Below are 56,617 nucleotides of genomic sequence, written 5' to 3'. Positions count from 1 at the left end.
GATGTTGAGCGCGTAGAGCCCGTGGTCCTGGGGGTTGCCGTAGTCGCCCCAGTACGGCTCACCGGGGCGATCGAAGGCGATCAGGCGCAGCCGTCCGCTGTCGGCGCCGGCCGGTCCGAGGACGGCGACCTCGGCGGTCATCCCGGCGGGCAGTCGCCAGAGCTGCTCGAAGGCCGCGCCGGTGACGGTCGCCCGGGCGTGCGGCAGGTAGTCGAAGGTCTCCTCGTAGAAGCGGCAGGCGCGGTCCAGGTCGCGGACGGCGACGGTGACGTACCGGACTGCGCTGATCATTGTCTTCTCCTGTGCTCGGCCGGGGAAGCGGCGGCAGAGTGTTCACTGAGCCGCTTCTGAGCAGCGAGAATACCGTCTTGTTCCAATCAAGGGAACAGCGTTCCAACGTCTTTGCGGACCGGTCGGCGCCCCGGGCGCGGGCCCGCCCCACCGGCATGCGGAACGGCCGGCCTCCCCCGCGGGGGAGGCCGGCCGTTCCGTCGTGGAGATCGTCAGACGCTGGGGCGGCGCACGTACTGGCCGGCGCCGGGGGTCCCGGTGACCTTGCCGTCGGTGAGGATCTGCGTGCCGCGCAGGAAGGTGTCGGTCACCTTCGCGGTCAGCTCGAAGCCCTCGAACGGCGTGTACTCCTGGGTGGACTCGGAGTCCTCGGCGCGCACCGTCCAGGTGTGGTCGGTGTCGACCAGGGCGATGTCGGCGTCGAGCCCGACCTTGATGGCGCCCTTGCTGTTGAGACCGAAGCGCTGCGCCGGGTTGGCGGCGGTCAGCTCGGCGATACGGCCGAACGACAGCCCCCGCTTGCGGCCCTCGCTGACCATGCCGGCCAGCAGGTACTCGGCGCCGCCGAAGCCCGACTTGGCCAGGAAGACGTCGTCGGCCGGGTCGCCGAACTTCAGCTCCTCGCGGCAGCAGGCGTGGTCGCTGACCACCCAGTCGATCTCACCGTCGATCAGGTGCTGCCAGAGCGCCTCGACGTCATCGCGCGGGCGCAGCGGCGGGTTGACCTTGCCGCCGATGCCGTGGGCGGTGTGGATGTCGGCCAGCAGGTGCCCGACGGTGACCTCGCGGCGGAAGTTGATGTGCGGGAAGGTCTTCGCCATCAGCAGCGCCGCCTCGACCGCCTTGGCGGAGGTCAGGTGCAGCAGGTTGATGTTGGGCAGCCCGGTCTCGTGGGCCAGGTACGAGGCGATCGTGACCGCCAGCCCCTCCGAGTGCGGCGGGCGCGAGGCGCTGTACGCCTCCAGACCGGTGAGGGTGCCCTCCTCCTCGACCATCTTGGTGTACGCGCTCATGATCTCGGCGGTCTCGCAGTGCAGCGACAGCGAGATCTGGTCGGCCAGCTCCGGGTGCGCCTCGCGGGCCTTCTGCACGCCGCGCATGACGAACTCGAAGTGGGCGTAGTCGTACCGCTCATCCTCGGGGATCATCAGGAAGGAGCTCTGGTTCGACGAGCGCCCGTGCAGGCCGTGGCTGCCGTAGAACATGAAGATCTTGAACGAGGAGACGCCGAAGTCGCTGACGATGTCGGGCAGCTCCCCGATGTGCTCCTTGCTCATCGGCGCCAGGTGGAAGGCGTAGTCCACCAGCGACTTGCCCTCGGCGGCGGCGAGCACCTGCGGGAAGAACTCCGCGTAGGGGCCGCCCTTGTTCAGGTAGTACTGACCGGTGCGCATGTAGTTCAGCGCGGTGGTGACACCGCCCTGGGCGCAGGCCCGGCTCTCGGTGGCGGTGTCGGTCTCCAGCGGGTTGTAGATGCCCCAGTGCTGGTGGGCGTCGACCACGCCGGGGAAGGCGACGCGGCCGCGGCCGTCGACGACCCGGGCGGCCTCGGCGGCCGGGATGTCGGCCTCCAGGCGGGCGATCCTGCCGTCGGCGATGCCGATGTCGACGCGCACCGGGTCGGCCTGGCCGTCGCAGACCACGGAGACGTTCTTGATAAGCAGATCGAGCGTGCTGGTCACACGGTCCTCCTAGTCACGCAAGTGAGAGGTCATCAGGGAGTGGAGAGGTGGGACAGCGCCTGGAGCACCGGCGCGACGGAGGGGAGCTCGCCCAGGGCGAGGACCTTCTCCTTGACCTCGGTCGCGGTGTCGTCGGAGAGCCGGCCCCGGACGTTGTCGCCGAACTTGAGCGCCAGTTCCTCGTCGCGCAGCGGACGCTGAGGGCCGCCCCGGTTGGTGAGGACCTCCTCGACGATCTCCCGGCCGTCGGTGGTGCGTACGGTCACCACGGCGGGGAACTGGTAGGGGAAGATCTCGTCGCAGCGCGCATCGGCGACCACGTCGACCTTGGCCATCAGGGCCCGCCGCTGCGGGTCCTGGGCCAGGACGTCGGAGAAGTCGTCCAGCCCGAGGCCGAGGCCACCGCCGCCGAAGAGGCCGGCGACGACCGCGTACGGGCCGCTGAACTGCGCCTGGTAACCGGTGACCGGGGTGCGCTTGGTCTCGATCGGCTGGCCGATGGTGCGGATGACCGCGGCCGGCACGGCGACGGTGATGCGCTCCACCGACTCCGGGGTGACGCCCCGGGCCCGCAGCGCCAGGCCGGCGTCGATCGAGGTGTGGGTGAAGTGGTTGGCCGGGTAGGGCTTGAAGAAGATGCCCGGCACCGACCACTCCTGCCCGAGGCCGCGGGTGATCTCCTCGGCGGAGAAGTTGCCGTGCAGCCACGCCTCGAAGAAGCCGAAGCGTCCCTCCAGGACCGTCGGCGGGCCGGTGAAGCCCTTGCGGACCAGCTGCGCGGCGGTCACCCCCGACTGGGCGGCCCAGCCGCAGTGCAGCCGCTTGACGGTGCCGCCGGTGCGGTTGGCTTCGATGATGCCGGCGGCCATCGAGGCGGTGATGCCGAGGGCGTCAAGGATGCCCTTGGCGTCGGCGCCGTAGAGCATCGACGCGGCGACCGCGCTGCCCATCGCGCCGGTGATGCTGGTGGCGTGCTGGCCGTGCTCGAAGAAGACCGAGTTGCCCAGCTTGTGGTCGTAGCCGGCCATGCCGAGCCGGACGGCGACCTCCAGGCCGACCGCGATGGCGCGTACGGTCTGCTCTCCGTCGGCGCCGGCGTGCTCGGCGGCGGCCAGGGCGGCCGGGACCACGCTGGCGCTGGGGTGCAGCACCGACGGCAGGTGGGTGTCGTCGTAGTCCAGCGAGTGGGCCAGCACCCCGTTGCCGAAGGCGGCCTGCGCGGCGGTGACCGGGCCGGGCACACCGACGATGTGGGCCTGCGGGTTCCCGCCCTGGTCGAGCAGGTGCTCGATGATGGCGGCGCTGGTCTCCAGCCGGTGCGCGGCCACGCAGAGCCCGAGGATGTCCAGCACGCGTTGGCGCACGCTGGCGGCGACCTCGGCCGGAACGCCGTCGGTGGCGCTGCGGGCGGCGAACTCGGCGAGCCGGGCGCCGAGGGTGGTCTCGTCAGCCATTGCTGACCACCGCCAGCGGGCGCACCGGGGAGCCGGTGGCGCCGAAGAGGGGCAGCGGCGACAGCACGAAGAGGAACTCGTACACGGCCTCGGCGGCGAGCTGCTCCAGCGCCATCGTCTCGATGATGTAGATGCCGTGCTCGACCAGAAGCACCCGGTGGGCCGGCAGGGTCGCGTGCCCGGCGCCGGGGTGCAGGCACTCGTACGCGATGGTGTCGGCGCCGGTGGCGTGGATGCCCTTGGCCGCCAGCCAGGTGGCCCCGTCGGTGCTGACCCCGGGTACGCCGGAGGACTGCCCCATGAACAGGTCCTTGTCGCCCGAGTCGAAGTGCTGGCCCCAGCCGCTGCGCACCAGGACCACGTCACCGGCGCCGATCTCGGTGCCCTGCCGGGCGACGGCGGCCTCCAGGTCGGCCACGGTGATCTCGTAGCCGGGGTCGAGGCGGGTGACGCCCTTGGCCGCGGGGATGTCCAGCAGGACGCCGCGGCGGACCATCGGCTCGATGGTGTGCGCGCCGAGCTGCTCGTAGCGACCGCCCTTGAGCGCCTCGTCGACGCCGATGCCGCCGTAGAGCTTGCCGTCCTGGGACACATGAGACAGCGCGTCGATGTGGGTGCCGACGTGGGTGCCCATCGTGATCATGTCGTTGGCCGCGGAGCCGCCGTCGGAGCGGACCATGTCCCCGTGCCGGCGGGGCAGGGAGTGCCAGTACGCCGGGTGGTTGGGGGACTGGGGCATCCCCACCGTCAGGCGCCGGCCCAGGTCGATGACCCGGACTCCCGCCCGGACGGCGGACAGCAGGGGGTCGGTGACCGCTGCGGAGTCGGCGGCCGGGGTGGTCTCGATGGTCATGGGCTCCTCGTCAGTGTTCAGTGGGATCGGGTGAGCCGGGGTGCTCAGAAGACAACCTTGCGCGCGCGCAGCTCGGCGATGGTCGCGGGGTCGCAGCCGAGTTCGTCGATGAAGACCGATTCGCTGTCGGCGCCCTTGTCGCGGCCGGTGAAGCGGATGCGTCCCGGGGTCTCGGACATCCGCCACATCACGTTGTGCATCTTGACCCGGCCCAGGTCCGGGTCGGGCACCTCGACGATCATCTCGGTCGCCTGCACGTGCGGGTCCTTGACGATGTCGCGCGCGGTGTAGATGGGGGCGATCGCGGCGCCGGCGTCGGTGAAGGCCGCGACGACCTCGTCGCGGGTGCGCTCGGCGATCCAGCCGCCGACGTAGGAGTCGAGCAGGTCGGCGTGCTGGGCGCGGCTGTGCCCGGCGGCGAACCACGGTTCGGTGATGACCTCGGGGTGGCCGACCAGGGTCAGTACCCGTTCGGCGATCGACTGGGCGCTGGTGGAGATGGCGACCCAGTGCCCGTCGCTGGTCTGGTAAGTGTTGCGGGGGGCGTTGTTGGTCGAGCGGTTGCCGTGCCGCATGCCGATCTTGCCCAGCTGGTCGTAGGCGGTGGGGCCGGGACCGACCGCGGTCATGATCGGTTCGAGCAGGCTCATGTCGACGATCTGGCCGCGTCCGCCGTTGCGCTCGCGGGCCAGCAGCGCCATGGTCGCCGCCGAGGAGGCGGCGATGCCGCAGATGCTGTCGGCCAGGCCGAACGCGGGCAGGGTCGGCGGCCCGTCGGGCTGGCCGGTGAGGTGGGCGAAGCCGCTCATCGCCTCCGCCAGGGTGCCGAAGCCGGCACGGGAGGCGTACGGGCCGCTCTGGCCGAAGCCGGTGACGCGCACGATCACCAGGCCGGGGTTGACCTCGTGCAGTTTCTCCGGGCCGACACCCCAGCGTTCGAGGGTGCCGGGGCGGAAGTTCTCGACGATGACGTCGGCGGTGGCCGCGAGCTTCAGGAACAGTTCGGCGCCCTCGGGTGCGGACAGGCTCAGGCCGACGGTGCGCTTGTTGCGGGAGATCTCCTTCCACCACAGCGGCACGCCGTCCTTGCTCTCGCCGTGGCCCCGCATGCTGTCGCCGGCGACCGGGTGCTCGATCTTGATCACTTCGGCGCCGAAGTCACCGAGGATCTGGCAGCAGAGCGGGCCGGCCAGGATCGTCGAGACGTCGAGTACACGTAGGCCACTCAGCGGACCGTCCTGCATGAGGGTTCCTCTCTGGGATCCGTGCGCGCACGCTGTTCCGTCAGGCGAAACGATATTCCGGGACAGTAACGGAGTGTGGATCAGGGCGTCAATCATTCGTGGCGGCGATCGCGTACACCCGTTCGAGGAGTGGGAGGACCGCTCGGGGCGAGGGTGCGGCCGAGGCGGGCCGACCCCGGTGAGCAGCACCATTGACGCCATCTCGGGCCAACCGTAATGTACGTGGAACAGCGTTCCATACAACGGAATAGCCGGGGTCGCCGCCCGTTCGTCCGAGGCGGCGGGCGGCCGAAATATGCCGGCGCCATCTACAAGGAGGCCACGTGCTCCCGCGCTCCTACCTGTACGTGCCCGGCGATGCCCAGGAGAAGCTGGACAAGGCGCTGGGGCGTGGCGCCGACGCGCTGATCGTCGACCTTGAGGACGCCGTACCGCCGTCCGGCAAGGACGCCGCCCGCGCCGCGGTGGCTGCCTGGCTGGCGCAGCAGCCCGCCGCCGGCGAGCAGCCCGTCGAGCTCTGGGTGCGGGTCAACCCCGGCGCACTCGGCCACACCGACGTACGCGCCGTGGTCGGACCCGCGCTCACCGGAGTGATGGTCGCCAAGACCGAGTCGCAGGCCGAACTGACCGCGCTCGACGCGGTGCTCACCGAGGCCGAGGCAGCGGCCGGGATCGCCGCCGGGTCGACCGGCGTGGTGCCGCTGCTGGAGTCCGCCGCCGCGGTGCTGCGCGCCGAGGAGATCGCCGCCGGCCCCCGGGTGGTGCGGCTGCAGGTCGGCGAGGCGGACCTCGCCGCCGACACCGGCATCACCCCCGGTGAGGACGAGCGGGAACTGGCCTCCATCCGCACCCGCACGGTGCTGGTCAGCGCCGCCGCCCGCATCAACCCGCCGGTGGCCCCGGTTTCCACCAACTTCCGGGACCTGGCGAAGCTGCGCCACTCCACCGAGGCGCTGGCCCGGCAGGGCTACATCGGCCGCGCCTGCATCCACCCCGCGCAGATCGCCGTCGCCAACGAGGTCTTCACCCCCGACGCCGCCGCGGTCACCGCCGCCCGCGAGCTGGTGGCGATCTTCGACGCCGCCATGGCCGCCGGCCGGGGAGTGGCCGTCGGCGCCGACGGCCGCATGATCGACGAGGCCGTGGTCCGCAAGGCCCGCCGGGTGCTCGCGCTCGCCCGCTAGCGCCCCACCACGCCGTCACCCGCCGCAGAGGTACGACCCGGCGGGTGACGGCGCCGTACAGAGATAAAGGAGTCACCAGGTGAGCCTTCGCGATGTGCGTGAGGTCGTCGTAGCCAGTGCGGACGTGGCCGCCTCCGCGCGGTTCCACAGCGCCGCCTTCGACCTGGAGGTGCTCGGCCAGGACGCCGGGAGCACGCTGCTGGGCGTACCCGGATCCACGGGGGGCCGGCTGCGCCTGGTCCCCGCCGCGGACCGGCCCGCCGACCCGACGCCGCCGGCGCTCTGGGATCCCGGCGCGCGGCTGCTGGGCATCTACTCCCGCGACCTGCCCGCCACCGCGGCGGCCATCGCCGCCGCCGGCGGCCGGCCCCGCAACCCCGTCACCTACCCCTACGGCACGGCGTCGCTGTCGGAGCTGGTGGCCCAGGGCGCCGACGGCATCTGGTGGACCGTGCCGCTGGCGGTCGACGGGGCCCACCGCCCCAGTCCGGCGCTCGCCGCCGACGCGGCGCGGCTCCACTCCGAACTGCACACGGTGGTGCTGGTCGTCGACGACCACGACGCCGCGGTGCGCTTCTTCGTCGCCGGCGGGCTGCGGGTCGTCTTCGACGGCACCATGACCGGCCCGGACTTCGAAGAGCTCGTCGGCATGCCCGCCGGCGCCGCGCTGCGCCTTGCCTTCCTGGTCGGCCCCGACGAGGCCCCCGCCCGGGTGGAGATCATGTCCTTCACCGGCGTCACCGCCACCGACCGCGGCGACGACCCGGTCGGCATCCGCCGCATCGTCTTCGCCGCCGACGACCCGGCGGCCGACCGCGCGAGGCTGCTCGCCGCCGGCGCCACGGAGCTCGACGGCGGGCTGCTGCGCGGACCGGCCGGAGTCGAGATCGCCCTCGTCGCCCGGGAGCAGCGATGACCGCCGCGGGCGCGCCCACGCTGATCGTCGTCGGCGGTGGCGGTGGCGGACTCTGCACCGCCATCACCGCGGCGCAGCACGGCGCTACCGTGCACCTGCTCGACAAGCAGGAGCAGCTCGGCGGGATGCTGCACATCGCCAACGGCGAGTTCTCCGGCGCGGGCAGCCGGCGCCAGCGCGAGCACGGCATCGACGACGACCCGCGGCGCCACTTCGACGACGTACTGCGCATCTCGCACGGCAAGGTCGACCGGGAGCTGGCCTGGATGTCGGTCAGCGCCCAGGGCGAGACCGTCGACTGGCTCGACGACCTCGGCTTCCAGTTCGACCCGGCGACCCCCGGGCTCATCCACGGCCACGAGGTCTACTCGGTGCCGCGCACCTACTGGGGCGTCGAGCACGGCCGCTCGGTGCTGCGGGTGCTGCTGGAGCAGCTCGCGCCCCTGCTGGAATCCGGCCGGATCGTGCTGCACTTGCGCACCGCCGTGACCGGTCTGCTCACCGATTCCGCCGGCCGGGTCACCGGGGTCCGCGTCCAGGGGCCCGCCGACACCGCCGAGCGGCAGCTGACCGCCGACGCGGTGGTGCTGGCCACCGGCGGCTACGACGCCGACGCCGCGCTGCGCAACCAGTTCCTGCCCGCGCACTGCTCCTCGGTGCTCATCGGCTGCCTCGACCACGCCACCGGCGACGGGCTGGTGATGGCCCGGGAACTCGGCGCCGCGGTCTCCGCCGACGGCATCTTCCTGCCGGTGATGGGTCTGATCCCCGACCCGGGGCGCCCCGGCCACGCCGTCGACTACCGCGAGGCGTTCGTGGAGCTGGCGCCGGCGTACCGCACGCCGTACGAGATCTGGGTCAACAAGCGCGGCGAGCGGTTCGTGCCGGAGGACACCACCAGTCCGGAGCTGCGCGAGCGCACGCTGCTGGAACAGCCCGACGTCACCATGCACGTGGTCTTCGACCAGGCGGCGGTCGACGCCGCGCCGGTGCCCCTGATCCGCAACCCCGGCGGCGACTGGGACAGCGACCGGTTCGCCCGGGCCTGCCGCGACAGCCCGTGGGTGACCCGGGCCGACACTCTGCCGGGACTGGCCCGCAAACTCGGGGTGGACCCGGCGGCGCTCGAGTCGACCGTGAACGACTACAACGCCGCCGTCGCGGCCGGGGCTGACCCGCACCTGGGCCGCACGGTCCTGCCCGCGCCGATCGGTGCCGGCCCCTTCTACGCCGTCACCAGCGTCGCCGCCTCGATCCTGTCCCGGGACGGGCTGCGGGTGAACACCGACCTGTCGGTGCTCACCGAGTCCGGCGAGCCGATCCCCGGGCTGTACGCCGTCGGCGAGGTGTTGGGCAACAACGTCTTCGCCGGCGACAACTACGTCGGCGGCATGAGCATCACCCCGGCGATGACGCTGGGCCGGCACCTCGGTGCCCGCCTGGCGGCCGCCGGCCACGACAGGAGCGCAGCATGACCGAACAGCCGTTGATCCCGGGCGTGAACGCCGCCTTCCTCGGTGTCACCGATCCCGAACCGCATCTGGCCTACTACCGCGACCAGCTCGGTTTCGCCGTCGCCGAGTCCGGTGTGCTCGCCGCGTCCGACGCGGCGGCGATCTGGGGCGAGGGGGTCGGCGAGGTCGGTGTCACCGTGCTGACCGCCGCGGGCGCGCCGCACGGGCGCATCGTGCTGCTGACCGTCCCCGCCGGCGAGGCGGTGCACCCGCACTCGGCCGACTACGGACTGGCCGGCATCGACCTCTACACCCGGGACATCACCGAGTCGCACCGGGTGCTCACCGCGGCCGGCTACTCCTGGGTGACGCCGCCGGCGACCTGGCAGGTGCCGCTGGGGGAGAAGCTGGTCACCGTCACCGAGGGGTTCTGCAACGCCCCGGAGGGCACCGGCGTGGTCTTCGTCGAGCCCGCCGCGCCGCGGGGCACCGCCGCCTGGGACGCCGAACCGGACCGGTTCTACACCGAGCTGACCTCCCTCGTCTGCCACGTGCCGGACTTCGACGCCGAGGTGGCGTTCTGGGGCCCGGACGGGCTGGGCCTGTCCCAGTGGTACGACGTCAGCTTCAGCGACCCGGGCCTGGACGAGATGGCCTCGCTGCCCCCGGGCACGGTGATGCGCCTGGCGTTCCTCGCCGGTGAGCTCACCGCCCGCATCGAGGTCACCCGGATCCAGGACCGCACCGTGGGCACCGACCGCCGGCCGCAGCAGCGCACCGGCCGGCACCTCGGGCACACCGGCTGGCTGGTGCCCACGCGTGATCTCGACGCCGCCCTGCAGCGCGTACGCGAGCGTGGCGGCAGCGTGCGGACCGGCCCGGTGCAGGCGCCCGCGCTGCTCTTCGGCGGCGCCCGGGTGGCCTTCGTCGACACCCCCAACGGCATCCCGGTGACCTTCGCCGAGCAGGCCGCCTGAGGGGACGTTTCCAGCGGCTGGGAAACCTTGACCGGCTTCTGGGGCACCCCTAAAGTTACTCCGAAACAGTGTTCCGGTTAATGGAACACCTTTAGGGAATGAGGCAGAATTGCGCCCCCACGTTGAACTCATTCAAGAAGACGACTACGTCTGGCACGGCGCCGAACTCCCCGGCGGTGAAGGTCGCGCCAGCGAGCGCCGCCTCTCTGTCGACGAGGAGGACGGCTCGTCGTCGCTGCGCGTCGATTTCCACACCTCCTGGGGCCGTGGCCCGGGTATTCATCACGCCAACACCGAGTACTACGTGCTCGACGGCGCTATGACCTACGGCGGAAAGCAAATCGGCAAGGGCGGATACGTCTACGCGCCAAAGGGCGTGCCTACCGACGCGATCACTTTCGCCGAAGGCACCCGGATCCTGCACTACCGCGAATACGGTGACGCCGGCTTCGACGCCGTCGACTCGATCAAGGCCCCCCGTTGGGAGAGCGCCCGCGAGGACATCATCGTTATCGACAGCGACGCGATGAAGTGGGACGCGGTGCCCAACCCGGGCCCGATGCCCGGCCTGTTCATCAAATACCTGCACGTCGATCCGGTGACCGGCTTCTACACCCGCCTGGTGCACGCCCAGCAGGGCTGGTCGGACCACCGCCTCGCGCACCACCCGTGCTACGAGGAGGCCTACACCACCCAGGGCCACATGGAGTACAACTTCGGCACCCTGGACCTGGGCACCTACTTCTTCCGCCCGGCGCGCGTCAAGCACGGCCACTTCACCACCATGGAGGGTGGCGCCACCTGGCTGCTGCGCTCCGACGGCGAGCTGAAGAACTGGTACACCCAGAACGAGTGGGTCCGCTGGGGCGGCGACGGCGTCAACTACACCCCCGAAGGCCTCAACGAGGAGCCGCACCCGCCGACCCGCTGGTCGTCCTCCACCCACGACCTGGCGACCCCGTGGCGCTCCGAAGAGGACATGCGCCAGATGACCGCGTCGTGGCAGTTCCAGATCGACCAGGGTCAGCAGAACACGCCGATCAAGCACCAGGGCACCGGCGCCGACCCGTCGATCCTGGCCATCATGAAGGCGATGGACGCGGCCAACCTCCAGGGCGGTCACGGCGGTCACGAGCACAGCCACGACCACGACCACGACCACAGCCACGGCGACCACGACCACAGCCACGAGCCGGCCGAGGCCGCCCGTGAGGTCATCAACCTCGACTGGGGCTGGTCGGGCAAGGCCGTCGAGCACCGTGACGAGCGGACCGGCCCGCACGCCCACAACTGGGGCACCCGCGTCGACTGGAAGGACGGCGACCCGATCCCGGCGCCGATCATCTCCTCCCTGCCGGTGCGCAGCCGCTCCCGCGGCCGCTGGGACGGCGACGGTATGTGACCTGCACCAACGCTTCGCGACCCACGCCTGCGGGCGTGGGTCGCGGGGTTTGCGGGCCGCGGCCGCAGGCAGCCGGACGGCCCAGTGACAACAAAGGAGAAAGCTTGTGAACGGTCCGGCAGACAGCGCCTACGACGTGGTCGTCATCGGCGCGGGCACGGCGGGGATCCCCTGCGCGATCAGCGCCGCCCAGGGCGGCGCGCGGGTGCTGCTGGTGGAGAAGGACAGCCTGATCGGCGGCACCCTGCACATCTCCGGTGGGCACCTCGCCGCCGCCGGCACCCGCCGCCAGGCCGAACGGGGCATCGAGGACTCGCCCGAGGCACACCTGGACGACATTCGGCGCATCAGCCAGGGCACCGCCCGCGAGGACCTCATCCAGACCCTGGCGCACCACGCCGCGCAGACCGTCGACTGGCTCGACGAACGCGGCTTCGCCTTCGCGGCCGAAACGCCCCGCATTGTCTACGGCCACGAGCCGTACCACACGGCCCGCACCTACTACGGCCGCGACGAGGGAATGTCCATCCTGGAGGTGCTCCGCGCCGAACTGGAGAAGACCCAGGCCGCGCACGAGCTGATGCTCTGGACCAACGCGCCGGTCACCGAGATCCGCCAGGACGACCAGGGCCAGGTGCTGGGGGTGACCGTCTACCGCGAGGGCCGCGACGTCGAGATCGACGCGCCCTCGGTGGTGATCGCCACCGGCGGCTTCGGCTCCGAGCACGAGCTCTTCGAGGAGCTGGAGAAGTCGCCGCTGGTGTCGGCGGCGTACAAGGCCTCCACCGGCGACGGCATCCACCTCGGCATGGCCGCCGGCGCCGCGCTGCAGGGGGAGGGGACCTACCTGCCGACCTTCGGTGGCCTGCCCGACCCCCGTACGCCGGGACGGGCCAACTGGTCGGACCGGCAGCGGCTGACCAGCGAGCGCCCCCCGTTCGAGATCTACGTCAACGTCGAGGGGCGGCGCTGGGTCGCCGAGGACGAGCCCTCGATCGACGAGAAGGAACGGGCGCTGACGAAGATCACCGACCAGACCTTCTGGACGATCTTCGACGACGCGGCGCTGAGCCAGTCGACCGGCGCGATGGAGATGGTGGTCGGCGCCGAGCCGGACCAGGTGCGCGCCATGATGAACAACCGCCCCGGCCTGCACAGCGCCGACAGCATCGCCGAACTGGCCGCCCTGGCCGGTATCGACGCGGCGAACCTGGAAGCCACCGTGGCCCGCTACAACGAGGCCGTCGCCACCGGCGTCGACGAGGAGTTCGGCCGCAAGCACCTGCCCGCGCCGATCGCCCAGGGGCCGTTCTACGCCATCCGCAACCACGCCATCACCCTGGTCACCTTCATGGGGCTCGACATCGACGGCACCTTCGCCGTACGCGACGAGGCGGGCGCGCGGATCCCCGGCCTCTACGCCGTCGGCGAGGTGATCGGCGCGGGCGCGACCTGCGGCAACAGCTTCTGCTCCGGCATGCTGGTGACGCCCGCGCTCACCTTCGGCCGGCTCCTCGGCGAGCGCCTGGCCCAGCAGGGCGCCTGACGATCCGCCCGACGCGGTGCCCTGCTTCCCACATGCAGGGCACCGCGTTCTCGGTTGCCGCCTTGGCAGGCGATCACGCCGAGACCCGCACGGATCTGCCCCTGCGTGACAATCCAAGCCGTCCCAGCGTCAGCTCTTCGGGATCGTGCAGCGTGGAGGGCGCAACCGCAGGTGATGTGGGGACACCAGCGGGCTGTCAGGCAGCGGTGTACAGGTAGGCCGTGATGTCAGTCGCGCCGTTTACCTTCCAGTCGAAGTTCGTCCTGGAACCCTTCGGGCAGGCTTTGGCGAGCGGGACTCTCGCGTCACCGGTGTTGGCAAAGGCCTTGACGTAAGCGCACTTGCCGTCTGCCTTGGTGTCTTCCACGAACCCTTCGATCCTGGCGTTGGTCCCGTTGGTGCAGCTGATGTTCCATGAAGCCGCTCCGCCGTCAACCGTGACATTGTTGAAGACCGCTCCGCATCCGGCCTGGATGCTGAACGAGGCGGGTAGGGTCTCCTCCGCTGCCGCAGCCGGGTTAGCGACTCCCAGTGTCGCCGATGCAGCGAGCGCCGCTGCGGCTGCCAGCCTGATGGCTTTTTGCTTGTTCACTTCGTAGTCCTTTTCTTCCGTCATTCAAATTGCTGTCCATAAAGCGGCGGGACCCGTGCGTTCGCCAAGCCTTGGCTATGAGACGGCACTAAATGGTAGGGGTATCGCAGTGTTGCGGCCCCGGCAACTGACGGCAGGAAATATATCGAGAGTGGACAACGTCTACAGCCCCGTGGCGCATGACCAAGATCACATTGACATCGCCGTTCGTCGTGATGCAGCGCAAGGAGTTCGCCCTGACGGGATGAGCGCGTGGAGCCGATGGACTTGATGACGCACGTGAGCGCGCAGGTTTTTCAGCAGCTCAGAAGCCTCGTGAAGGTGCGTAATCCAACGTGCCGCCTCCTTGACGTGTTGCCGCCGGGCTGCGCGACCTGGCCCACCCGCCGCAAGCCGGCGCTCGGCACCTCGAGCGGGTGCTTACCGGATAAGTAGTTACCTGGTAAGTTCTCGCGATGTGCTGAGAAACGCGGTGCGTTGGGGACTGTTGGCCCTCTTCGCTGATGGCCCCAAGTATGGATACCAGCTCCGAACGGAGTTCGACACGCGTACCGGCGGCAGCTGGGCGGTGAACGTCGGCCAGATCTACACCACACTGGATCGTCTTGTACGGGACGGGTACGTCTCATCTGCGGGCGACAGCAGGGATGGACTGGCGATGTACGAAATCACAGATCAGGGGCGGACAGCCCTGGAGTGCTGGTACGTCACCCCAATCACCAAGACGGATCGCCCACGCAGTGAACTGGCGATCAAGTTGGCGATGGCAACAGCCGACCCCCGTGTGGACATCGCCGTTGTAGTGCAGAAGCAGCGGACAGAGTCAATGCGACAGATGCGCGACTACACCGACCTGCGCAGACATGCCAACGACAGTGGCGATCTCATCTGGCCGCTGTTCCTGGACCATTTGATCTTCGCGCTCGAGAGTGAGATCCGGTGGCTTGATCACGCGGAGGCGATGGTACTGCGGCGCGAACAGATCCAACCGGCGTCCGACCTGACGCCCGCTGTCTCCGAGGCCCCCCTGTCAGGGCAGGTGCAGCGATGAGTGGCCTGGTGCTGCGGCTCACCGACGTCGAGCGGGTGTATCGCGCGGGCGAAGTGTCGGTGCGTGCGCTGGCCGGTATCAGCCTGAATGTTCGAGCGGGCGAACTTGTCGCGGTGATGGGGCCTTCAGGGTCGGGAAAGTCCACACTTCTGTCCATCGCCGGCGGTCTCGACACGCCTACGGCCGGCTCGGTTGAGGTTGAAGGGGTAGAGCTCGGCGGTCTGGGTCCAACGGAGGTGGCTCACCTGCGCAGGGACCGAATCGGTTATGTGTTTCAGGACTACAACCTGGTGACCGACCTGACCGCCGCGGAGAATGTCGCCCTGCCGCTGGAACTCGGCGGCACCGGAACACGAGCGGCCCGCAAGGCAGCTGTCAGTGCGCTGGACGAAGTCGGCCTTTCCACTGTCGCAGACAGGTTTCCCGACCAGCTGTCCGGCGGGCAACAGCAGCGCGTCGCAATTGCCCGGGCACTGGTGGGACAGCGACGACTGGTACTGGCCGACGAGCCGACCGGCGCTCTCGACTCGCAGACCAGCATCGCCGTGTTGAGGGTTCTGCGGGCGCGGATAGACGCCGGGGCGGCCGGCGTACTGGTCACCCATGAGGCGAGGTACGCCGGCTGGGCGGACCGCACCATCTTCCTTCGGGACGGTCGCCTGGTTGACGCAACGTCGGAGCGCGACGATCCGCAGCACCTGCTGAGTGAGTCATCGTGAACGGCCTGGTCAGCTCGTGGCGTGTCGCGCTTCGCATCGCACGTCGCTCCGCGCTCCGCCATCGGGGACGAAGTGTGCTCATCATGCTGATGCTGTTCATTCCCACGTACGCGGCTACAGTCCTGCTGACCGGTTGGAGCAACCTCAGCGGTACTTCCGCGCAGGAAACCACGTTCACCATGGGCCGCGCCGATCTGATCGTCGAGTCCGACGACCGCGCCGAGATTGCGGCCACGCTCCCCCCGGGCAGCCACACCACGCTGTTGGTTCAGGCCCGCACCGTGGTCCAAGGCCCCGACGGGCCGCGAGTGTCCGAGTACGAAGCGACCGACTTGACTGATCCGATCAACAACGGTCGGTACGTACTCCGGGCCGGGCGCGCCCCCGGCGGGCCGGCCGAAGCGGCAGTGACCCGGGCGATGGCGAACGAACTGGGGCTGGGACTGGGTAGCCGTGTCACCGCCGGGATGCCACAGCGGGACCTCACCGTGGTCGGGTTGATCGACTGGAGCCGGTCGCTGCGCGCATCCGGGCTGATCGTTCCATACGATGCCCCGCTGTCCTCGGCACGCGCCAAGCTGATGGTGGAGTTGCCCGGCGGCGTTGAATGGTCGCCGGCACGCCTGAGCCCCGGTGTCGGCAGCGTCTCGGTCCTGTCCCGCGAGCAGATGGCCCCGACTGCCGCTGAGCGCCGGATAGCGGCGGCCGGCGCGCTGCTCGTGGCCAGCTTCGCCGGTGCGCAGATCGTCCTTCTCGTAGGGGCGGCCTTCACGGTCGGCGCTGCGCGGCAGCGCCGGGAATTGGCCCTTGTGGCCGCCGCCGGCGCGACGATCCGGCAGGTCAGCCGGATCGTCGGTGCCGGCGGTCTGCTGCTCGGGATCATCTCCGCAGGCGCAGGCGTGATCCTTGGTCTATTGACCTTTGCCGCTGCCGGCTCGTCCATGGAACGCATCGCGGACCACCCGCTGCTCGACGTGTCGATCCCCGCCTGGCAGTTGGCGGGAGCCGCCGGGCTCACGCTGTGCCTCGCGACCCTGGCGGCCCTGCTGCCCGCCCGTGCCGTCCGAAAGCGTCCCGTACGCGGCGCTCTGGGTGGTCAGCGGGATCAGTCGCGCCTGGATGTTGTCGGCGTGGTGTCGGGCGCGATCCTGATCGCTGTCGGAACGGCAGCGTTACTGATCTCCGGTAACCCGGAGGGCCGGTCGGAAGCGCTCGCGGCCGGCGGCATCGCCCTACTGCTCGGCATCGTCGCCTGCACGCCAGCGTTCGTGCAGGCGATCGGACGCCTCGCCGCCGGGCTGCCGATGCCGGCCCGGCTGGCACTGCGCCACGCCGTACGGCACCGGCTTCGCACCGCCGCAGCGATGGCGGCGGTGATCGCCGCTGTCGCAGGCAGCGTCGCGCTCGCGTTGGCCGGCTCGGCGCGCGGTGAGGCGGTTCCCACGCGGCTGGATGCCCGGCCCGGACAGGTGCTGGTGCCAGTCGACGCCGCCGAATTGCTGAGTCCATCGGAGCGGGAGCGTTTGGCGGCTACCCTGCCGGCACGCGCTGTCGTCACGATTCAGGCTGCCACCAACGTCCACGCCAACGTGGCGTATCACAGCTTGCCAGGTGGGCCCACCGATTCCACGGCGCTGACCGCCGCCGAGCAGCGGGACATCGCCGTCGGTGGGGCTGAGCTCATCCGACTCGTGACCGGCCGCGCCGCCACCACCCCGGAATTGGCTGCCCTCGACCGGGGAGACGCTGTTGTCTTCAACGACACGCTGGCAGCGAACGGCCGTGTCATCCTGTCGTCCAAAGACCAACCACCGACATCATTGCCGGCCGTCGTGGCCGCCCGTCGGGACTACTTCACCAAACTCCCCGGTCTGGTCATCTCGCCCGCTACCGCGCAGCGACTCGGGCTGGAGATTCGGCCCCGGCTAATGGTCGTGGACACCACTCGTGTGCCGAACAGGACGGAACTCGCCAGCGCGGACGCGGTGCTGCTGCAAGCGCAACTCCGTGCCGCCAACCCGCCCGGGTCGCCGGTCACCGTCAAAGCAGTGGCGGCGGACAAGCCGACCCGCGAGGTGACGACGATGTTCTACCTTCTGGTCGCAGTGAGCGTCCTGGTCACCCTCGTGGCCAGCACTGTGGCGGTCGGACTGGCAGCAACGGAGCTTCGTCAAGATCTGACGACCATGGCTGCGGTCGGCGCCACACCTCAAATCCGCAGGCGCATCGCGGCGGTGCAAGCCCTGGTCATCGTCGGCGCCGGTGCCGTTCTCGGCCTCATATCCGGAATCGGCCCCGCAGCGGCCTACGTCGGTTACAGCGTCGAACTCCGCTGGCATGTTCCGTGGCTCGCACTGATGGCCATCGTGCTCGGTCCGCCTGTCCTTGCGACCGTCGTCGCGCGCGGCTTGATGCGCGGCGAGTATTCCCTCGTCAGACGTCCCACCTGAGCTGGGGCCTCCGGCCCTCGGCAAGGCGGCCAAAGCAGCTCGCGGGAACACCCTCGGAACCTCCGACGGTGTTCTCGCGAGCCCGGCGAGGCGACGCCGACGACCGTAGCGCCGCGCGGCATATGCCGCTGGGCCCGTCCGCGGCTTCCAGCGGGCAGTATGGGTCGATGCTCACCGCCCGGCGGCTGCCAGCAGGCGTACCGAGCGAGGTGGATCCACGCGACGCCCATGACTCGACGAGGTGCAGACGGCCGTAAACCTCACCGGTCGCGCAGTGCCGCGTCCAGTCTGACCATGAGGAACGCGGCTACTGCCGACGGGAACGGGCGGATACCGCCGCAGCACGTCGACCAGGACCGGCGTGGCCCGAACCCGGGCTCCGGCGACCACTGGCTCGCCGGCGGCGGGATCGTCAGTGGCGCGCAGTTCGGCGATCCGGGCGGCGTTCGCGGCGGCGCGGAGGATGTGGCCGACCTGGTGGGCTTTAGTTTCGCCGTACGCGACGAGGCGGGCGCGCAGATCCCCGGCCTCTACGCCGTCGGCGAGGTGATCGGCGCGGGCGCGACCTGCGGCAACAGCTTCTGCTCCGGCATGCTGGTGACGCCCGCGCTCACCTTCGGCCGGCTCCTCGGCGAGCGCCTGGCCCAGCAGGGCGCCTGACGACGCGGAACGTGACGCCCTGCCTCCGGGACAGGGCGTCACGTTCCCGGTTCGGCCCGGCAACGTCGCGGCGTCCCGGGACGTCGGGCAGGACGTGCACGCGATCGGGCCCCGGAAGTGCAGCCGGTCTCACTTCTCGCGCAGCGCCGCGTCGAGCCCGGCCATGAGCGCCGCGACGCGGCTGCGGCCGGCGGGCGCGGGCGGGTACCGCCGCAGCACGTCGATCAGCTCCGGCGTGGCCCGGGCCCGTGCCTCGGCGATCACCCGCGTTCCGGCGGCGGGATCGTCACCGGCACGCAGTTCGGCGATCCGGGCGGCGTTCGCGGCGGCGCGGAGAATGTGCCCGACCTGGTGGGCCTTCGCGATCGGGTGCAGGTAGGCGGCGGAGGCGGCGTCCCCGGCGGCCTGGGCGGCGAGCCGGGCCGCTTCGCCGCCGGCCTCCCGGGCCGCGCGGTGCGCGTCCATCGAGGTGACCCGCTGCAGCCGCGTCCGGGGCGCGCCCTCGACGAACTCCCACGCCGCCGCCAGCGCGGCCCGGGGCCGCGGGTCACCCGGGTGGGCCTCCTCGTAGACCGGCAGCACCTGCTGGGCGGTCCCGGCGACGTAGCGGGCCACGGTCCGCAGCTCCTCCGCGGTCAGGGTGAAGTCACCGGTCACGCGAGAGCACCTCGTCGACGAAGGCGATCTGGTCGGCGGCGACCCGCTGCCGCAGCCCCGCGTCGGTGTAGAAGGAGAAGTGCGTGCCCGGATAGTGCCGCAGCCGCCCCTGCGGCGCCCGTCGCGCCAGCCGGCTGCTCAGCTCCTCCGGCGACTCGGCGTCGTCGGCGGCGAGGCAGACCAGCAGCGGCACCCGCAGCCGGGCGGCCGACTCCTCCGGCCGGTAGCGCATCATCGGCCACGTCGCCCGGGGCGCGACCTGGTTGCGCCAGAGCGAGCCGCCGGCCGAGAGCGTGCCGATGTGCTCCTTCGCCTCGGCCGCGTTGGTGATCGCCACCTCGCCCGGCTCGCCGACCAGCGGAATGTAGTGCGGGCTCAGCCCCAGCCGGCCCCGCAGCGCGTCCCACCCGATCGCGCTCAGCAGCCGCAGGGTGTACCCGGTGGACCGCCCCTGCACCTTGCGCGGGAAGCCGTTGAACGGGATCTGCGCCACCACGGCGGCGATCCGCGGGTCGTCGGCGGCGACGGTGATCGCGTGGGCGCCGCCGAGGGAGTTGCCCCAGAGCACGATCCGGTCAGAATCGACGGCGTCGTCGGCCCGGGCGAAGGCCACCGCCGCCCGTACGTCGGCGAGCTGGCCGTCGATGTCGACGACCTGACGCGGCTCGCCCTCGCTGCGGCCGAAGCTGCCGTAGTCGAAGACCAGGGCGGCGAGTCCCGCGGCGGCGAAGGTCCCGGCCCAGCCGAAGAGGCGGTCCATGGTGCTGCCGAAGCCGGAGCACATCACCACGCACGGCACCGGCCGCGCCGCCTCCGGCCGGAACAGGCGGCCGGCCCGCCGGCCGCCGTCACTGGAGAACTGGACATCGACTTCGGTGAACGCGTCCATGCCCCGACGGTAGCGCGGAGGCGCCGGGTCCCGGTGTCCCCGCGCAGCGGCCGGCCCCGCTCACCACGAGCGGGGCCGGTTGCGGTCAGCGGGAGTAGTCGTAGAAGCCGCGGCCGGACTTGCGGCCGAGCAGGCCGGCCTGCACCATCCGCAGCAGCACCGGCGGGGCGTAGTGCAGTGGCTCCTTGAACTCCTCGTACATCGCCTCGGAGATCGCCTGGATGGTGTCCAGGCCGATCAGGTCGGCGAGCTTGAGCGGGCCCATCGGGTGGGCGCAGCCAAGCTCCATGCCCCGGTCGATGTCCTCGACGCTGGCGAAGCCGGAGTCGTACATCCGGATCGCGGAGAGGATGTAGGGCACCAGCAGCGAGTTGACGATGAAACCGGCCCGGTCCTGGGAGCGGATCACCGTCTTGCCGAGCACCTGCGCGGCGAAGCCGTCGGCGGCGGCCGCGGTCTCGTCGGAGGTGAGCAGCGACGGCACCAGCTCCACCAGCGGCTGCACCGGCGCGGGGTTGAAGAAGTGCACGCCGATGACCCGGTCGGGGCGGCTGGTCGCCATCGCCAGCTTCATGATCGGAATGGAAGAGGTGTTGCTGGAGAGGACCGCCTCCGGATCGGTGACGATTTTGTCGAGGCGGCTGAAGAGGTCGAGCTTGATGTCCTCGCGCTCGATTACCGCCTCGAAGGTCAGCTGCCGGTCGGCCAGGTCGTCCAGGTCCGAGGTGTAGCGGATCCGGCCCAGCGTCTCGGCGTGCTCCGCCTCGGTGATCTTGCCCTTGGCCAGGGCCTTGCCCAGCGACGCCTCGACCCGCTTGCGTCCGGCCGCCGATGCCTCGGGGGAGACCTCGTACGAAATCACATCGCAACCGCTGCGGGCGCAGACCTCGACGATGCCGGAGCCCATCAGGCCGGCGCCGAGCACACCTACGCGTTTGTTGTCGTTCATCATTGCTGTCCCTTTTTCGGTTCGTGCGCGGACTCTGGCGGAGATCAGCCGACGACTGTCTCGCCGCGGATCAGCGACTTCGCGACAACAGTACGCAGGATGTCGTTGGTGCCCTCACCGATGCTCATCAGGATGGCGTCGCGGTAGAGGCGCTCCACCTCGAATTCGGTGGAGTAGCCGTAGCCGCCGTGCACCTTCATCGCGTCGATGGCCGCCTCCAGCGCCACCTCCGAGCAGAAGATCTTGGCCATGCCGGTCTCGCCGTCGGCGCGGCCGGACTTGACCGCGTCCGCGGCCCAGTACGCCATCAGCCGCGCCGCCTGCAGCTGCGTGGCCACCTGGGCGAGCTTGAGCTGGATGGCCTGGAAGTCGGAGATCGGCTTGCCGAACGCCTTGCGCTGCTGGGCGTAGGACAGCGCCTCGTCGTGGGCGCGCTGGGCGATGCCGACCGAGCGGGCGGCGATGTTGACCCGGCCCCACTCCAGCGCCGACAGCACCTGCTTCATGCCGATGCCCTCGACGCCGCCGAGCAGCCGGTCCGCCGGCACCCGCACGTTGTCCAGCAGGATCTCGCAGCTCTCGGTGCCCTTGTAGCCGAGCTTCGGGATGTCCTTGGTGACGATGAAGCCATCAAGGTCGGAGTCGATCAGCAGCACACTCATGCCCTTGTGGGCCGGCGTCGCGCTCGGGTCGGTCTTGACCAGCACCGGCAGCGGGTTCGCGTACCGGGCGTTGGTGATCCACATCTTCGAGCCGTTGACCACGTAGTGGTCACCCTCGAGCCGGGCGGTGGTGCGGATGCCCTGCAGATCGGTGCCGGCGTCGGGCTCGGTCAGGCCGATGCCGGTACGCCGCACACCGGTCGCCAGCTCCGGCAGGTACGCCTGCTTCTGCTCCTCGGTGCCGTGCATGGCGATCATGCGGCAGGCCAGCGAGTGGCTGCCCAGGATGCCGGCGATCCCCATCCAGCCGCGGGCGATCTCCTCGAAGACCAGCGCGAACGAGACCGGGTCCAGGTCCAGGCCGCCGTACTCCTCGGGGATGGTGATGCCGAACAGGCCCATGTCGGCCATGCCCTTGACGATCTCGGTCGGGTAGCGGCCGGACTGCTCCCACTCCCGCGCCACCGGGATGATCTCCCGGTCGACAAAGTTGCGCAGCAGCGCCCGGAACTCGCGCTGGTCCTCATCGAACTTGAAGTCCACGTCGTACCTCTCGTCGGTGGGCGCGCGTGCGCCCGGGGAAAGTCAGTCGGCAGTGGTGAAGACCGGCAGGGCACGCCCGTCGGCGAGGTCGACCCAGGCCACCCGGACCCGGTCGTCGATGCGCCACGCCTGCGCGTCGGCGCCTTCGAGGCGGGTCAGCAGCAGCACCCCGCAGTCAAGGCGGACCCGGGCGATCACGTACGGCACCGCCAGGTCCTTGCGCGGCGCGCGGTGCACGACGGTGAAGGAGTCGACGACGCCGGCCCCGGTGTCGTCGCGCCAGACCAGTGCACCGGTCTCGCCGCAGCCGGTGCAGACCCCGCGCGGCGGGTGCTGCACGGCGCCGCAGGACTCACAGCCCTGCACCACGAGCCGGTGTTCCCGGGTGGCGTCCCACCAGCCCGCGGTGATCTCGTCGGCCGGCGGAACATCCGGCGCGCTCATCGAGTCGATCACGGCTCTACCCCCAGAACGACGGTGGCGTGGGTGGAGAGGATCCCCCCGGTGCCGTGGGCCAGCGCGTGCCGGGCGCCGGGCACCTGCCGGTCCCCGGCCTCGCCGCGCAGCTGACGCACCGCCTCCACCAGCAGCAGCACCCCGTACTGGCCGGGGTGGCAGTAGGAGAGGCCGCCGCCACTGGTGTTGAGGGCCAGTCCGCCGCCGGGGCGGATGTTGCCGTCGGCGATCAGGTCCAGCGCCTCGCCGGGGCCGCAGAGGCCCAGCGCCTCCAGGGTCAGCGCGACGGTGATGGTGAACGAGTCGTAGACCTCGAAGACGTCGATGTCGCCGATGCCGAGCCCGGCCCGGGCCAGGGCGTCCTGCGCGGCGCCGGCCGCCCCGCTGACCGTCAGGTCCCGTACGGCGGTCATCGAGGTGTTGGTGGTGCGCTCGCCGTAGCCGAGCACGTGCACCGGCTTCTTCGCCAGGTCCCGGGCCCGTTCGGCGCTGGTGAGCACCACCGCGCCGCCGCCGTCGGTGACCAGGCAGCAGTCACCGGCCGTCAACGGGCTGGAGATCATGGTCGAGCCGAGGACGTCGTCGACGCTGAGCGGCCCGGCGCCGTACCGGAACGCCTTGGGGTTGAGCAGCGCCCACTCGCGGGCGGCGACCGCCACCTCGGCGAGCTGCGCGCGCGACTTGCCGTAGACGTGCAGGTACCGCTGGGCGGCCATCGCGTAGTACGACAGCGGGAAGAGCGGCGCGTACGGTGTCTCGAACTGCGCCTCGGGGGTGTGGCTCTCCAGCACCCCGGCCAGCGAGCGCGACTTCGCCGACCGCTGGTTGGAGGCGAACGAGATCACCACGACCTCGGCCTGCCCGGCGGCGATCGCCTGCGCGGCGCGCGCCACGAACATCTCGAACGCCGAACCGCCCGCGTACGTCGAGTCCGTCCAGCGCGGGGTCAGCCCGAAGTGGTCGGCGAGCTGGGTGGCCGAGAAGCGCGAGACGCCGGTGGTGGCGATGCCGTCGACGTCGCTGAGCTTGAGCCCGGCGTCGGCCAGCGCCCGGGTCACCGCCTGGGTCTGCAGGCCGAGGATGGAGGCGCCGGTGACGCCGAGATCGCACTCGGCGGCACCGACGATCGCGACCCCGCCGCTCATGCCGCGCCCGGCCCGTCGGCGCGTCCCAGCAGCACCGTCGCGCCGGCCTTGGCGACCGCGACCCGGGTCTCCTGCCCGTCGGCGTCGACCACCACGATGCGCTGGGTCACCACGACCTGCGTGTCGTCGGCCTCGGTGACCGTGCCCTCACAGCGGATCGTCTCGCCGGCGAAGACCAGCGCCTTGAAGGTGAAGTGCAGCTTGCGCACGAAGCACTGCGGCCCGAGCCAGTCCTGCAACTGCTCCACCAGCAGCGCCCCGAAGACCTGGCCGTCGACCACCGCGGCCGGCAGCCCTTTGCGTGCCAGGAACGCCGGGTCGTAGTGCATCTGGTGCCAGTCCCAGGTGGCGCCCGCGTACGCCACCATGTCGGTGAGCGTGATGGTGCGGGTCAGCTCGGGAACGGTGTCGCCGACGCGGGGCGTCATGAGTTGCCTCCCAGGGCGACGAAGATGATCGTCTCCTCGTTGGTGGCCAGCAGCTCGCCGTGCTGGTTGGTGTAGCTCGCCCGGGACGCCACGATCAGCATCTCGGTGCCGCTGCCGGTGCGCTTCTCCGTCATGTCGGCGATCTCCCACGTCGCGGTGATCACGTCCTCGGGGCGGATCCGGCGGAAGAACTCGTACGAGTTGCCGCCGCGCACGGTGCGGGTGCCGGGCAGCTCCAGACCCCAGGTGTGCCCGGCGTAACCCTCCGGGTCGGGGGCGATGTTGGCGTACTGGTTGGTCTCGCAGATCAGCGTCGGCGGGGCGGTCACCCCGGCCAGGCCCTGGGCGCGGGCGTACTCCGGGTCGGAGTAGAGCGGGTTGGTGTCGCCGATGGCCAGTCCGAAGTAGCGGCCGGCGGCGGCCCCGAACTCCTCCGGCGCGGTGTAGACGCGGCGCTCGCCGATGCGGGCGCGCAGTTCGTCGGTGAGCAGTCCCATCAGGCGGCCTCGGCGGGGTAGAGGGCGGTCGGGAAGACCTCCAGCAGGAACTCCGGGCGCAGCAGGTCGGCGCAGATCGCGCCGGTGGAGGCCGGCCACGGGGCGGTCAGCAGCCGCTCCCGGACCGGGGCGACCGCGCGGTAGTTGCGCAGCTCCCGCTCCACACAGAACTCGATGGTCGACAGCAGGTGCTCCGGGCCGAGCCCGGCGTAACGCAGCAGGTGCAGGATCGCCCCGTACGTCGCCTCGGCCTGCGCGCCCAGGTCGCCCGGGTGCAGCGCCTCCTGCGTCTCCATGTCCAGGGCGGCGAAGCCGGACATGAACAGCGTCCGGCCGGCCTTCACACCCGGGGCGTAGGTGAGGGTGTCGTAGCGCTTCCAGCCCGGGTTGACCAGCTCCAGCGGGTGCCGCGAGGCGGTCACGTCGATGGCGACGAGCTGCTCCGGGTGGTGCAGCCGGCTCATCAGGATGCCGCCGGCGCCGGGGTAGACCCCGCCGTTGCCGAGCAGTTCCTTGCGCACCCGGTGCGTCTTGCGGTACACCTCCCGGCTGCCGGGGGTGGAGTAGTCGTAGGTGGTGACGGCGTTGTCCAGCGAGAGCCCCACCTGGCGCAGCAGCACGTCGGCCTGCTCCAGGCAGTAGCGGTACTGGCCGACGAAGTCGCCTGGCGCGACGATGTCGCCGTCTGCGTCGATCGGCACCATCGTCGGCAGGTGCACGGTCCCGTCGTGCCCCTCGACGATCGCCGACGGCACGAAGGTGCCGGCCGCCCGCTCCTCGCTGGCCGCCAGCAGCCGCGTCCCACCGCCCTTGGTGGCGCGCAGCTCCACCTCCAGGAAGGCCGTGGAACGCACCAGCCGCTCGACCACCACGGTGGTCACCGTCGGCTGGTGCGCACCGAAGAGTTCGGCGCGCACGGCGGCGGCCTCCGCGTAGTGCGGCAGGCCGGAGAGCGTCACGTTCTCGGTGATGTGGGTGATGTCCGACAGCGACAGTCCGGCGCCCTCGACGATGGTGAGGACCTTGGCGTACGCGGTGCGCGCCTGCTCCTGCATGGTTCCCTCGACCCGCATCTTGCCGATCGCCGGGTCGAACTTCGCCGCGGTGTGCCCGGAGGTCCAGGCGTGCTCGCCCTCGGCGAGCCCCAGGCAGAAGGTGAACCCCTCGTAGGGGAACCAGTGGAAGTCCGCAGGCTTGATCGCTTCCAGGGCCATGTCGTCAGTCTCCGTGTTCGGTGTGGGCGGCAACCGCGGCGGCGCACCCGCGGATGAGGTGGGTCAGGTCGGGGGCCGAGTCCAGTTCGGTGACGGCGCGCACCAGCTCCGGTGCGGGCCGGCCGACGTTGGTCTCGAGCTTGGTCACCAGGGCGTCCTGCGTCAGCGGTGCGCTGCCGCCGCCGGGGCTGCGGTCGACGTGACCGGTGACCGTACGGCCGTCGGTCAGGGTGATCCGGACGTCGCCGGGGGCGTCGGCGGCGTGCACGCCGGGCGCGCCCGCCACGTCCCAGGTGACGCGGGCGGCCAGGGCGGCGACCTCCGGCCGGGCCAGGGACGACTCGGCGAAGGTGTCGATGCCGACCCGGCCGTCGGCCAGGACCGCACCCACACACCAGGGCAGCGAGAACTTCGCCGCGTACGGGCTGGCCGGGCGGGTCAGGTCCCGGCTGGTGTCGCAGACCACCGAGGCCGAGTCGGGGTGCACCACCGCGTGCACGGCGGCGACCTGGCCGGCGCCGAAGCCGTGCCGGCTCATCGCGTCCAGCACCGCGGCCATGGTGGCGTGCGAGAGCTGGCAGGCCGGCCAGGGCTTGATGCCGATGCCGCCGGTCTCCCAGCGCTGCCCGAGCCCGGCCACGATGCTGCCCGGGTCGGTGGTGCCGGCGGCGAGCGCGTCGTAGACGCCGTGCGGCCCGTCGAAGACGGTCTCCGGCCCGGTCGCCCCGGCGGCGGCGAGCCGGGCGGCGATGATGCCCGCCTGGGACGCGAAGCCGGGGTGCAGCTGCTTGGTGGAGGCGCCGGTGCCGAGGAAGGCGAGCAGGCCGCCGGCCTGGCTGCCGGCGATGCCGAGCGCGTCGGCGGTGCGGGCGGCGTCGAGCCCCATCAGCCGGGCGGCCACCACCGCCGAGGAGAAGACCCCGGCGACCATGGTGGCGTGCAGGCCGCGGGCGTGGAAGCCGTGCGGCGCCGCCGCGGCGACCCGGCAGGCGGTCTCGTAGCCGGCCACGGCCGCGGTGAGGACCGCCGCGCCGGAGGCGCCGCGCTCCTCACCGACGGCCAGTGCCGCGGGGAGCACGACCGCGGTGGCGTGCACCAGGCCACCGGCGTGGGTGTCGTCGAAGTCCAGGGCGTGCACCAGCGTCCCGTTGGCCAGCGCCGCCGCCGGCGCGCCGAGGCGCTCGGCGGTGCCCAGGATCGTCGACTCGGCCGGGCCGCCCAGCCCGCGGGCCACCGTCAGCGCGGGCGTCGCCGCGCCGGTGCGGACCGCGGCCAGGGCGGTGCCAAGGCCGTCGAGCAGGTGCCGGGCGGCCGCGGCCCGCACCGGCTCCGGCGCGCTGATCTCACCGGTGGCCCACTCGGCCAGCTCCCGCGCGATCATCGCCTCAGGCCTCCGCCGCGCCGAAGGCGCCCTGCTGCTTCAGCTCGCTGACCCGCTCGTCGTCGAGGCCGAGGATGTCACGCACCACCAGGTCGAAGTCCTCGTTGCGCAGCGGCGCCCGCCGGTACGTCGGGGTCTCGCTGCCCACCCGCACCGGGGAGGCGACCTGGGTGACGGTGCCGAAGCGCGGGTGCTCGGTCTCGACGATCAGGTTGCGGGCCAGGGTGTGCTCCTCGCGCAGCGCCGCCGGCACGTCGTTGATCGGTCCGCAGGGAATCGCGGCGGGGTAGAGCACCGAAAGCCACTCGTCGACTGTGCGCTTCTGGAAGATCTCCTCCAGCTGCGCCAGCAGCTCCACGCTGTTGCGCTGCCGGCCGGCGAACGTGCCGTACGGCGAGTCCGGCTGGGCCCACTCCGGGTGCCCGACCACCTCGGCCAGCCGCGCCCAGAACTTCTCCTTGGCGCAGCCGACGACCAGCCACCCGTCCGAGGCCTCGAAGGCCTGGAAGGGCACCAGCGACGGGTGGGCCGAGTGGCGGGTACGCACCGGGGTGAAGCCGGCGTTGAGGTGCCAGGTCGCCGGGTAGGTCAGCATCCCCATGGCGGTGTCGTAGAGGCTGACGTCGCAGTCCATGCCGACACCGTCGCGGCGGGCGGCGTGCAGCCCGGCCAGCAGCGAGATCGCGGCCACGAAACCACCGGAGTAGTCCACCAGCGACAGGCCGGACTTGGTCGGCGGGCCGTCGGGCTCACCGGTGAGGTCCATCCAGCCGGCCAGGCCCTGCAGCACGTAGTCGTAGCCGGGCTCCTTGGAGCGCGGCCCGGTCATCCCGAAGCCGGTCAGCGAACAGCAGACGATCTTCGGGTTGATGTGCTTGAGGTCGTCGTAGGTGATGCCGATCTTCTTCGGCACGTCGCCGCGCAGGTTGGAGTAGACGACGTCGCTGACCTTGACCAGCTCCTCGAAGACCTGCCGCCCGGCGGGGGTGGAGAGGTCCAGGGAGAGGCTGCGCTTGTTGCGGTTGAAGGTCTCGAAGAAGAGCGAGTCCTCCTCCTCGCCGTAGGGCGGGACGTAGCGGCCGACGTCGCCGCCCATCCGCGGGTCCTCGATCTTGATGACCTCGGCGCCCAGGTCGGCCAGGTGCACGCTGCCGAACGGGCCGGCGCCGTACTGCTCGACCGCGATGATCCGGACGTCTTCCAGCGGCTTCATGCCTTGCCTCCAGTGAGCTCCGCGATCAGCGCGATGATCTCGTCCTGCGCCTTGCGGGTGTCCGCGGCGTCGATGCCGTGGGTGGGGGGACTGAGCTTGACCGAGTCGGCCTTGCCCTCGTATGCGGCGATCTGCGCGGCGACCTGGTCGCGGTCGCCGACCAGGGTGAGCGCCTCGACCATCTCGTCGGTGACGGAGTCGGCGAGGTAGTCGGCGCCCCGGCCGGCGCGGAAGGCGTCGATGACTGCCTGCTGCTGCTCGCCGAGACCGTGGAACTCGAAGAAGTCGGCGTAGGTGCGGACGCTTGCGTAGAAGCCGACCAGGCCGGCGACGCGGCGGCGGGCCTGGGCCGGGTCCGGGTCGACCGAGCAGCAGGCGGAGACCACCACGTCCAGGTCGGCGCGGGTCTTGCCCTCGGTGCGGCCGATGCCGGTTTCCAGCTCCGGCAGGATCCGCTCGGTCAGGTAGCGCGGCGAGCAGAGCTCGTGGCTGATCCAGCCGTCGCCGATCTGCCCGGCCAGGCGGGTCATCGCCGGCCCCATCGCGGCCAGGTAGACCGGGATCCGGTCGCGGACCACCGGGAAGGGCCGCTCGTAGCCGCGGATGCGCATCGGCTCGTACTCGCCCTCCAGGGCGATCTCGTCGCCGCTGGTGCAGGTCGCGATGAACTCGCGGATGTTGCGGACGGTCTCGCGCAGGTGCCCGACCGGCTTGCCCCACTGGGCGTTGTGCCAGTTCTCGTTGAGCCGCTGCACGCCGCTGCCGAGCCCCAGCACGAACCGGCCGCCGGAGATCTCGTCGATGTCGAGGGCTTCCAGGGCGGTGACCATCGGGCTGCGGGTGAAGGCCAGCGCGATGGCGGTGCCGACCCGTACGGTGCTGGTGGCCTGGGCCAGGGCGGCGGCGGTGACGGTGGCGCTGCGGTGCAGTTCCGGCACCCAGACCGTCTCGGCGCCGGCGGCCTCGGCCCGGCGGGAGACCTCGGCGAGCTCGGCGAGCGTCTCGCCCCAGGGGGCGTAGGTGATGCGCATGCGGCTGGTCACTTCCCGTCGACGGTCAGGGGACGCTCGGCGGTGGGGAAGGTGTCGGCGAGCTGCTCGGCGCCCCGCTTGTAGACGTAGAAGGTGCGCTTGAAGGAGCAGACCTCCTTGCCGTCCTGGTTCAGGGTGCGGGTGCGTACGGTGACGATGCCGGCGTGCGGGCGGCTGCCCGACTCGCGCTTCTCCAGCACGATCGACTCGCTGAAGAGGGTGTCGCCGGCGAAGACCGGGTTGGTCATCCGGATCTCGTCCCAGCCGAGGTTGGCGAAGGCGTTCTGGGTGATGTCGGTGACGCTCTGACCGACGGCGATGGCGACGGTGAAGGTGGAGACCACCAGCGGCTTGCCGAACTCGCTCTTCTTGGCGTACTCGCTGTTGAAGTGCATCTGGTTGGTGTTCATCGTCAGCAGCGTGAACCAGGTGTTGTCGGCTTCGCTGACGGTGCGGCCCAGCGGGTGCTGGTAGATGTCACCGATCTCGAAGTCCTCGAAGAACCTGCCCTGCCAGCCCTCTTTGACGCCCATGTCCCTGCCCTTCCGCGCGCGGTCCGATGACGCGAACCTAAATGTCTGACATATTGTTGTCAACGCTTTCGGAACACCGTTCCACAGAGCGAGCCAGCTGGCCACGGCGGGCCGGGGATATGTCAGACTCAGCAGAACCGGCAGCGCACCGCGGGTGCGGCCCGGTCCGCCGGAAGCAGGCGCGACGGCCTCATGGCGTACGGCAGGAAGAGGCGAAACGATGACCACACCGGACGTGTCACCGTCGCCGGCGCTGCCCGTGCAGAAGGTCCGGCCCGCCTACCAGCAGGTCGCCGACCAGCTGCGTGAACTGGTGATGCGCGGCAAGCTCGCCCCGGGCGACCGGCTGCCCGCCGAGAGCGAACTCGCCTCGATCTTCGGCGTCAGCCGCAGCACCGTCCGCGAGGCGCTGCGCGCCCTGACCTCCCGCGACCTGCTGGTCACCGTCCGCGGCACCACCGGCGGCACCTTCGTGGCCCGGGTCCAGCCCCACCAGGTCAGTGACTATCTCGAGGCCAGCATCGGGCTGATGTCCGGCGACGGCATGAGCGTGGGCGAGATCCTGGAGGCGCGCGAGCTGCTGGAGGTCCCGGCCGCCGGGCTCGCCGCCGAACGGCGTACCGCCGACCATCTGCGGCTGATGGAGGAGGCGCTGGAGCACGAGGAGCGCAGCCGCACCCGCGGACTGAAGTTCCGCGAGCACCGGCAGTTCCACGGCGTCGTCATCGCCGCCGCCCACAACAGCCTGCTGGACGTGATGACCGAGCCGATGTTCCGGGTGCTGCAGGGCCGCTTCCTGCGCGACGACCTGACCGAGGACTACTGGCGCGCGATCGACAACGACCACCGGGACATCGCCGCCCTCATCGCCGCCGGCGACGGCCCCGGCGCCGAGACCGCGATGCGTGAGCACCTGCGCCGGCTACGCGGCGTCTACCAGTCCTGACCCCGTCCACACGACACCGAGGAGAACACCTGTGAGCCTGTTGGAGAACCAGACCGTCGCCGTCCTCGGCGGCACCGGACCGCAGGGCCGCGGCCTGGCCCGCCGCTTCGCCGCCGCCGGCGTGACGGTGGTGCTGGGCAGCCGCGCCGCCGACCGCGCCCAGGCCACGGCCGCCGAGCTGGCCGAGGCGACCGGCGGCCCGATCACCGGCGCCGCCAACGCCGACGCCGCTGCCGCCGGTGACATCGTCATCGTCGCCGTGCCCTGGGACGGCCACAAGGAGCTGCTCACCGAGCTCGCCCCGGCGCTCGCCGGCAAGATCGTCGTCGACTGTGTGAACCCGATGGGCTTCGACAAGCAGGGCGCCTATGCGCTCCCCGTCGAGGAGGGCTCGGCCGCCCAGCAGGCCGCGGCGATCCTGCCCGACAGCCGGGTCGTCGCCGCCTTCCACCACGTCAGCGCGGTGCTGCTGGAGGACCCGGAGGTGACCTCCCTCGACACCGACGTGCTGGTGCTCGGCGACGACCGGGCCGCCACCGACGTGGTCCGCGAGCTTGCCGACACCATCCCCGGCATGCGCGGCATCTTCGCCGGCCGGCTGCGCAACGCCCACCAGGTCGAGGCGCTGACCTGCAACCTGATCAGCATCAACCGCCGCTACAAGGCCCACTCCGGCCTGCGCATCACCGACGTCTGACCGGGCGCGGGCACGTCGGCCGCCGGCGTGCCCGCCTCGAGTTGACGACGCGGCTTTCCCGAGCTGAACAGGAAGCAGAAGTTGAGTCACCCCGGCTCAACCCGAATCCCTTAGACCATCGAGGAGCGGTTGGCATGCGCACCCAGACGGCGCTGACGACCACACCGATCTTCGCCCAGCCAACCCAGGACGAGTCGTCGGGCTAGGTGCGTTCTGCGACATCCGACCGGAACGCCGTGACGACCCGGACGCCCAGAGCTTCTCGGTCAGTGAATACGCCGCGCTCGATGACCGGCGCCGCTAATTGATCTTGCCTAACGGGACTTCTCCGAGCGTTGGTCCTCAAGTGCCTACCCGTGCGGGTGTCTTGGATGTCAGACCTGGTCGATACGGTCGACGGGTGCAGTTGCGTTACAGCTTCCGTGTGTACCCGACGGCGGGCCAGCAGCAGTCGCTGGCGCGGGCGTTCGGGTGCGCGCGGGTGGTGTTCAACGACGGGCTGCGCGCCCGGCAGGAAGCCCGCGAGAACGGTCTGCCGTACGTCTCGGACGGGGATCTGTCGAAGCGGGTTATCACCGAGGCCAAGAAGACCGAGGCCCGCGCGTGGTTGGGCGAGGTGTCGGCGGTGGTGTTGCAGCAGGCACTGGCGGACCTGAACACCGCCTACCGCAACTTTTTCCACTCGCTGTCCGGCAAGCGCAAGGGTCGCAAGGTGGCCCCGCCGCGGTTTCGGTCCCGCAAGGACAACCGGCAAGCTATCCGGTTCACCGCCAACGCCCGGTTCAAGGTGTTGGGCAACGGGCGGCTGCGGCTGCCGAAGATCGGCGACTTGAGCGTGCGCTGGTCGAGGCCGTTGCCGTCCGCGCCGACCTCGGTGACGATCGTCCGGGATGCTGCCGGCCGGTACTTCGCCTCGTTCGTCGTGACCATGACGCAGGACGAGACGCTGCCGCCGGTCGAGTCCGAGGTGGGTATCGACCTCGGGCTCACACACTTCGCGGTGCTGTCGGACGGCAGCAAGGTGGCAGCGCCGAAGTTCCTGCGCCGTGCCGCCCGCAAACTCAAGCGTCTGCAGCAGGGCCTCGCTCGTAAGCAGAAGGGCTCCGCCAACCGCAGGAAAGCCGTCGTCAAGGTTGCCCGCGCCCACGCGCGGGTGGCCGACACCCGGCGGGACTGGCACCACAAACTGTCCACGACGATCATCCGCGACAACCAAGCGGTGTTCGTCGAGGACCTTGCTGTTGCCGGGCTCGTCCGGACCCGGCTGGCCAGGTCGGTGCACGACGCCGGCTGGGCGCAGTTCACCGCCATGTTGGAGTACAAGGCCGCCCGGTACGGGCGCACCTTCGCCCGCGTGGACCGCTGGTTCCCCTCCACCCGCATGTGTTCGCAGTGCGGGGCGGTCAGCAGCAAGGTACCGCTGAACGTCCGGTCGTGGACGTGCCCTTGCGGGGCCATCCACGACCGGGACATCAACGCCGCACGCAACATCAGGGCCGCCGGACGGGTGGACCTCAACGACCGTGGAGCGCAGATAAGACCAGGAGCAATCCCGGCACCGCGCGGCGAAGCGGTAACCCACCGGAAGCTCACACCCTCACCGGTGTAGCAGACCGGAATCCCCTCCCCTCAGGGAAGGGAGGACGTCAAGAGAACGGGGTGCTGACCCTGCGCATCCCGGTCGCCGAACGCGCCAAGCCCCGCAAGATCAGCATCGTGGCCACCGACAACGACCGCAAGCAGATCAACGCCTGATTGCGGTACCGAAACGGCCGCCCACCCTGCACCGGGTGGGCGGCCGTTGTCGTCGGCGGGGAGAGCATCCGGTGCAGCGCGCCGCCCGGATCGCCCGCGCGTACCGGCGGATCGGTACGGTTGCGCACATGGTGATCGACAGTGCCGCGCTGACGCCGTCCCGTCCCGCCGCGAGCGCCCCCGCGCTGCCGTCGACCCCGATGGACTTCACCGACGCCTGGCTGGCCAACCGGCGGCTGTCGGCGCACACCCGGGCGGCGTACCGGGGGGACGTGGCCGGCTGGCTCGGCTGGTGCGGCGCCCGCGACCTCGACCCGCTCACCGTGACCTTCCTGCAGGTCAACACCTACGCCCGCGAGCTGGAGTCCACGCCGGACCGGCGGACCGGCCGGCCGTTGGCGCCGGCGACGGTGGCCAGAAAGCTCTCCGCGGTCTCCAGCTGGTACGACTTCCTCGCCAAGCTCGGCGCGGTGCCCGCGAACCCGGTCGCCGGCGCTGACCGGCCCTATGTCGACCGGGATCACTCGGCCACCGTGGGGCTCACTCCCGCCGAGGTCGACGCACTGCTCGCCACCGCGGCGGCCGACACCGGCCCGTACGCGCTGCGCAACACCGTGGTGGTCACGCTCCTGGCGGACCTCGGGCTGCGGGTGGGGGAGCTTGTCGGGCTCGACCTGACCGACCTGGGGCACGAACGCGGCCATCGCAGCATCCGCTTCACCGGCAAGGGCGGCCGCCCCCGCCGGCGCGCCCTGACCCCCACCGCCGGTTATGCCATTGACAGCTACCTGCAGCAGCGGGCCACCGCGGCCGGGGTCGGCGTCGACACGCTCACCGGGCCGCTGCTGGTGACCGCCGCCGGCAACCGGCTCGACCGGCACGCCGTCTTCCGCCTGGTGCGCCGGCTGGCCCGCGAGGCGGGCATCCCGGCCTGGGCGAGTCTGTCGCCGCACTCGCTGCGGCACGCCTTCGCCACCACCGCCCGCGGCGAGGGGGTGCCGCTGGAGGACGTGCAGGACGCGATGGGGCACGCCGATCCGCGCACCACCCGCCGCTACGACCGCGACCGCCACAACCTCGACCGCGACCCCGCGTACGCGATCTGGGCGGCGCGCTCCCGCCGCAAGCCCTGACCTGTGCCGCCGATCTCATGCCATGTCGTTCGACCTGCGCGCTTCTGTGCCTACCGTCCACCATGTAGGAGCCGGCGCTTACGCCACCACCGGCCGACCGTGCCGGTGAGCACTGCCAGGAGACAGGCGAGGTGGGCGGCGACGAGCAGCCGGCCGAAGACGTCGATGCTCACCCCTGGGCCGAGCGGCGCGACCAGCCCGAGGGCTGCGGCCAGACCGCAGGCGATGTCGACGGTGAGGCCCAGCGCTGCGGTCCCGCTCGGCCTCGATCACGCGCGCCCTCCCGGACGCGGGCATTCGCGCAAGCAGGCTCTCGTCGGCAGGGTCGGCGGGCCACCGCCGAAGCGACCACAACTCGCCGTGAGTACGCAGATGTGCGCTGGTCAGGGATGCGACCGTCCCCAGGAGCCGAGGCTCGGCGCGCACCCCGTGAAGCCACAGCTCACCATGGTCGGCGACGAGGCGGACGTGACGCGCCGCGTGGATCGACAGGCCCTGTCCCGTTGTCCAGCGCACCTGGGCGGCCTCAGTCATCGAGATTGGTCTCGATCGCGCTCAAGGTCGTCATGGGCGCTCATGCTAAGGGCGCAGAGCCAGGGATCCATCCCCTAACGGCCGGCCGGCACCGCTTCCCGGGCGCTCTCGGCCGGCGCGTCGTCGTCAAGATCGTGTACCTCCTGCAGGCCGGCGCGCTGCTGCAGCCGGCGCAGCGGTCCCGGCGCCCACCAGGCGGCGTCGCCGAACATCCGCATCACCGCCGGCACCAGCAGCATCCGCACCACCGTGGCGTCGAGCACCAACGCGATGATCATGCCGATGCCGATGAAGCGCATCATCGTCACCGAGGCGAAGGCGAACGCGCCGGTGACGACCACCAGCAGCAGCGCCGCCGCGCTGATCACGCCGCCGGTGCGGGCCAGCCCGACCGCCACGGCGTCGGCGCTGCTCGCGCCCTTCTCCCGGGCCTCCACCATCCGCGACAGCAGGAAGACCTCGTAGTCGGTGGAGAGGCCGAAGACCACCGCCGCCATCAGCACCACGATGCCAACCTCCAGCGGCGCCGGGGTTACCCCGAGCAGGTCCGCGCCGTTGCCCTCCTGGAAGAGCCAGACCAGCGCGCCGAAGGTGGCGCTCAGGCTCAGCAGGCTCATCACCACCGCCTTGAGCGGCAGCAGGATCGACCCGAACGCCAGGAACATCAGCACGAACGTCGCCCCCACCAGCAGCAGCACCATCCACGGCAGCTGCGCGGCGGTCGCGGCGAGGCTGTCGACGTTGCGGGCGGTCACCCCGCCGACCAGCAAATCGGTGCCGGCGGGCGCGTCCAGGGCCCGGATGTCGACGACCGTGTCGCGGGCGGCGTCGGAGAGGGCGTCGGGCTCGGCGAGCGCGGCGGTCAGCACGGTGACACCGTCGGCGGAGCCGGCCGGCACGACCTGCGCCACCCCGGGCACCGCGGCGAGCTCACCGCTGAAGCCCTGCACGGCGGCCTGATCGGCGCTGCCGCGCAGCACCACCTGCACCCCGTTGCCGCTCATCGCCGGGAAGTCGATCTTGAGGGTCTCGATCGCCTGCCGGGCGGCGTCGTCGCGGGGCAGCACCCGCTCGTCGATCTCGCCGAAGTTCACCCCGGTGATCGGGGCGGCGAGCAGCGCCAGCACCGCCACGATCGGCAGCGCCACCAGCGCCGGGCGACGGGTGGTGAAACGGGCCAGCCGTACCCAGCCGTTGCGCTCGGTCGGCGCGGCACGCTCCGGGCTGCTCGGCCTGCGCACCGCGAGCTTCTCGATACACGGCCCGAGCAGCCCCAGCACCGCCGGCAGCAGCGTCAGCGAGATCAGCGCCGCCATCGCCACGGCCGCCATGCCCCCGTACGCCAGCGACTTCAGGAACGCCTGCGGGAAGAGCAGCAACCCGGCCAGCGCGATGATCAGCAGGCAGGCGGAGAAGACGACCGTACGCCCGGCGGTGGCCACGGTGTTGCGGACGGCGGTCTCGGTGGCCCGGCCGGCGGCCAGTTCCTCCCGGAACCGCCCCACCACGAAGAGCCCGTAGTCGATGGCCATGCCGAGCCCGAGGAGGCTGGCGACGTTGACGGCGAAGGAGTTCACCTCGGTGTTGAGCGCGACCAGGTGCAGCACGCCCAGCGACGCCGCGACCGCGGAGCCGCCGACCAGCACCGGCAGCGACGCGGCCACCACCGAGCCGAAGATGAAGACCAGCAGGAGCAGCACGATCGGCAGCGAGAAGAGCTCTGCCTTGATCAGGTCGGTCTTGGAACGATCCGAGGTGGACTGGGCCAGCGGCAGGCTGCCGGCGATCTCGGTGCGCACCCCGTCGACGGCGAGGTCGTCGGCGACCTCCCGGTAGTTGGCGAGCTTGTCGGCGTCGGAGTCACCGGCGATGGTGAGCACCGCCAGCGCCGACCGCCCGTCGGCCGACACCAGCTGCGGCGCCGGGGTCTGCCAGTACGAGGTGACCGCGGCGACCCGGTCGGCCGGCAGCGCCGCCAGCTTCGCGCCGATCCGCTCGGCGGCGGCCGGATCGTCCAGGCCCGCCTCGGGGGTGTAGATGACGACGGCTTCGCCGCCCTGCGGCCCGAGCGCGGCCTCGGCGATCGCCGAGGCCTGCGAGGACTCGCTGCCGGGGTCGATGTAGCCGCCTTCGCTGAGCTCGCCGAAGACGCCCAGGCCCCAGACTCCGGAGCCGACCACCGCCACGGCCAGCACGGCGAGGATGATCCGGCGCAGCCGGTAGGTCAACGATCCCCAGGAAGCGAACACGCCCAGTCCCTCAGTCGTCGGTGATGGTCCCGCGCGCGGGACAGTGCCCACGGCGGAGCGGTTCAACCGTACGAGCGCCGATGTCTGCCGCTGGGGTGCCGGGCAGTCACCGTGACGGGGCCCACAGTCGAGGGTCGCTCAGCAGAGCCGGCCGAAATCCCGGGCGGCGGCGACGTCGATCTCCGCCCCGGCGAGCCGGCGCTGGATCCAGAGCCGCGCCGCCACCGCGCTCCGTTCGTCGGCGCCCGCCTGCTCGACCAGGAGCGCGGCAGTGAGGGCGTACGCCATGCGCAACGCCAGCGACCGGGCGCCCGCGACCGCCGCGCCGGTCACCGCCGCGAGGTCGGCGCGCAACCGCTGCGTCACCCCGGCCAACACGTCCGCGCTCTGCGGTTCGGCGGCCGCGGCGGCGTTGCCGAGCCGGTCCAGCAGGCTCGCCGCGCCCTCCTTGCCGACGGCCCGCAACACGTCCAGGGCCAGCACGTTGGTGGTGCCCTCCCAGATCGGCAGCACCTGCGCGTCGCGCAGCAACCGCGGTACCCCGGTCTCCTCCACGTAGCCGGCGCCACCGAAGCACTCGACGTACTCGGCGGCCGCGGCCACCGCCAGCCGTCCGGTGGCCAGTTTCGCCAGGGGCGCCACCAGCCGCAGCTCGGCGGCGGCCGCCGCGTCACCGTGCTCCACCCGCCCCAGCAGCGCGAAGGCGTGCCCGGCGAGCACGAACGCCCCCGCCGCGTCAACGGCCAGGGCGCCGAGGGTGGCGCGGTGCAGCGGCGAGTCGACCAGCAGCCCGCCGGCGACGGTGCGGGCCCGGGCGTAGTCGAGCGCGTACGCCAGTCCGCGCCGCATCCCGGCCGCCGCCGCGGCGGCGTTGTGCAGCCGGGTCACCACCACCAGGGTCATCGCCCGTCCCAGTCCCGGTTGCGCCGGATCCCCGAGCGGCCACCCGTACGCCTGCCGCAGCCCGATCTCGGCGGTGGGCAGCGCCCGGGTGCCGAGCTTGTCCTTGAGCCGGTGCAGCCGCACTCCCGGCGCGGGCGCGGCAGCGTCGAGGCCGGCCCCGAGCGGCGAGTCGCCGGCGTAGCGGGGCACCAGGAACGGCGCCAGCACCCGGCTGCCGCCGCCGGCGCCCTCGGGCCGGGCCAGGGCCACCGCCAGCGCCGAGTCGGCGGCCGAGCAGAACCACTTATCGCCGGTGAGCCGCCACGACCCGTCGCCGGCGCGGATCGCCACGGTGGTGGTGCCCGACAGGTCCGAGCCGCCCTGCGCCTCGGTCATCCACTGCCCGCTGGTGATCGCCGTGGCCGGGTCGGTGGAGAGCAGCCGCGGCAGCCACGCCGCCCGCAGCGCCGGATCCACCTCCGGTCGGCTCAGCAGGGCCGCCGCGCCGTCGGACATCGCCACCGGGCAGGAGAAGGTGGCCGACTCCGGCCCGTACAGGTGCAGCAGCGCGTGCTGCACGATCCGCGCGCCGGCGCCCCACTGCGCGCGGACCTGCGGCAGGTAGGGGAGCGCCACCAGGGCGTGCCGGGCGGCGGCGTCCCGTTGCGCTGCCCAGCCGGCGCTGGTCTCGACCCGGTCGACGCGCGCGCCCCACGGGTCGTAGCGCACCAGCCGCGGCGGATGCGCCTCCGCATCGGCGTGCGCCGCCCGCAGCGGCCCCGCCACCTCGGCGGCGAGCGCGCTCAGCCGGGGCCGGGCCGCGTCCAGCCCGGGGCCGAGGTGCCGGGCCAGCCAGGCCACCAGCAACGGATCGCCCTCGTACGGGTCGGCCGGCGCGGGAACATGCTGCACGTACCGGTCCATGGGCACCCCCCTGGCTGCGGCGATGTCCCGACCGTAGACGAGCATCGACGCCCGGCACAGCCCTCATCGGCGCAAACCGCCCCGCGAACCCGGCCGCGGTGCCTACCGTCGGTAGCGATGGACGACCGGAAACCCTGGATCCGCCCGGGCCGCCCCCGGCGCACCAAGCGCACGGCGCTGATCGTGGCCCTGTTCACCCTGGGGCTCTGCGTGATCGGCGCCGCCGGGCTGGGGCTGTCGAGCCTGCAGACGGTGCAACGCGCCGACGACCCGGTCCGCGACACCGCCGACAGCTTCCTGCGGGAGATGATCGCCGGGGACACCGCCGCGGCGTACGGACGGCTCTGCGCCGACGCCCGTACCCGCTGGAGCGAGCAGGGCTTCACCGCCTGGGTGCGCACGCCGCCGCTGCTGGCCGCGTACCAGATCGAGAAGGTCACCGTCGCCACCCACGAAGGCCGCCCGCGGGGCACGGTGCGGGTGCAGCTCAGCCGCGACGCCGGCCCCGGTCAGAACCGGGAGCTGACGGTGATCCCCGAGGACGACGCCTGGCGGGTCTGCGGCGACCCCTGGTGATCCGCGGCGCTCAGGCAGGGGCGGCGCCGGCTACGGCGGCCGCCCGGGTCACCAGGCGAGCGGGCCGAGGTCGCCGGTGCGGTGGTGGCGGCGGCAGAGCACCTGGTAGCGGACCTCGGCGTCGTCGGCGGTGTCGCCGATGACGACCTGCTCGCCCTCGCGCACCACCCGGCCGCCGAGCACCCGGGCGTTGAGCAGCCCCTCACGTCCGCACCAGCAGAGCACCTCGATCTGGATGCGGGCCACCTCGTCGGCGAGTTCGAACAGCCGCCGGGCGGCGGGGAACAGATGCGAGCGGAAGTCGGTGGCCAGCCCGAAGGCGAAGACGTCCACGTCGTGCTGGTCGACCAGTTCGGCCATCTGCTCGACGTGCTCGACGTTGTAGAAGCACGCCTCGTCGCAGACCAGGTAGTCGATGCGGGTGCCGTCGCTGTGCCCGCGCAGCACCAGGTCGCGCAGGTCCAGGTCGTCGGTGACCTCGACGGCGTCGTGGGACAGCCCGATGCGGCTGGTGACCTGCGGGCCCATCGACCGGTCGATGCGGGTGGTGACCAGCCCGCGGCGGCCCTGCCGGGCGTGGTTGTGGTTCATCTGCAGCGCCATCGTGGACTTGCCGCAGTCCATCGGCCCCCAAAAGAACTTCAGCGCTGCCGCGTGCAGCGGGCGGCCGTCGACCGTACGGGCGGGGCTGGTCGAGGGCAGGGTGCGGCTCGCGGCGTGTTCGGTCACGGTCGGGCAGCCTAACGCATCAGCCGGTGTCCGCTCCGGCGTCGCACCGCCGCTCAGAGCCGCTTCGGGGGCGTGTTGCCCGCGGCGATGATCGCCCGGCGCATCGGCACGGCGAGCAGCAGCAGGAAACCGACCAGGAAGAAGACCAGCAGTGAGACCAGCCCCACCCGGTAGGAGTGGGTGAGCTGGAACACCAGGCCGAAGGCGAGTGGCCCGAGCCAGCTGGTGCCCTTGTCGCTGATCTCGTAGAAGCCGTAGTACTCGCCCTCCTTGCCGGCGGGGATGAGCTGGCTGAACAGCGACCGGCTCAGCGCCTGGCTGCCGCCGAGCACCAGACCGATCGCCGCACCGAGCATCATGAACTGCAGCGGCGCCTCGGCCGGCAGCCGGAACGCGGCGATGATCACCCCGGTCCAGAGCACCAGGCTCATCAGGACCGTCTTCCAGGCGCCGATGAACCGGGCCAGCGCCCCGAGCCCCAGCGCGCCGCCGAAGGCGAGGAACTGCACCACCAGGATCGTCACGATCAGGGTCGACTGCTCCAGCTTCAGCTCTTCGGTGCCGTACTGGCTGGCCAGGGCGATGACGGTCTGGATGCCGTCGTTGTAGACCAGGAACGCCAGCAGGAAGAAGAGCGTCAGCGGGTACGCCTTCATCTGGCGCATCGTGCGCCCGAGCTGCCGGAAGCTGCCGACGAGGAGGTTACCGCCGCCGGCGGTGACCGCCTCGGCGCTGGGGCGTTCCCGCAGCCAGCGCAGCGGCGCCAGGGTGAAGACCGCCCACCACACGCCCGCCGAGACGATCGACCAGCGGGCCAGGTCCAGGGTCCGCTCGGCCTCGCCGTTGCTGAACGACTCGACCACGACGAGGTTCAACGCCAGCAGCAGCCCGCCGCCGAGGTAGCCCAGGCCCCAGCCGTAGCTGGAGATGGAGTCGCGCTCGTCGGGGCCGCCCAGGTGCGGCAGGAACGAGTTGTAGACGACGATGCTGGCGCCGAAGGCGATGTTGGCGAGCACGAAGAGCGCCCCGCCGAGCAGGTACCGGTCGCCGGTCACGAAGATCATCGCGATGGTGGCGCCGGCGCCGACGAAGGCCGCGCCGCCCAGCAGCCGCTTCTTGTGCGCCGACCGGTCGGCCACGGCTCCCATCACCGGCAGCACGAAGACGGTCAGCAGCACCGACAGCGAGACCAGGTACGGGAAGAACGAGCCGGCCGCGACCTTGATACCGAGTGGGTACACGTACGCGGTGCAGCTGTCCGCGCCGAGTTCACAGCCGGCGGCGGTCTTGGTGATCGTGGTCAGGAACGGGCCGAGAAAGACGGTGACCACCGTGGTGGAGAACGCCGAGTTGGCCCAGTCGTAGAGGTACCAGCCGGTGCGTTCCCGCCGGGTGCTGCCCGGCGCGGGGGTGCCGTCGGCGACGGCGGGGGTGACGGTCTCGGCCATCGGCGGGCCCTGTTCTTCTCAGGCGGCCCAGTGGCCGCGGCTGCGATACACGTCACGCAACACGTCGACGTGATCGGTCATGATGCCATCCACTCCGAGATCAAGTAAGTCGTGCATTTCGGCAGGATCGTCGATCGTCCAGACGTGCACCTGCAGTCCGAGCCGGTGCGCGTGGCGCAGGAACCGGGGGGTCACCACCCGTACCCGGCGGAACCGCACCGGGACCTGCACGGCCACCACCGAGGCCGGCAGCAGCAGCGGGCGGCCCAGTCGGGCGGCGAGCCAGATGCGGGCCGTTTCGCGCATGCCGGTCGAGGTGGCGACCCGGGGCCCGGCCAGTTTCCGCAGCCGGGCCAGCCGGGCGTCGCTGAAGGAGGCCAGCAGCACCCGGGCGCCGGCGCCGGCGCGCGCCACGGTCGCCACCGTGGGGGCCACCCCGCTGTCGGCCTTGACGTCGATGTTGAACCGCACCTGCGGCCAGGCGTCGAGCACCTCGTCGAGGCGGGGGACCGCCGCCGCCCCGCCGACGCGTACGGCCGCCAGGTCCGCCCAGCGCAGGTCGGCGATGCGGCCCGGCCGGCCGGTGAGCCGTTCCAGGGTCGGATCGTGGAAGATCACCGGTACGCCGTCGGCGGTGGCGTGCACGTCGGTCTCGATGTAGCGGTAGCCCAGGCCGACTGCCCGGGCGAACGCGTCGGCGGTGTTCTCGTCGCCCTGGGCGGCGCCGCCGCGGTGGGCGAAGGCCAGCGGCCCGGCGGTGTCGAGGTAACCGGAAATCTCACTCACGTCGCGCAGTATGCCCGTCCTGGCGTCAGGCCGACGGCGGACGCCAGGTACGCCGGGTCTCGGTGGGCCGGGTGGGGTCGACGTGGCGCGGCAGGTCCGGCTCGTCGGCGCGCAGCGGCCGCAGGTCCCGGGTCAGCGCCGCGGTGATGCGTTCGGTTGCCCGCAGTGCCGCGCCGGGGGCGCCCGGCGTCAGCCCGTCGAGGTCCACCGGCGTCCCGAAGTGCACCCGCACCACGGGCCGGCGCCACAGCGCCCGCGCCACGGCCCGGCCCAGTCCCTTCGGGGCGGCGTAGGGGAGCACCTCGTGCGCTCCCCACTGTGTCACCGGCACCACCGTGACGCCGGCGGCGAGCGCGAGGCGGGCGGTGCCGGTCTTGCCGCGCTCGGGCCACATCTGCGGGTCCAGGCCGATGCGCCCCTCCGGGTAGACCAGCACCACCGAGTTGCCGGTGAGCGCCTCGGTGGCGTGGCGCAGCGCGTCGGCCACGCTCACGTCGCGCCGGTCCACCCGGATGTGGCCGCAGTGGCGCATCAGCGGGCCGATGACCGGGGTCCGGAAGAGCCCGCCGGTGGCCATGAAGCGGGGGGAGATCCCGCGGGCCCGGCAGGCGGCGGCGAGCACGATCGGGTCGAAGGTGCTGATGTGGTTCGCGGCCAGGATCAGCGGCTGGGCGCGCAGCTGCGCGGGCAGGTCACCGGTGATCTCCAGGCGTGACAGCAGCGCCACGATGCCGCGGGCCAGGGCCTGCGCGCCGCGCCACAGACGCGGTGGCCGCCAGGGTGGGGGTGAGGTCTCCATCAGCGCTCGATGGTGCCACGCCGGACGCCACCCGCGGCCGACGGGCCGGTCGTGTCCCGCCGTGTCGCCCGGCGGTCCCGCCGGATCCGGGCCCTTCGGCCCATGGACCGGGGTCCCGGGCCCCTGAGCGGTCTTCACCTTCGACGGTAGGATCTACTACGATTCGTAGTACAACCTCATTTGGGAGTCCTGGTGGACGCGTTAGATGTCGCCCGGTGGCAGTTCGGTGTTACCACCGTCTACCACTATCTCTTCGTCCCACTGACCATCGGGCTGTCGGTGCTCGTCGCCATCCTGCAGACGATGTGGTACCGCACCGGCAAGGAGCGCTACCTCAAGCTCACCAAGTTCTACGGGAAGCTCTTCCTGATCAACTTTGTGCTGGGCATCGTCACCGGGATCGTGCAGGAGTTCCAGTTCGGCATGAACTGGAGCGACTACTCCCGCTTCGTCGGTGACATCTTCGGGGCGCCGCTGGCCATCGAGGCGCTCGTCGCCTTCTTCCTCGAGTCGACATTCCTCGGCTTGTGGATCTTCGGCTGGGACCGGCTGCCCAAGAAGCTGCACCTGGCGAGCATCTGGGCCGCCGCGATCGGCACCAACCTCAGCGCCTTCTTCATCCTGGCTGCCAACTCCTGGATGCAGAACCCGGTCGGCTACACCTTCAACCCCGAGACCGGCCGCGCCGAACTCACCGACTTCCTCGCCGTGCTGACCAACAAGGTCGCACTGATCACCATCCCGCACACCCTCGCCGGCGCCTTCCTGGTCGCCGGCAGCCTCGTCGTCTCCGTGGCCGTCTGGCATCTGATCCGCAACCGCGGCGTCGACACCGACGCGTACCGCTTCGCCGCCCGGTTCGGCTCCTGGGTCACCATCGCCTCCGCCGCCGCCGTCGTGCTCACCGGCGACATCCAGAGCAAGATCATGATGCAGGTCCAGCCGATGAAGATGGCCGCCGCCGAAGGCCTCTACACCACCGAGCAGGGCGCGTCGTTCTCCGTGCTCACCATCGGCAGCCTCGACGGCAGCCGGGAGATGTTCGCACTGAAGATCCCCTACCTGCTCTCCTGGCTGGCCAACGGCGACTTCAACTCCGAGGTCCAGGGCATCAACGACATCCAGGCCGCCTACAGCGCCCAGTACGGCGCCGGCAACTACACCCCGATCATCCCGGTCACCTACTGGAGCTTCCGCTTCATGATCATGTTCGGGATGATCGCCGCGCTCATCGCCGTCTGGGTGCTCTGGACCTACCGCAAGGACCGCGACTCGAACAACAAGTGGCTGCTGCGCGCCGGTCTCGTCCTGCCCCTGATGCCGCTCGCCGCGAACTCCTTCGGCTGGATCTTCACCGAGATGGGCCGCCAGCCCTGGATCGTCTTCGGCGAGATGCTCACCCGCGACGGCGTCTCCCGCAGCGTCTCGCTCACCGAGGTCCTCACCTCCTTCACCGCGTTCACCCTCATCTACGCCGTCCTGGCCGTCATCGAGGTCAAACTGCTGCTGCAGTACGCGAAGAAGGGGCTGCCCGACGTCACCCCACCACCTGAACACGACGGCGCGGATGAAGACCGCCCGCTCGAGTTCGCCTACTGACCCGGGAGCCCACCGTGGAACTCACCACCGTCTGGTTTCTGCTGGTAGCAGTCCTGTTCACCGGCTACTTCATCCTCGAGGGCTTCGACTTCGGCGTCGGGGCGCTGCTGCCGGTGCTCGGCCGCGACGACCGCGAACGCCGCGTCATGCTCAACACCATCGGCCCCGTCTGGGACGGCAACGAAGTCTGGATCATCACCGCCGGCGGCGCGATGTTCGCCGCCTTCCCCGAGTGGTACGCCACCCTCTTCTCCGGCTTCTACCTGCCGCTGCTGCTGATCCTGCTCGCCCTCATCGTGCGCGCCGTGGCCTTCGAGTACCGCCACAAGCGCCCCGAGAAGCAGTGGAAGCAGCGCTGGGACCTGGCCATCATCATCGGCTCCGTGGTCCCGGCGATCCTCTGGGGCGTCGCATTCGCCAACATCGTGCGCGGCGTGCCACTGGACGCCGATCACGAGTACGTCGGCGGCCTGTTCACCCTGCTCAACCCGTACGGGCTGCTCGGCGGCCTGACCACCGCGGCGCTCTTCCTCACCCACGGCGCGGTCTTCATCGCCCTCAAGACCAACGGCGAGATCCGCGAACGGGCCGGCACGCTGGCCTTCCGCAGCGGCCTGGTCACCATCGTCATCGCCGGCAGCTTCCTGGCCTGGACGCTGGCCATCCGCGGCAACACCCTCTCCACGGTCTTCGCCGTCGGCGCGGCGCTCGCCCTGGTCGGCGCGGTCCTGGCCGCCAAGGCCCGCCGCGAAGGGTGGGCGTTCCTGGGCACCGCGATCACCATCGCGCTGGCCGTGGCGACCCTGTTCGCCACGCTCTTCCCGAACGTGATGCCCTCCACGCTCGACCCGGCGGGCACCCTGACCACCGCCAACGCGGCCTCCACCCCGTACACGCTCAAGATCATGACGTGGGTGGCGGTCATCTTCACCCCGATCGTCCTGCTGTACCAGGGCTGGACCTACTGGGTGTTCCGCAAGCGCATCAGCGTGGCCAACATCCCGCCGCTCTGACCCCCGAAACGGCGGTGGCCGGCCCCCTTGTCACAAGGGAACCGGCCACCGCCGTCGTCACGTCCGGACTCAGCTCGCTTCGCGCAGCTCCGCCAGCCGGGCCTCGATCTCGGCCAGCTCCGCGCGCAGCTTCTGCGCCTGCTGCTCGGCCTCGGCCCGTTCGACCGACAGAATCTGCTCCACCGCGTCCTGCACGCCCGGCACGTCGACCAGACCCACGATCTTCAGCGCCTCCGCCGGCCGCACCAGGTAGGGCTTGGCCAGCACCTTCGTGCCCTGCTGGGCGGCGACGGTCCACTCGCCGTCGGCGTAGGCGAGCGTCACCGTCAACGCCGCCGACGGCTTCTGCTTCGCCACCGGCTTGGCGGCCCGCTTGGCCGGCTTGACCGGCTCCGGTTCGACCGGCTCCGCCTTCGTCTCCTCGCGGGCCGGCACCGGCTTACGGTCCAGCATGAACTCCGGCTCCGGCCGCGCCGGCGGCTCCGGTTCGACGGCCGGCTCCGGCCGCTTCCCCGCCCCCTTCGGTGCGATCGCCACATCGGCGGGGGAGAAGGGCAACTCGTCGCGGCCGAAGCGCACCACCACGAACTCCTCCGTCGCCGGATCGGTCAGCTCCACCACCTGCCCGATCTGCCCGGCGATCTGCCCGGCGGACGCGGTGAAGACCACCTTGGGCTTGCGGCCGGCCGCCAACGCCTCCCGGACGCGCTGCAGATCCTCATCGGACAATCCCTGCACAGCAATTTCCGCGGCAGACATCAGCACCCTCTTCCGTACACCTGTATGACCGCCGCCCTTACTACCAGGCGCCTGCGACAGCATGATCACCGGCATGCCGGTGTGGCCCGCCCCGGCCGGCAACAGCCACCGGCGTCCCCAGGTCACGCCGGCGTCAGCCGGCGAGGACCTCCAGCGCCCGGTCGGCGTGGGCGTTCATGTCCCGCGCGCTCGAGATCACCTCGACGATGCGCCGGTCGGTGCCGATGACGAACGTGACCCGCCGGGTGCTCAACGGCCCCAACGGCAGCGAACGCCGCACCCCGAGCTGCCGTGCCACCACCCCGTCAGGATCCGACAGCAGCGGAAAGTCCAGCCCGTACCGCTGCGAGAAGGCCGCCTGCCTGGCGACCTGGTCACGGCTGATCCCCACCCGCTGCGCCCCGACCGCCGCGAACTCCGCCGCCAGGTCCCGGAAGTGACAGCTCTCCTTCGTGCAGCCCGGCGTCATCGCCGCCGGGTAGAAGAACAACACCACCGGCCCGTCGGCCAGGAACTCCGACAGCCGCCGCGGCGTACCCGTCTCGTCCGGCAGCGTGAAATCCTCGACCAGATCACCCACAGCGGCTACGTCCGCCATCCGGCACCTCCATGCTCGACAGTGACCCCGAAGCGTACGCGCCACACCGGCGGTCACCGCGCCACCAGCGTGCGCTTGTGCCCGTCGGTCAGCGTACCGGCGCAGACCACCGCCACATTGATGTCGCTGCGACCCGGCTGATAGCCGCCCAGCGCCAGAGAACCAGCCGCATAGCAGCCGACGAGATCCGCCCCGAGGACGTCTGCCGCGACCTGCACCACAGCGCCCAGATACTGCCGCACCGCACCCTCCACACCCGCCATCCTGCCCGCCACCAGCCCGAATGCCGTTCCCAGCAGGCCGCACATCGACGACAATCAGGGCGGAGGTGCGACATGGGCGGCTACGTGAACCCTGACTGCGGGGGCTGGACCGAACTTCGGGTCCACGGGGTCTCCGGCACCCCGCCGGAGGAGATACTGCAGCACCCGCACGTGCGGCGCGTCGCCGGCGACGCCGAAGCCGGCTTCTACCGCCGCCGCTGGGAATCCCCCCTCACCTCCGCCGACACCGCCGACGACCGGCAGGAGGCGTACTCGTGGGGTGGGCTGACGGCCGGCAAAGGGCAACGGGCGCTCTGGCTGCTGCTGACGCCGTTCCTGCTGGCCAACATCGCCTACTGGGCCCTGCCGTACGCCGCCGACACTGCACCCACCAGCCGCACCCGACGCGCCACCGAGGCACTGCAACGGCTCTTCGCGCTGTCACTGACCCACACCCTCGTCCTGGCCGCCATCGGGGTCAGCATGGACCTCACCGGCTGGCAGTGCGCCGCCCAGTCCACCGGCTGCCCCGACCGCACCCGAGGGCTCGGACCGCTCACCTGGTCCTGGCTGGACCAGCCCGGCCGGCAACTCGCCGTGACCGCCCTCGTGCCCCTGGCCGTCGTCGGCCTGCTCTGGTGGCTGGCGAACAAAACCTGGCGGGAACTGGAAACCACCTCCGCGCCGGCAACCAGCCAACCGCAACAACACCCCACACCCCTGGAAGACCACCGCATGTGGAACGGCGAAAGCCCCGTACGCCGGCTGCGCGCCGTGCACATCAGCGCCGGCTTCGCCCTGGTCGCCCTCTTCCTCCTCGCGCCCTTCACCGACCCGGGCACCCGTCCGGCCGGCCCCTGGCAGGTCACCGCGCTGATCCTGCTCGCCCTGACGCTGCTGCTGCTCGCCCTCACCGTCGTACTGACCTGCCTGCCCGCCATGAGCCGCCGCGACCACCCCGACCAGGAAGTCCGCGACCACGCCGACCTCTACACCGTCCTGCCGTGGCTCGGGGTCGCACTCGCCGTCGCGGCCGCAGCGGTGATCTGGCAACCGGCCGCCGGCACCACCACCCCGACAGCCGAGATCACGCCGCTGCCAGGGCTGGCCACCACCGTCGGGGCCCTCACCGGCGTGCAACTGGCCCTGCTCGCCGCCGTCGTCACGCTCCTGCTCCTGCTGCGCACCCGGCACCGCCGCACCGCAGGTCCCGACGCCACAACACCGGCCTGGTTCGGCCTCACCACCGCCGCGATGATGACAGCAGCCGCCACCGTCGCCGTCGGATTCGCCGCCGGAGGCGCCCTCACCGTCGCCCACACCCTCGGCACACCCGCACCGGCCGGCGTCGACCCCGACGCCCTCGTGCTGCCCCTGGTCTACTTCTGGGCCGCCGCGCTGACCGTGCCCGTCACCGCCGGGGCGCTGCTGCTCGCCGCCGTCGGCGTCTGGCTGGTCCGTCACCGCGCCCGAGCGATGCTGCGCGAACATGTCATCCCCGCCTACCCCGGCACACCCGTCGCCGAGGCCCTCGCCGACCCCGGCACCCCCCGGCACGCCGCCATCGCACGCCGGGCCCGCCGCATCGCCACCGACTGGTCCTGGGCCACCGCCGGCGACCTCGGCGGACGCCTCACCGGGGCGTTCGCACTCTGGCTCGCCGCCGTCATCACCGCCGGGCTGGTGGGCTACCTGCTCGACCCCGACGGCGTGTACGTCCACACCCGCTGGGCGGTCAACATCGGCGACGCGCTCGTCGTCGGCCTCGTCGCCGGCCTGCTCTACGTCGGACGCCAGGCCTACCGCAGTCCCCGCTTCCGCCGCACCGTCGGCGTCCTCTGGGACCTCGGCACGTTCTGGCCCCGCGCCACCCATCCGCTCGCCCCGCCCTGCTACGCCGAACGGGCCGTACCCGACCTGGTCCGCCGCATCGACCACCTCGGCCGCACCTGCCAGGGGCAGGTCCTGCTCTCCTGCCATTCCCAGGGCAGCGTCATCGGCGCCGCGGTCGTGCTGCAACTGAACGCCGAGCAGCGTTCCCGCGTCGGCCTGCTCACCTACGGCAGCCCACTGCGCCGCCTCTACGCCCGGTTCTTCCCCGCCTACCTCGGGACGGCGACGCTGCACCGGGTCGGCGCCCTGCTCGCCGGTGAATCCGCCGCCACGGACGAGCACAGCCGCTGGCCGTGGCGAAACCTGTACCGGCTCAGCGACCCGATCGGCGGCTGGGTCCTGCACGCCGCACCGCCGGCGGACGGCGCGAGCACCGAGACCACCCCCGGGATCGACCGCCGCCTCGTCGACCCGGTCTTCGCCAAACCGCCCGGCGACAACTCCTACCCGCCCACCCGCGGACACTCCGGATACCCCGAGGACCCCGCCTACCGCATCGCCACCGAAACCGTCCGCGCCCGCCGCCGACGTCCCTGAACCGACACCCCCGAGCACGTACGATTCCGCAGGTGACCCGTCCACCCGTCACCCCGCAGCGGCTGCGTGAGCTCGCGCTGCTGCGCCGCGTCCGCGACCGCATCGACCGCGAGTACGCCCAGCCACTGAACGTGGAGACCCTCGCCCGCGGCGTGCACATGTCCGCCGGGCACCTCAGCCGCGAATTCCGGGCCGCGTACGGCGAATCGCCCTACTCCTACCTGATGACCCGGCGCATCGAACGCGCCATGGCACTGCTGCGCCGCGGCGACCTCAGCGTCACCGAGGTCTGCTTCGCGGTCGGCTGCGCATCCCTGGGCACCTTCAGCACCCGCTTCACCGAACTGGTCGGCGTCAGCCCCAGCACCTACCGCCGGCAGACCGCCGACCAGATCTCGGACCCGCCACCATGCGCGACGAAGAAGGCCACCCGACCGGTCAGGAATCGAGAAGCTTCCCGTCCCACCTCGCCGATAGCGTGACCGGCATGGACATCAACGTGCACTCCGCCTTCCTGCCCCACGACGACGCCGACGCCGCCCTGAACTTCTACCGCGACATCCTCGGCTTCGAAGTCCGCAACGACGTCGCCTACGGCGACCTGCGCTGGATCACCGTCGGTCCCGCCGGCGGGACCGGCACCTCCATCGTGCTGCACCCGCCGGCCGCCGACCCCGGCATCACCGACGACGAACGCCGCACCATCACCGAGATGATGGCCAAGGGCACCTACAGCACCGTCACCCTCGCCACCGCCGACCTGGACGCCACCTTCGCCCGGCTCGAAGCCGCCGGCGCCGACGTCGTCCAGGAACCCGTCGACCAGCCTTACGGCGTACGCGACTGCGCCTTCCGCGACCCCGCCGGCAACCTGATCCGCGTCAACGAACTGTCCTGACCCACGACCGGCCGCCACAGACACGGAGACCCATGAGCGCGCACGCCGACCACGCCGCCGACAGCCACGATCTGATCCGGGTACGCGGAGCACGCGAGCACAACCTCAAAAACGTCGACGTCGAGATCCCCAAACGCCGGCTGACCGTCTTCACCGGTGTCTCCGGCTCCGGTAAGAGCTCCCTGGTCTTCGCCACCATCGCCGCCGAGTCCCAGCGCATGATCAATGAGACCTACAGCGCCTTCGTGCAGGGCTTCATGCCGACCCTGTCGCGCCCCGACGTCGACCTGCTCGAAGGACTCACCCCGGCGATCATCGTGGACCAGGAGCGGATGGGCGCCAACCCCCGTTCCACCGTCGGCACCGCCACCGACGCCAACGCGATGCTGCGGATCCTGTTCAGCCGCCTCGCCAAGCCGCACATCGGCTCACCCAACGCGTACTCGTTCAACATCCCCACCGTGAAGGCCAGCGGCGCCATCACCGTCGACCGCGGCCCCGGCAAAACCAAGACCGAAAAGGCCACCTTCCACCGGCTCGGCGGCATGTGCCCCCGCTGCGAAGGCATGGGCAACGTCACCGACTTCGACCTGAGCGCCCTCTACGACGACAGTAAATCGCTCAACGAAGGCGCCCTGACCATCCCCGGCTACACCGCCGACGGCTGGTACGGCCGCATCTTCGCAGGCTCCGGCTTCCTCGACCCCGACAAGCCCATCAGCAAATACACCAAGCGCGAACTGCGCGATCTGCTCCACAAGGAACCCACCAAGATCAAGGTCGACGGCATCAACCTCACGTACGAGGGCCTCATCCCCAAGATCCAAAAATCGATGCTGTCGAAAGACCGTGAGGCGATGCAGCCTCACATCCGCGCCTTCGTCGAACGCGCCATCACCTTCACCACCTGCCCCGACTGCGACGGCACCCGCCTGAGCCCCGAAGCCCGCTCATCCAAGATCAACGGCAAGAGCATCGCCGACCTCTGCGCCATGCAGATCAGCGACCTCGCCGACTGGATCCGCGACCTCAACGAACCCTCCGTCGCCCCGCTGCTCGCCGGCCTGCAGCACCTGCTCGACTCCTTCACCCAGATCGGCCTGGGCTACCTCTCCCTCGACCGCCCCGCCGGCACCCTCAGTGGGGGAGAGGCCCAGCGCACCAAAATGATCCGCCACCTCGGATCCTCACTGACCGACGTCACGTTCGTCTTCGACGAACCCACCATCGGCCTGCACCCGCACGACATCGACCGCATGAACCAGCTCCTGATCAAACTCCGCGACAAGGGCAACACCGTCCTCGTCGTCGAACACAAACCCGAAACCATCACCATCGCCGACCACGTCGTCGACCTCGGCCCCGGCGCCGGCACCGACGGCGGCACCATCTGCTTCGAAGGCCCCGTCGACAAACTCCGGGGGAGCGCCACCACCGCCGGCAAGCACCTCGACTACCGCGCCCGCCTCAAGGACTCCGTACGCAAGTCCTCCGAAGTCCTGGAGATCCGCGGCGCCGCCACCCACAACCTGCAAAACGTCGACGTCGACATCCCACTCGGCGTCTTCTGCGTCGTCACCGGCGTCGCCGGCTCCGGCAAGAGCTCCCTGATCCACGGCTCCGTCGCCGGCCGCGACGGCGTCGTCGTCATCGACCAGGGCGCCATCAAAGGCTCCCGGCGCAGCAACCCCGCCACCTACACCGGCCTGCTCGAACCGATCCGCAAAGCCTTCGCCAAAGCCAACGGCGTCAAACCCGCCCTGTTCAGCTCCAACTCCGAAGGCGCCTGCCCCACCTGCAACGGCGCCGGCGTCATCTACACCGACCTCGGCATCATGGCCACTATCGAATCCACGTGCGAAGACTGCGAAGGCAAACGCTTCCAAGCCGCGGTGCTGGACTACACCCTCGGCGACCGCAACATTGCCGAGGTGCTCGCGATGTCCGTCACCGAAGCCGAGGCGTTTTTCTCCGGGGGAGAGGCCCGCACCCCGGCCGCCCACAAGATCCTCGACCGGCTCGCCGACGTCGGCCTCGGCTACCTCAGCCTCGGCCAGCCCCTGACCACCCTCTCCGGCGGCGAACGCCAGCGCCTCAAGCTCGCCGCCCAGATGGCCGACAAGGGCAACGTGTACGTCCTCGACGAGCCGACCACCGGCCTGCACCTCGCCGACGTCGAGCAGCTCCTGGCCCTGCTGGACCGGCTCGTCGAATCCGGCAAGTCCGTCATCGTCATCGAGCACCACCAGGCAGTGATGGCACACGCCGACTGGATCATCGACCTCGGACCCGGTGCCGGCCATGACGGCGGCCGGATTGTCTTCGAAGGCACCCCGGCCGACCTGGTCGCGGGCCGCTCGACCCTTACCGGTGAGCACCTGGCGGCGTACGTGGGTGCCTGAGTTTCTGCCCTCGGCCGGTGAGCTTCAGTGCGTTCGCCAACCAGGTGTGAAACCCGGCGCTGCCGCACCGGCGCCGGGTTTCCGCGCTGGGCTCGTGCATGCAGCTGATCGGATCGAGGTACGCCCATTCGACCCCTCTCACCAGCCAGATCGCGAAGTTCGATAATGTACATTATGTAAAGTAGACGTTTGTGACACTCCCCGAGAGTGGGGCTCCGCACCCGGTGCCGCGCGGTGGAATGCCTCCGCCCTTCGTGGAGCGCACGGGCTCCACCTGCCCGACGCTGCCGGCAGCGTCGCGGCGGAGACCGGGCGACAGTCGACATCGCAGGTCCACACCGCCGCGCCTGCTCCCGCGTTGCCTTCCCTTACGCCCGGATCGCGCCGCGGACGTCGAGCCGGATTGCAGCGCGCAGGCGTCGAGGGAAGATCGCGCGGCGACCCACAACTTGTGGGGACGAACAGGCCCCTCGGCTCCCCCCGTTTCCATTGCCGCGGAACGTGAAAATCCTGCATAATATCTCTTATGCAGGACAAAACGGATGAACCAACCGTAACGGCTCTGGTGGAGCAGTTCCTCACCGCGCGAGCCACCCGCAAGCCCTCCCCCCATACCCTGGCCGCGTACCGCCGGGATCTGCTCTCCCTGGCCGCGCTGGTCGCCGACGACCCGGCCGCTCCCCTCCCCCTCGACGAGCTTGCGGTCACCGCCCTGACGCCCCGCGCACTACGCGCCGCGTTCGCCCGGTTCGCCGCTCCCCGCTCCCCTGCCTCGATCTATCGGGCCTGGTCGACCTGGAACAGCTTCTTCGCGTTCCTGGTCGCCGACGGCGTCGTGGCCGGCAACCCGATGTCGGCGGTGGACAAGCCACGGGTGCCCGCTCCCCTGCCCAAGCCGCTGCGCGGCGAGCAGACCCCGGAGCAGCTGCTCACCGCCGTGGCCCGCGACGACGGCCGGCAGCGCGATCCGTGGCCGGAACGCGACCTGGTGGTGCTGGGCCTGGCGCTCTGTGGCGGGCTGCGTCTGTCGGAGCTGCTGGCCCTGCGGGTCGCCTCGATCGCCGGACGTGACGGCGAGCGACGTGTCGAGGTCTCGGGCAAGGGCGGACGGCTGCGGATCCTCCCCATCGAGCCGGAGCTGGACCGGCTGCTGGAGTCCTACCTGCGCAGTCGCGCCCGCCGCTTCGGGCCCCGGTCGGTGCGTCCGGATTCGCCGCTGCTGGTGGATCGCAGGGGCGAGCCGTTGCGCCGCGGTGGGCTGCAGTATCTGGTCGACTCCTGTTATCGGCGGGCCGGTGTCAACGACCGGGTGCCGGCGGGGGCCCGGCTGCACGCGCTGCGGCACACCTTCGCCACCCGGCTGGCCGAGGACGGGGCGAGCGCCTCGGAGATCATGCGGCTGCTGGGGCATGCGAGTCTGGCGTCGAGCCAGAACTACATCGAGGTGACGGCGGATCAGCAGCGGGCGGCGGTGCGCGCCAACCGGACGAACCGGGCGCTGGCCGGGTTGATCCCGGCGTCCGCGGAGCCGGTCGCGTCATAGGGTGGGTTTCGACCTGGTACGACGGCACTGCCGGTGCCCTTCGAGGGCCGGTGCGCCGGCGATGGCGCAGAGGCGGTGTGAATGCGGCTCAGCTTCTGCTCCGACGTGAGCGCGGCGGACTGGCTGGTGCGTTCCGGTACGCCGGACTGGCAGTTGATCGGGTTCGGTCCGGCGGGTTTCGAGGCGTACGCCCGGTTGCGGTTCATCCCCGATCCCAGCGGGCCCGGTCAGCTGGAGTCGCACGTGGAGCTCTCCGGCGACCATCCGTCGGAGATGACCCGGACGCGGCGCGTGCTGCGGCGGCTCGCCGAGTTCACCTCCACGCCACAGGACTGCTACTTCTGCGTCTGGGACGGGTACTCCGACATCCCGCTGCCGTCCCGGGTCCTGCGCGGCCCGATGGTCGAGACACCCCACCGTCGTTACGCGTTGCTTCGCGGTGCGCTCAATGACCTCGACGCCTGGGAGGCGGAACTCGGTGACGGGCAGGCGGCCGTCGACGCACTCGTCGCCGATGGTGGGCTCGACGTGGTGCCGGCCTGCCCCACCGAGGATCAACCTGCGTACTACTGAGAGCGTCGGACGGGCCGGGCTGGTCAGGTGCGTCGGCGCCGCCGGTGGCGCCGACGTGACCGGGGTGCAGGATCGTCGGCGGGGGCCGGTGGGGTTGCGGGCGGGTCGGTGTGGCCGCGTGGGTACGCCACCCGTGCCTCGACCACGGATTCCCAGCCCGGCAGTATCGGCTCACCTCCTCGACCCTGCTGTCACGGTAGCGCGGGGCTGGCACCTGCTGGCGCGTGAGTGGGCTTTAGTGGTTTTTGGCGTGCTATAGTGATGGGCGTGAATTTGAAGGAGTGGGCGGCGGCAACCGGGATCTCGTACGCGACCGCGCGGCGGCGCTATGAGTCGGGGACGCTGCCCGTTCCGACGTACCGCCTCGGGCGGTTGATCATGGTGGGTGAGCCGGTAACCGGCGCGGCCACAACCGCTGCGGGGCAGACTGTGGTCTACGCGCGGGTGTCGTCGGCCGAGCAGCGCGCCGATCTGGATCGGCAGGTTGCCCGGGTGACCGTGTGGGCGACCGGGCAGCGGCTGCCGGTCGACCGGGTGGTCACCGAGGTCGGGTCGGCGCTGAACGGGCGGCGTAAGAAGTTTCTGGCGCTGTTGCGTGACCCGGCGGTGTCGACGATCGTGGTGGAGCACCGGGACCGGTTCGTCCGGTTCGGCGCCGAGTATGTCGAGGCGGCGTTGGCCGCGCAGGGCCGGCGTCTGCTGGTGGTGGACCCGGCCGAGGTCGACGACGACCTGGTCCGCGACGTGACCGAAATCCTGACTTCCCTGTGTGCCCGCCTGTACGGGCGGCGTGCCGTCGAGGCGGCCACAGATCCGGGCGGTCCGGCGTGAAGACCGTCCAGGCGTACCGGTTCGCCCTGGATCTGACACCGGCCCAGGAGCGGGCGCTGTTGGGGCACGCGGGTGCGGCCCGCAAGGCCTACAACTGGGCGCTGGCGCGGGTCAAGGCGGTGATGGATCAGCGGGCGGCCGAACGTACTTACGGCATCCCGGACGAGCAGTTGACGC

Annotated in this window: 54 protein-coding genes (1 of these 54 cut by a window edge); 25 read left to right on the top strand and 29 right to left on the bottom strand. The window is 71.2% G+C overall.

Going from position 1 to position 56,617, the window contains the following annotated elements; genetic code table 11:
- From ACK8GG_RS05410 to ACK8GG_RS05390, 5 genes are all read right to left on the bottom strand, one after another.
- Positions 1 to 291, bottom strand: the 5' end (the start) of a protein-coding gene (locus ACK8GG_RS05410) for a VOC family protein (RefSeq protein WP_440355723.1). 642 nt of this gene lie to the left of the window's left edge; the window shows 291 of its 933 coding nt (coding positions 1-291); it begins with the start codon at positions 289 to 291; its stop codon lies off the left edge, out of view.
- 212 nt (positions 292 to 503) lie between these two features.
- Positions 504 to 1,973: a dihydroorotase gene (locus ACK8GG_RS05405; RefSeq protein WP_440355722.1), complete on the bottom strand. Its 1,470-nt coding sequence runs from the start codon at positions 1,971 to 1,973 to the stop codon at positions 504 to 506.
- A 32-nt stretch (positions 1,974 to 2,005) separates the two neighbouring features.
- A complete protein-coding gene (locus ACK8GG_RS05400; RefSeq protein WP_440355721.1) occupies positions 2,006 to 3,427 on the bottom strand; it encodes an MmgE/PrpD family protein in 1,422 nt (473 codons plus the stop codon).
- A complete protein-coding gene (locus ACK8GG_RS05395) occupies positions 3,420 to 4,280 on the bottom strand; it encodes a cyclase family protein (RefSeq protein ID WP_440355720.1) in 861 nt (286 codons plus the stop codon). The genes ACK8GG_RS05400 and ACK8GG_RS05395 overlap by 8 nt, the downstream gene beginning before the upstream one ends.
- A 44-nt stretch (positions 4,281 to 4,324) precedes the next feature.
- Positions 4,325 to 5,524, bottom strand: coding sequence for a CaiB/BaiF CoA transferase family protein (locus tag ACK8GG_RS05390; RefSeq protein WP_440355719.1), 1,200 nt, complete (start codon positions 5,522 to 5,524; stop codon positions 4,325 to 4,327).
- A 323-nt stretch (positions 5,525 to 5,847) separates the two neighbouring features.
- On the opposite strand from ACK8GG_RS05390, the gene ACK8GG_RS05385 reads away from it, so the two are divergent.
- From ACK8GG_RS05385 to ACK8GG_RS05360, 6 genes are all read left to right on the top strand, one after another.
- Positions 5,848 to 6,708 carry an HpcH/HpaI aldolase/citrate lyase family protein gene (locus ACK8GG_RS05385; RefSeq protein WP_440355718.1) on the top strand — a complete coding sequence of 287 codons (861 nt, stop codon included), beginning with the start codon at positions 5,848 to 5,850 and terminating at the stop codon, positions 6,706 to 6,708.
- Between the two features lie 79 nt (positions 6,709 to 6,787).
- Positions 6,788 to 7,624, top strand: coding sequence for a VOC family protein (locus ACK8GG_RS05380; RefSeq protein WP_440355717.1), 837 nt, complete (start codon positions 6,788 to 6,790; stop codon positions 7,622 to 7,624).
- A complete protein-coding gene (locus ACK8GG_RS05375; protein ID WP_440355716.1) occupies positions 7,621 to 9,099 on the top strand; it encodes an FAD-dependent oxidoreductase in 1,479 nt (492 codons plus the stop codon). The genes ACK8GG_RS05380 and ACK8GG_RS05375 overlap by 4 nt, the downstream gene beginning before the upstream one ends.
- The gene (locus tag ACK8GG_RS05370; RefSeq protein WP_440355715.1) at positions 9,096 to 10,055 is read left to right on the top strand and encodes a VOC family protein; all 960 of its coding nucleotides are present in this window, start codon (positions 9,096 to 9,098) and stop codon (positions 10,053 to 10,055) included. The genes ACK8GG_RS05375 and ACK8GG_RS05370 overlap by 4 nt, the downstream gene beginning before the upstream one ends.
- Before the next feature lie 109 nt (positions 10,056 to 10,164).
- Complete coding sequence (locus ACK8GG_RS05365) at positions 10,165 to 11,457, top strand: DUF4437 domain-containing protein (protein ID WP_440355714.1); 1,293 nt, start codon at positions 10,165 to 10,167, stop codon at positions 11,455 to 11,457.
- 106 nt (positions 11,458 to 11,563) lie between these two features.
- The gene (locus tag ACK8GG_RS05360) at positions 11,564 to 13,003 is read left to right on the top strand and encodes an FAD-dependent oxidoreductase (protein ID WP_440355713.1); all 1,440 of its coding nucleotides are present in this window, start codon (positions 11,564 to 11,566) and stop codon (positions 13,001 to 13,003) included.
- A gap of 196 nt (positions 13,004 to 13,199) precedes the next feature.
- Here the strand turns inward: ACK8GG_RS05360 and ACK8GG_RS05355 are convergent, their stop codons facing one another.
- Positions 13,200 to 13,619 (bottom strand): hypothetical protein, encoded by a 420-nt coding sequence (locus ACK8GG_RS05355; protein WP_440350955.1) that lies wholly within the window; start codon positions 13,617 to 13,619, stop codon positions 13,200 to 13,202.
- Between the two features lie 433 nt (positions 13,620 to 14,052).
- On the opposite strand from ACK8GG_RS05355, the gene ACK8GG_RS05350 reads away from it, so the two are divergent.
- The 4 genes from ACK8GG_RS05350 to ACK8GG_RS05335 all read left to right on the top strand — a co-directional run bounded on the left by ACK8GG_RS05350 (position 14,053) and on the right by ACK8GG_RS05335 (position 18,475).
- On the top strand, positions 14,053 to 14,646 hold the full coding sequence (locus ACK8GG_RS05350; protein WP_440350954.1) for a PadR family transcriptional regulator: 594 nt from the start codon (positions 14,053 to 14,055) through the stop codon (positions 14,644 to 14,646).
- A complete protein-coding gene (locus ACK8GG_RS05345; RefSeq protein WP_440350953.1) occupies positions 14,643 to 15,365 on the top strand; it encodes an ABC transporter ATP-binding protein in 723 nt (240 codons plus the stop codon). The genes ACK8GG_RS05350 and ACK8GG_RS05345 overlap by 4 nt, the downstream gene beginning before the upstream one ends.
- Positions 15,366 to 15,448: 83 nt before the next feature.
- Entirely contained in the window at positions 15,449 to 17,815 is a 2,367-nt protein-coding gene (locus tag ACK8GG_RS05340; protein WP_440350952.1) for an FtsX-like permease family protein, read from the top strand.
- Between the two features lie 294 nt (positions 17,816 to 18,109).
- Complete coding sequence (locus tag ACK8GG_RS05335) at positions 18,110 to 18,475, top strand: hypothetical protein (RefSeq protein WP_440350951.1); 366 nt, start codon at positions 18,110 to 18,112, stop codon at positions 18,473 to 18,475.
- 129 nt (positions 18,476 to 18,604) lie between these two features.
- On the opposite strand, the gene ACK8GG_RS05330 is transcribed toward ACK8GG_RS05335, so the two are convergent.
- The 13 genes from ACK8GG_RS05330 to ACK8GG_RS05270 form a co-directional block, all read right to left on the bottom strand.
- Positions 18,605 to 19,132 (bottom strand): putative immunity protein, encoded by a 528-nt coding sequence (locus ACK8GG_RS05330; RefSeq protein WP_440350950.1) that lies wholly within the window; start codon positions 19,130 to 19,132, stop codon positions 18,605 to 18,607.
- A complete protein-coding gene (locus tag ACK8GG_RS05325) occupies positions 19,122 to 20,021 on the bottom strand; it encodes an alpha/beta hydrolase (protein WP_440350949.1) in 900 nt (299 codons plus the stop codon). Before ACK8GG_RS05325 ends, ACK8GG_RS05330 begins: the two co-directional genes overlap by 11 nt.
- An 85-nt stretch (positions 20,022 to 20,106) precedes the next feature.
- Entirely contained in the window at positions 20,107 to 20,973 is an 867-nt protein-coding gene (locus ACK8GG_RS05320; protein WP_440355712.1) for a 3-hydroxybutyryl-CoA dehydrogenase, read from the bottom strand.
- A 41-nt stretch (positions 20,974 to 21,014) separates the two neighbouring features.
- The gene (locus tag ACK8GG_RS05315) at positions 21,015 to 22,175 is read right to left on the bottom strand and encodes an acyl-CoA dehydrogenase family protein (protein WP_440355711.1); all 1,161 of its coding nucleotides are present in this window, start codon (positions 22,173 to 22,175) and stop codon (positions 21,015 to 21,017) included.
- A 42-nt stretch (positions 22,176 to 22,217) separates the two neighbouring features.
- Positions 22,218 to 22,619 carry a Zn-ribbon domain-containing OB-fold protein gene (locus ACK8GG_RS05310; RefSeq protein ID WP_440355710.1) on the bottom strand — a complete coding sequence of 134 codons (402 nt, stop codon included), beginning with the start codon at positions 22,617 to 22,619 and terminating at the stop codon, positions 22,218 to 22,220.
- A gap of 8 nt (positions 22,620 to 22,627) precedes the next feature.
- Complete coding sequence (locus ACK8GG_RS05305) at positions 22,628 to 23,776, bottom strand: acetyl-CoA acetyltransferase (protein ID WP_440353106.1); 1,149 nt, start codon at positions 23,774 to 23,776, stop codon at positions 22,628 to 22,630.
- Entirely contained in the window at positions 23,773 to 24,204 is a 432-nt protein-coding gene (locus ACK8GG_RS05300) for a MaoC/PaaZ C-terminal domain-containing protein (protein WP_440355709.1), read from the bottom strand. Before ACK8GG_RS05300 ends, ACK8GG_RS05305 begins: the two co-directional genes overlap by 4 nt.
- A complete protein-coding gene (locus ACK8GG_RS05295) occupies positions 24,201 to 24,701 on the bottom strand; it encodes an FAS1-like dehydratase domain-containing protein (RefSeq protein WP_440355708.1) in 501 nt (166 codons plus the stop codon). The genes ACK8GG_RS05300 and ACK8GG_RS05295 overlap by 4 nt, the downstream gene beginning before the upstream one ends.
- Entirely contained in the window at positions 24,701 to 25,915 is a 1,215-nt protein-coding gene (locus tag ACK8GG_RS05290; protein WP_440355707.1) for a Rid family hydrolase, read from the bottom strand. The genes ACK8GG_RS05295 and ACK8GG_RS05290 overlap by 1 nt, the downstream gene beginning before the upstream one ends.
- A gap of 4 nt (positions 25,916 to 25,919) precedes the next feature.
- Entirely contained in the window at positions 25,920 to 27,296 is a 1,377-nt protein-coding gene (locus tag ACK8GG_RS05285) for an MmgE/PrpD family protein (protein WP_440355706.1), read from the bottom strand.
- 4 nt (positions 27,297 to 27,300) lie between these two features.
- Positions 27,301 to 28,509 (bottom strand): CaiB/BaiF CoA transferase family protein, encoded by a 1,209-nt coding sequence (locus ACK8GG_RS05280; protein ID WP_440355705.1) that lies wholly within the window; start codon positions 28,507 to 28,509, stop codon positions 27,301 to 27,303.
- Positions 28,506 to 29,552 carry an LLM class flavin-dependent oxidoreductase gene (locus tag ACK8GG_RS05275; RefSeq protein WP_440355704.1) on the bottom strand — a complete coding sequence of 349 codons (1,047 nt, stop codon included), beginning with the start codon at positions 29,550 to 29,552 and terminating at the stop codon, positions 28,506 to 28,508. The genes ACK8GG_RS05280 and ACK8GG_RS05275 overlap by 4 nt, the downstream gene beginning before the upstream one ends.
- Positions 29,549 to 30,073, bottom strand: a complete 525-nt coding sequence (locus tag ACK8GG_RS05270) for a MaoC family dehydratase (protein WP_440350938.1) — start codon at positions 30,071 to 30,073, stop codon at positions 29,549 to 29,551. Before ACK8GG_RS05270 ends, ACK8GG_RS05275 begins: the two co-directional genes overlap by 4 nt.
- A 220-nt stretch (positions 30,074 to 30,293) precedes the next feature.
- On the opposite strand from ACK8GG_RS05270, the gene ACK8GG_RS05265 reads away from it, so the two are divergent.
- The 4 genes from ACK8GG_RS05265 (at position 30,294) to ACK8GG_RS05250 (ending at position 34,604) form a co-directional block, all read left to right on the top strand.
- Complete coding sequence (locus ACK8GG_RS05265) at positions 30,294 to 31,019, top strand: FadR/GntR family transcriptional regulator (RefSeq protein ID WP_440353113.1); 726 nt, start codon at positions 30,294 to 30,296, stop codon at positions 31,017 to 31,019.
- 31 nt (positions 31,020 to 31,050) lie between these two features.
- Complete coding sequence (npdG, locus tag ACK8GG_RS05260; protein ID WP_440350936.1) at positions 31,051 to 31,716, top strand: NADPH-dependent F420 reductase; 666 nt, start codon at positions 31,051 to 31,053, stop codon at positions 31,714 to 31,716.
- Positions 31,717 to 32,116: 400 nt separating this feature from the next.
- Entirely contained in the window at positions 32,117 to 33,325 is a 1,209-nt protein-coding gene (locus tag ACK8GG_RS05255; protein ID WP_440353114.1) for an RNA-guided endonuclease InsQ/TnpB family protein, read from the top strand.
- A gap of 274 nt (positions 33,326 to 33,599) precedes the next feature.
- Complete coding sequence (locus ACK8GG_RS05250; protein WP_440353115.1) at positions 33,600 to 34,604, top strand: tyrosine-type recombinase/integrase; 1,005 nt, start codon at positions 33,600 to 33,602, stop codon at positions 34,602 to 34,604.
- A 50-nt stretch (positions 34,605 to 34,654) separates the two neighbouring features.
- On the opposite strand, the gene ACK8GG_RS05245 is transcribed toward ACK8GG_RS05250, so the two are convergent.
- From ACK8GG_RS05245 to ACK8GG_RS05235, 3 genes are all read right to left on the bottom strand, one after another.
- Positions 34,655 to 34,777 (bottom strand): hypothetical protein, encoded by a 123-nt coding sequence (locus ACK8GG_RS05245; protein ID WP_440355703.1) that lies wholly within the window; start codon positions 34,775 to 34,777, stop codon positions 34,655 to 34,657.
- A gap of 435 nt (positions 34,778 to 35,212) precedes the next feature.
- Entirely contained in the window at positions 35,213 to 37,387 is a 2,175-nt protein-coding gene (locus ACK8GG_RS05240) for an MMPL family transporter (protein WP_440355702.1), read from the bottom strand.
- Between the two features lie 138 nt (positions 37,388 to 37,525).
- Positions 37,526 to 39,193, bottom strand: coding sequence for an acyl-CoA dehydrogenase family protein (locus tag ACK8GG_RS05235; protein WP_440355701.1), 1,668 nt, complete (start codon positions 39,191 to 39,193; stop codon positions 37,526 to 37,528).
- A gap of 117 nt (positions 39,194 to 39,310) precedes the next feature.
- On the opposite strand from ACK8GG_RS05235, the gene ACK8GG_RS05230 reads away from it, so the two are divergent.
- Entirely contained in the window at positions 39,311 to 39,769 is a 459-nt protein-coding gene (locus ACK8GG_RS05230; protein ID WP_440355700.1) for an Rv0361 family membrane protein, read from the top strand.
- Positions 39,770 to 39,817: 48 nt separating this feature from the next.
- Here the strand turns inward: ACK8GG_RS05230 and ACK8GG_RS05225 are convergent, their stop codons facing one another.
- The 4 genes from ACK8GG_RS05225 to ACK8GG_RS05210 are packed head-to-tail and all read right to left on the bottom strand — an operon-like array spanning position 39,818 to position 43,531.
- Positions 39,818 to 40,498 carry a thymidine kinase gene (locus ACK8GG_RS05225; protein WP_440350929.1) on the bottom strand — a complete coding sequence of 227 codons (681 nt, stop codon included), beginning with the start codon at positions 40,496 to 40,498 and terminating at the stop codon, positions 39,818 to 39,820.
- Positions 40,499 to 40,551: 53 nt separating this feature from the next.
- Positions 40,552 to 41,946: an MFS transporter gene (locus ACK8GG_RS05220; protein ID WP_440353120.1), complete on the bottom strand. Its 1,395-nt coding sequence runs from the start codon at positions 41,944 to 41,946 to the stop codon at positions 40,552 to 40,554.
- 18 nt (positions 41,947 to 41,964) lie between these two features.
- The gene (locus ACK8GG_RS05215) at positions 41,965 to 42,732 is read right to left on the bottom strand and encodes a glycerophosphodiester phosphodiesterase family protein (RefSeq protein ID WP_440350927.1); all 768 of its coding nucleotides are present in this window, start codon (positions 42,730 to 42,732) and stop codon (positions 41,965 to 41,967) included.
- A 25-nt stretch (positions 42,733 to 42,757) separates the two neighbouring features.
- A complete protein-coding gene (locus tag ACK8GG_RS05210; protein WP_440350926.1) occupies positions 42,758 to 43,531 on the bottom strand; it encodes a lysophospholipid acyltransferase family protein in 774 nt (257 codons plus the stop codon).
- Between the two features lie 192 nt (positions 43,532 to 43,723).
- On the opposite strand from ACK8GG_RS05210, the gene ACK8GG_RS05205 reads away from it, so the two are divergent.
- Positions 43,724 to 45,130 (top strand): cytochrome ubiquinol oxidase subunit I, encoded by a 1,407-nt coding sequence (locus ACK8GG_RS05205; protein ID WP_440350925.1) that lies wholly within the window; start codon positions 43,724 to 43,726, stop codon positions 45,128 to 45,130.
- A 14-nt stretch (positions 45,131 to 45,144) separates the two neighbouring features.
- Positions 45,145 to 46,143 (top strand): cytochrome d ubiquinol oxidase subunit II, encoded by a 999-nt coding sequence (gene cydB / locus ACK8GG_RS05200; protein WP_440350924.1) that lies wholly within the window; start codon positions 45,145 to 45,147, stop codon positions 46,141 to 46,143.
- A gap of 69 nt (positions 46,144 to 46,212) precedes the next feature.
- Here cydB and ACK8GG_RS05195 read toward each other — a convergent pair whose 3' ends face one another.
- From ACK8GG_RS05195 to ACK8GG_RS05185, 3 genes are all read right to left on the bottom strand, one after another.
- Positions 46,213 to 46,887 carry a hypothetical protein gene (locus tag ACK8GG_RS05195; protein ID WP_440353358.1) on the bottom strand — a complete coding sequence of 225 codons (675 nt, stop codon included), beginning with the start codon at positions 46,885 to 46,887 and terminating at the stop codon, positions 46,213 to 46,215.
- 148 nt (positions 46,888 to 47,035) lie between these two features.
- Positions 47,036 to 47,500, bottom strand: a complete 465-nt coding sequence (locus ACK8GG_RS05190; RefSeq protein WP_440355699.1) for a peroxiredoxin — start codon at positions 47,498 to 47,500, stop codon at positions 47,036 to 47,038.
- 53 nt (positions 47,501 to 47,553) lie between these two features.
- A complete protein-coding gene (locus ACK8GG_RS05185) occupies positions 47,554 to 47,808 on the bottom strand; it encodes a hypothetical protein (RefSeq protein ID WP_440355698.1) in 255 nt (84 codons plus the stop codon).
- A 27-nt stretch (positions 47,809 to 47,835) separates the two neighbouring features.
- On the opposite strand from ACK8GG_RS05185, the gene ACK8GG_RS05180 reads away from it, so the two are divergent.
- The 8 genes from ACK8GG_RS05180 to ACK8GG_RS05145 all read left to right on the top strand — a co-directional run.
- Positions 47,836 to 50,193: a hypothetical protein gene (locus ACK8GG_RS05180; RefSeq protein ID WP_440355697.1), complete on the top strand. Its 2,358-nt coding sequence runs from the start codon at positions 47,836 to 47,838 to the stop codon at positions 50,191 to 50,193.
- Between the two features lie 32 nt (positions 50,194 to 50,225).
- Positions 50,226 to 50,675, top strand: coding sequence for a helix-turn-helix transcriptional regulator (locus tag ACK8GG_RS05175; RefSeq protein ID WP_440353126.1), 450 nt, complete (start codon positions 50,226 to 50,228; stop codon positions 50,673 to 50,675).
- Positions 50,676 to 50,680: 5 nt separating this feature from the next.
- Positions 50,681 to 51,091: a VOC family protein gene (locus ACK8GG_RS05170; protein WP_440355696.1), complete on the top strand. Its 411-nt coding sequence runs from the start codon at positions 50,681 to 50,683 to the stop codon at positions 51,089 to 51,091.
- A 32-nt stretch (positions 51,092 to 51,123) separates the two neighbouring features.
- Positions 51,124 to 53,493, top strand: coding sequence for an ATP-binding cassette domain-containing protein (locus ACK8GG_RS05165; RefSeq protein WP_440355695.1), 2,370 nt, complete (start codon positions 51,124 to 51,126; stop codon positions 53,491 to 53,493).
- A gap of 526 nt (positions 53,494 to 54,019) precedes the next feature.
- Positions 54,020 to 55,036, top strand: a complete 1,017-nt coding sequence (locus tag ACK8GG_RS05160; RefSeq protein WP_440355694.1) for a tyrosine-type recombinase/integrase — start codon at positions 54,020 to 54,022, stop codon at positions 55,034 to 55,036.
- Positions 55,037 to 55,117: 81 nt separating this feature from the next.
- Positions 55,118 to 55,609 (top strand): hypothetical protein, encoded by a 492-nt coding sequence (locus ACK8GG_RS05155; RefSeq protein ID WP_440355693.1) that lies wholly within the window; start codon positions 55,118 to 55,120, stop codon positions 55,607 to 55,609.
- Positions 55,610 to 55,876: 267 nt separating this feature from the next.
- Positions 55,877 to 56,440 carry an IS607 family transposase gene (locus ACK8GG_RS05150; RefSeq protein WP_440355692.1) on the top strand — a complete coding sequence of 188 codons (564 nt, stop codon included), beginning with the start codon at positions 55,877 to 55,879 and terminating at the stop codon, positions 56,438 to 56,440.
- The coding region (locus tag ACK8GG_RS05145) for a helix-turn-helix domain-containing protein (protein WP_440355691.1) at positions 56,437 to 56,617 on the top strand (181 nt) is incomplete at its 3' end. The genes ACK8GG_RS05150 and ACK8GG_RS05145, both read left to right, overlap by 4 nt.

The organism is Melissospora conviva, from assembly GCF_049523535.1.
GTDB lineage: Bacteria > Actinomycetota > Actinomycetes > Mycobacteriales > Micromonosporaceae > Melissospora > Melissospora conviva.
Note: the sequence above shows the minus strand (reverse complement) of the source record. Positions and strands in the feature narration are given on the sequence as shown.

What these genes read in the sequence shown, in the direction of transcription:
- ACK8GG_RS05400 (WP_440355721.1), bottom strand. Translation starts at nt 3,427, where the DNA reads ATGGCTGACGAGACCACCCTCGGCGCCCGGCTCGCCGAGTTCGCCGCC.
- ACK8GG_RS05395 (WP_440355720.1), bottom strand. Translation starts at nt 4,280, where the DNA reads ATGACCATCGAGACCACCCCGGCCGCCGACTCCGCAGCGGTCACCGAC.
- ACK8GG_RS05390 (WP_440355719.1), bottom strand. Translation starts at nt 5,524, where the DNA reads ATGCAGGACGGTCCGCTGAGTGGCCTACGTGTACTCGACGTCTCGACG.
- ACK8GG_RS05375 (WP_440355716.1), top strand. Translation starts at nt 7,621, where the DNA reads ATGACCGCCGCGGGCGCGCCCACGCTGATCGTCGTCGGCGGTGGCGGT.
- ACK8GG_RS05370 (WP_440355715.1), top strand. Translation starts at nt 9,096, where the DNA reads ATGACCGAACAGCCGTTGATCCCGGGCGTGAACGCCGCCTTCCTCGGT.
- ACK8GG_RS05355 (WP_440350955.1), bottom strand. Translation starts at nt 13,619, where the DNA reads ATGACGGAAGAAAAGGACTACGAAGTGAACAAGCAAAAAGCCATCAGG.
- ACK8GG_RS05345 (WP_440350953.1), top strand. Translation starts at nt 14,643, where the DNA reads ATGAGTGGCCTGGTGCTGCGGCTCACCGACGTCGAGCGGGTGTATCGC.
- ACK8GG_RS05340 (WP_440350952.1), top strand. Translation starts at nt 15,449, where the DNA reads ATGCTGATGCTGTTCATTCCCACGTACGCGGCTACAGTCCTGCTGACC.
- ACK8GG_RS05335 (WP_440350951.1), top strand. Translation starts at nt 18,110, where the DNA reads ATGAGGAACGCGGCTACTGCCGACGGGAACGGGCGGATACCGCCGCAG.
- ACK8GG_RS05325 (WP_440350949.1), bottom strand. Translation starts at nt 20,021, where the DNA reads ATGGACGCGTTCACCGAAGTCGATGTCCAGTTCTCCAGTGACGGCGGC.
- ACK8GG_RS05320 (WP_440355712.1), bottom strand. Translation starts at nt 20,973, where the DNA reads ATGATGAACGACAACAAACGCGTAGGTGTGCTCGGCGCCGGCCTGATG.
- ACK8GG_RS05310 (WP_440355710.1), bottom strand. Translation starts at nt 22,619, where the DNA reads ATGAGCGCGCCGGATGTTCCGCCGGCCGACGAGATCACCGCGGGCTGG.
- ACK8GG_RS05305 (WP_440353106.1), bottom strand. Translation starts at nt 23,776, where the DNA reads ATGAGCGGCGGGGTCGCGATCGTCGGTGCCGCCGAGTGCGATCTCGGC.
- ACK8GG_RS05300 (WP_440355709.1), bottom strand. Translation starts at nt 24,204, where the DNA reads ATGACGCCCCGCGTCGGCGACACCGTTCCCGAGCTGACCCGCACCATC.
- ACK8GG_RS05295 (WP_440355708.1), bottom strand. Translation starts at nt 24,701, where the DNA reads ATGGGACTGCTCACCGACGAACTGCGCGCCCGCATCGGCGAGCGCCGC.
- ACK8GG_RS05290 (WP_440355707.1), bottom strand. Translation starts at nt 25,915, where the DNA reads ATGGCCCTGGAAGCGATCAAGCCTGCGGACTTCCACTGGTTCCCCTAC.
- ACK8GG_RS05285 (WP_440355706.1), bottom strand. Translation starts at nt 27,296, where the DNA reads ATGATCGCGCGGGAGCTGGCCGAGTGGGCCACCGGTGAGATCAGCGCG.
- ACK8GG_RS05280 (WP_440355705.1), bottom strand. Translation starts at nt 28,509, where the DNA reads ATGAAGCCGCTGGAAGACGTCCGGATCATCGCGGTCGAGCAGTACGGC.
- ACK8GG_RS05270 (WP_440350938.1), bottom strand. Translation starts at nt 30,073, where the DNA reads ATGGGCGTCAAAGAGGGCTGGCAGGGCAGGTTCTTCGAGGACTTCGAG.
- ACK8GG_RS05265 (WP_440353113.1), top strand. Translation starts at nt 30,294, where the DNA reads ATGACCACACCGGACGTGTCACCGTCGCCGGCGCTGCCCGTGCAGAAG.
- ACK8GG_RS05250 (WP_440353115.1), top strand. Translation starts at nt 33,600, where the DNA reads ATGGTGATCGACAGTGCCGCGCTGACGCCGTCCCGTCCCGCCGCGAGC.
- ACK8GG_RS05235 (WP_440355701.1), bottom strand. Translation starts at nt 39,193, where the DNA reads ATGGACCGGTACGTGCAGCATGTTCCCGCGCCGGCCGACCCGTACGAG.
- ACK8GG_RS05230 (WP_440355700.1), top strand. Translation starts at nt 39,311, where the DNA reads ATGGACGACCGGAAACCCTGGATCCGCCCGGGCCGCCCCCGGCGCACC.
- ACK8GG_RS05220 (WP_440353120.1), bottom strand. Translation starts at nt 41,946, where the DNA reads ATGGCCGAGACCGTCACCCCCGCCGTCGCCGACGGCACCCCCGCGCCG.
- ACK8GG_RS05210 (WP_440350926.1), bottom strand. Translation starts at nt 43,531, where the DNA reads ATGGAGACCTCACCCCCACCCTGGCGGCCACCGCGTCTGTGGCGCGGC.
- ACK8GG_RS05190 (WP_440355699.1), bottom strand. Translation starts at nt 47,500, where the DNA reads ATGGCGGACGTAGCCGCTGTGGGTGATCTGGTCGAGGATTTCACGCTG.
- ACK8GG_RS05185 (WP_440355698.1), bottom strand. Translation starts at nt 47,808, where the DNA reads ATGTGCGGCCTGCTGGGAACGGCATTCGGGCTGGTGGCGGGCAGGATG.
- ACK8GG_RS05180 (WP_440355697.1), top strand. Translation starts at nt 47,836, where the DNA reads ATGGGCGGCTACGTGAACCCTGACTGCGGGGGCTGGACCGAACTTCGG.
- ACK8GG_RS05170 (WP_440355696.1), top strand. Translation starts at nt 50,681, where the DNA reads ATGGACATCAACGTGCACTCCGCCTTCCTGCCCCACGACGACGCCGAC.
- ACK8GG_RS05165 (WP_440355695.1), top strand. Translation starts at nt 51,124, where the DNA reads ATGAGCGCGCACGCCGACCACGCCGCCGACAGCCACGATCTGATCCGG.
- ACK8GG_RS05160 (WP_440355694.1), top strand. Translation starts at nt 54,020, where the DNA reads ATGCAGGACAAAACGGATGAACCAACCGTAACGGCTCTGGTGGAGCAG.
- ACK8GG_RS05155 (WP_440355693.1), top strand. Translation starts at nt 55,118, where the DNA reads ATGCGGCTCAGCTTCTGCTCCGACGTGAGCGCGGCGGACTGGCTGGTG.